This window comes from Lachnoanaerobaculum sp. ICM7 (genome assembly GCF_000287675.1).
Lineage (GTDB): Bacteria > Bacillota > Clostridia > Lachnospirales > Lachnospiraceae > Lachnoanaerobaculum.
Genome location: NZ_ALJL01000027.1, coordinates 1 through 57,671, shown reverse-complemented (window position 1 = coordinate 57,671; position 57,671 = coordinate 1). Strand labels below are relative to the sequence as shown.

The window sequence follows — 57,671 nt, the reverse complement described above, 5'->3', positions numbered from 1 at the left end:
ATTCCTTTTTCAATTCCTCTATTTTCAATAATATCAAGAACTTCACACATATATTTAGCCTCCTTTTCATTAGCTTCATTTATTGAATTTTCAAATCTTTTATCACCATATATTTTTATTGTATCAATTATAAATTTTATTACAATACTGTTATTTAAGTCTGAGATTATTTTGATATATTAAAGGTAATAATTATTTACAGCAGGTATTTTTAAAGGACAGCATATGTAGTAAAATAAAGTCATTGAAGATTGTAGGAGGGGATATGATAGAGGCTTTATGGGCAAAGAAAGAAGAAAAAGACGGATTAATGTATTGGTTACCGCTCATAGTTCATTTAGAAGATACGGGAAGAATTATGGGACTTTTGTGGGAACATTGGCTAAGCGAGGGACAAAAGAGGATTGTTTCAGTTGATACAGATATTGGAAAACAAACAGCAGTATTTATAGGTGCAATTCATGATATCGGCAAGGCAAGTCCGGCTTTTCAGCTAAAGAAAGGCTTCTCAAATTCTAAGGACTTAGATAAGGAGTTGATAGAAAAGCTGGTAAGGGCAGGGTTTATAGGTATTGACTCGCCGGATTTACTGGCATCACCTGAAAAAACACCGCACGGACTGGCAGGAGAGGTTATACTAAGTGTATTAAGCGATAGATTTAAAAAGGAAAATGACATAGGCTCTATTGTAGGTGGACACCATGGAAGACCTATAGATAATAAAAGCATGATTTCTGAAGTACTTAAATCATATAAGAAAAATCTCTTCCAAAGTGAAAATGAAAACAGTGATATATATAAAATATGGTTAAGTATACATACAGATATTTTAAACAATGCATTAAAAAATAGTGGTTTTAAAAGATGTGAGGATATACCGGTACTATCTCAGCCTGCACAGGCAATGCTTCTTGGACTTTTGACAATGGCAGATTGGATCTCCAGTAATACATACTTCTTTCCACTAATTGGAATTTTTGATGATGCCGATATTGATATGAATAAGAGATGTGAGTATGGTTTTAAAAAGTGGAAAAAATCTAATGGCAGTGATATATGGTTACCGGAAATATATGCTGATTGTAATGAATTGTTTAAGGAGAGATTTGGCTTTGAACCAAGAAATGTACAATCAATATTCGCACAGACAATCAGCGATGCAAAAAATCCCGGACTTATAATACTTGAAGCTCCGATGGGACTTGGAAAAACAGAAGCAGCACTTGTAGGAGCCGAAGAACTTGCCATAAAGTCGGGTAGGGGCGGACTGTTTTTCGGGCTTCCTACACAGGCTACATCTAATGGTATATTTCCTAGAATAATCAGCTGGCTAGGCAAACTGAGTGCAGATCTTGGTGAAAGACGAGGACTAAGACTGGTACATGGTAAGGCCTTTTTAAATGAAGAATATAATAATCTAACAAATGCTTCAAATATAGATATTGATGGAGATAATGAAGGCAAAGAAGGTTTCGTAGTGAATCAGTGGTTTTGTGGAAAGAAGACAGCCATAATGGATGATTTTGTAGTAGGTACTGTAGATCAGCTTTTGATGATGGCACTAAGGCAGAAGCATTTGGCACTAAGACATCTTGGACTCAGTAAAAAGGTTGTCGTAATTGATGAGGTACATGCTTATGATGCATATATGGATCAATATCTGAATATGGCACTTGAATGGCTGGGAGCTTACAATGTACCGGTAATACTCTTATCTGCAACATTACCGAAGAAAAGTAGAGTTGACTTTATAAATCATTATCTGATTGGTAATGGAGTGAAGCTAAATAAAGATGATATAGGGCATTTAGAGGTGGATGATTATCCTTTGATTACCTATACTGATAATGATAAAGCATTAAATGTAAAGGACTTTGCACAGATAGAAGATAAGAGAATCGAGATAAAATATACTGACACTGAGAATTTGCCTAAGCTACTGGATTCCTTACTTGAGGGGGGAGGTAATGCCGGTGTTATTGTAAATACAGTGAAGAAAGCACAGGATATTGCTAATTTACTTTCACTAAAGTTTGGAGATAGTAATGTTATGTTACTTCATTCTTCGTTTATAGCTACAGACAGAGTGAAAAATGAAGAAAAGTTGATGAAATATCTTGGTAAAGACGGAGATAGACCACAGAAGCTGATTGTAGTAGGAACACAGGTTATAGAGCAGTCTTTAGACATTGATTTTGATGTAATGATAAGTGATATTGCACCGGTAGACTTATTGATACAAAGAATGGGAAGACTCCATAGACATACAAGAGATAATAGACCAAGGAAACATAAAAAACCTGTACTATATGTTTTGGGAAATAACAAGAATTTGGATTTTGAAAGCGGATCAAAGGCAGTCTATGGCGGATATCTATTGACAAGGACAGGATACTTTCTGGGAGATAACATAAATCTTCCAAGTGACATCTCAAGGCTAGTACAAGTAGTATATGATGAGAGTATAGAGCCGGATTTATCGGATGAATTACGTGAGAAATATAGTGAATATAAGAGTGAATATAAAGCACTGGTAAACAGTAAGGAGAGTAGAGCCGGTACGTATAGATTAAGTAGTCCTATCCTAAAAAAACGTATATCTAAGGAACCGAACCTTATCGGATGGCTTAATAACCAGTCAAGGGCTTCCGGTGAGGAAGATGGAAATTCACAGGTAAGAGATACTCAGGATACCATAGAGGTAATTGCTCTAAAGAAGTTTAAAGATGGATATACTACATTTGATGGCAATGAAGATATATCACAAAATATTGAGAATGCTGAAATAGCGAAAAAGATTGCAAGTTCTACAATAAAACTTCCAAATAAGTTGTCAAAGCCCTATAATATAGATAATACTATAAAGGAATTAGAAGATTTTTATATAGATAAATTACAAAATTGGAATAATTCTGTGTGGTTAAGTGGAACTTTATGCGTGATATTTGATGAGAACAATGAGTGCACTATAAATGGAGTAAGCATGGTATATGACAAAAAATATGGTTTGATATTAAAGGGGGAAGATGATGCCAAGGTATAATTTATTGGATGAAAAATGGATTCAGGTCGTAAGTAAAGATACTGTAGAAAAGGTTTCTATAAAAGAACTATTTGCCGGTGCCGGGTATTATAAAGAATTGGCCGGGGATATGAAAGCTCAGGATTTTGCAGTAATGAGGGTTATGCTGGCAATTCTTCATACAGTATTTTCAAGGTTTGACTCAAACGGAGAGCCATATGGATTTTTCGAGGTGGATAAAGAGAAATTTTTACAGACCGGCGGACTTAAAGAAGGTGATTTGGATGACTACGAGGAGGCATTATATCAGACTTGGATTGATATATGGAATGCGAAAGAATTTCCTAAAGTAGTGGATGAGTATTTGGAAAAATGGAGGAATAGATTTTTCTTATATGATGATAAATATCCATTCTTTCAGGTGACAAAAGAGATTATAGAAAAGGATGCCGGCGGTGGTGGTGAGTTTTATGGAAAAAATATAAATAGGCTTGTTTCAGAGAGCAATAATAAGCTGGCATATTTTTCACCCAAAGATGAATCTTATAAGGAATATATGGCTGATGATGAATTGGCAAGGTGGCTTATAACATTGCAGGGATATATAGGTACATCTGATAAGAAGAAGGTTGGATCTGCAAAGACTTATTCCAAGGGATGGCTGTATGATTTGGGTGGAGTATATCTTCAAGGCAATAATCTATTTGAAACATTAATGCTAAATTTTGCAATTGGTCATAGTGAAAATAACAATTTACTAAAGATTCAAAAACCTTCTTGGGAGGCAGAAACAATAGAGAAAAATATAGAGTTATATTTTCATAATGGAATTGACAATATTGCTTCACTCTACACTGCGTGGTGCAGAGAAATATTTATAGATCCCGGTAGAATGCAAGAAGACAAGTTTGTATGTTGTATAGCGAAATTGCCGGAGATTGAACATTTCGATGCTTTCCTAGAGCCGATGACTGTTTGGAGGTATAATAAAGATGGGGAGTATAAGGATAAATATAGACCAAGAAAACATAATGCAAATCAGTCAATGTGGCGAAACTTTGGACTATTGACAGGTGTGGGAGAGGGTATAAGAAAGCCCGGAGTTATAGAATGGCTGAATAAATTAGATGATATATCTGATTCTGTAGAATTGGGACTGGCGAAGGAAAATATTACATTATGTGCAGTATGTATGTTGGATGATGGCAATGCAACATCCTGGGCACCCATAGATGAGGTTGAAGATACTCTCAACCTTAAAGAAAGGGTGTTGGTAGATACTGGTTGGGTAATACGAATAAATAAAACTATTACAGATACGATAGATATCATTGAGAGAGTGTTAAAAAGGTTCATAACGGATTTATTAGAAATAAGAAATATGGACAAGTCAGGTGATTCAAAATATGTGGAACAGTTTTATTTCAGAATAGATCTATCGTTTAGAAAATGGATTGAAAGCATTGATATTGATGATGATAAGGATGCAAAAGAAATTGAATGGCAGGGGATACTAAAAAAATCTATGAAAGAGTATGTAGATGAAATAGTATCAAGTGCCGGTTTAAGAGACTATAAAGGAATAGAAACAAGCAAAGGTATAAAGAATATTGCAACAATATATAATTCATTCTTATATAGATTAAATCAAAAAGATTAAGGAGGTTAGATGGAGAGTGTAAAAAGTGTTTGTGGGAGAATTCTTAAAGAGCTCTATGCTATTCAGGAATATTCCACGGGAAAGGCAATACTTTCAAGGCTGAGGAATTCTATTGGAAGAGACTATGCCGATATGGCAGATATAATGCCATTTGTCTTTGATAAACTGCCTGAAAGTTTTCTTGGAAACAGCAAGAAGATGACTGATGAGGAAATGTGCATATTGAGCTGTTTACAGCTATATGCAATACATCAACAGGGGGAAGATCTTTGCGTCAATACTACTGAAGGCGAGTACAGTAATGTAGGAACAAGCTTAAAATCGCTTAGAGTAGGTGATGATGCTACAGCAGTGGATAGAAGATTTAATGCAATGATTACATCAATTGATTTTGATGAGTTAATAGTGCATTTAAGGCATTTAATAAGGCTATTAAAGTCAAAGCAAAAAGGTGAAAGAATTGACTACGCTAGACTTGCAGACGATTTGTATTGGATAAGAAAGAACAAAAACAAAGAGAATATTATTTTAAATTGGGCAAGAGAATATTATAAGTTCAATAGTAAAGGAGAATCAAATGAACAGTAGATTATTTTTGGATATGCATATTATACAGACATTACCACCCTCTAATATCAATAGAGATGATACAGGTAGTCCAAAGACAGCTCTATATGGTGGAGTAAGAAGAGCAAGGGTTAGCTCACAGTCATGGAAGGCTGCAATGAGAAATTACTTTAAGGAATGTGGAGAAGTAGCTAATGTAGGTGTAAGAACAAAAGATATAGTAAGCTATGTTGCTGTAAAGATTAGAGAAATAAATAGTACAGTACTTGAAAAAGAAGCTATGGACAGAGCGGCAGAGGCGATAGAAAAAGCCGGAATAAAACTGAAAGATAATAAAGATAAGAGTGCTAAAGAAGCTAAAGCTTTATTCTTCCTTGGAGAAAACCAGGCAAAGGATATTGCAAGAATAGCAGCAGAAGCAGAAGTAGATGCAAAGGGCAAGCTTGTATTAGACAAGGAGTCATTGCAAAAGGTTTTAAATGATAATGTTGCTATAGATATTGCATTATTTGGAAGAATGGTGGCTGATGATCCAAGCTTGAATGAAGATGCATCTTCACAGGTAGCTCATGCTATTTCCACACATGGAGTACAGACTGAGTTTGATTACTTTACAGCGGCAGATGATTTATCACCGGAGGATAATGCAGGAGCGGGTATGATTGGAAATGTTGAGTACAATTCATCAACACTTTATAGGTATGCAAATGTTGCACTTCATGAGTTTTTACATCAACTTAAGGACAAAGGTAGTATGATAAATGCTACAAAACTATTTGTAGAAGCATTTGTAAAGTCATTACCTACAGGCAAGATAAATACATTTGCCAATCAGACATTGCCAAGCATACTGGTGATTAATTTGAGAGAGGATAGACCGGTAAGTCTCGTAAGCGCATTTGAATCTCCTGTAAAATCAGAAGAAGGATATGTTGTAGGTTCTATAAAAAGAATGACGGATGAGATGAAAAAGATACAAAAGTTCGTACAAAAGCCTGTAAAGACACTTTATTTATCGATAGATAATGTGGATATTACAGATGGTGAGGAAGTTGATTCACTGGATGAATTACTTGAAAAGCTTGGAGTAGAAATAGAAAATTATCAATTTAGCTAAGGGGTGAAAATGTGAAAACTATATTATTAAAGTTTGCAGGACCTATGCAGTCCTGGGGAACTGACTCACATTTTGAAACCAGACATACAGATCTTTATCCATCAAAAAGTGCAGTGGTAGGATTAATAGGGGCTGCACTCGGGATAAGGAGAGATGATGAGGCTATCAAAGAGCTGGAAAAGATAAAATTTGCAATAAGGATTGACCAAGAAGGCAGTCTTTTAAAAGATTATCATATTGCAAGAAAATATAAGCCGACTGGAGATTTTGACAGGACTTATGTCACAGAGAGATATTATTTGGAAGATGCGGTATTTGTAGTTGCAATATCACATGAAGATAATAATCTTATAGAGAAAATATATGAAGCTTTGAAGAGACCCTATTTTCAAATGTTTTTAGGGAGAAGATCGACACCGGTTTTGGCAGATTTTATTCTGGGAAATTTTGATGGAGATATAAGTAGCATATTGGAAAAATGTGAGTGGCAGGCAAAAGAATATTATAGGAAAAGATATAATAAAAGTCAGAAATCATTGGATGTATATTGCGATAAGGGTGTTTTTGATAAGACTGACAGAGAGGCATTGAGGCAAGATAAGGTTATATCTTTTTCAAAGAAGAATAGGCAGTTCAGTTTCAGATATGAGGCACATACAAAAATCTATGTAAAAAACAGTATGTTTGAAGCTGAGGATACAGACCACAATATTTTTGATTTGGTAGGTGAATGATATGTATATTTCAAGAGTTGAGTTAGATATATACAATAGACAGAAGATAAGAGATTTGACACATTTGGGAGCTTATCATAACTGGGTGGAACAAAGCTTTAGAGAAGAGAGTGGGGTAAGAAGTAGGAAGCTTTGGAGACTTGATAATATAAATGATAAGAAGTATTTGTTGTTGGTAAGTGTAGAGAAGCCCGATCTAAAATTGCTGGAAAAATATGGTGTGCCAAGTAGTGCAGTAACAAAGGACTATGATGCATATATAAGCAAGATAAAAACCGGTATGAGGTTACGCTTTAGACTTGTAACAAATCCTGTACATGCAGTGATGGAGGATGGCAAGCGAGGCAGTGAAAAGCCACACATTACAGCAGAATTTCAAAAGAAGTTCTTTATGTACAGAACTATAAAAAATGGTTTTGAAGTAAATGAAGATGAGGTGAATATTGTAGAGAGGGGATTTGAGATACTAAGAAAATCCGGTTCAAAGTCGGTAAAAGTGGTAAAAGCTACATTTGAAGGGGTATTAACTGTAGTTGATGAGGATAAGTTCAAATCTGTTTTGGAGAATGGATTCGGTAAGAAAAAAGCTTATGGCTTTGGACTTATGACCGTTATACCGATATGATAGTAGGTGGGAGTATGGAAAAAGCTGAAATAAATGAATTACCTAGAATAAGTGATAGAGTTACATTTATCTACATTGAGCATGCTAAAGTAAATAGGCAAGATGGAGCTATAGTGGTATCGGACAGTAGAGGTACTGTCAGAATACCGGTAGCAATGATTGGAGCATTGATGTTGGGACCCGGAACAGACATTACCCATAGAGCAATGGAGCTGATAGGAGATATGGGTACAGGCATAATATGGGTAGGAGAAAAAGGTGTAAGACATTATGCACATGGTAGGGCATTGACTCATTCTACTAGATTTTTGGAAAGTCAGGCGAAGTTGGTCACAAATGTTAGGAGTAGAATAGATGTTGCAAGAAAAATGTATATGATGAGGTTTCAGGGGGAGGACGTTTCATCATATACTATGCAGCAGTTAAGAGGACATGAGGGTACCAGAGTTAGAAGACTTTATGCGGGATTATCAAAAAAATATAATGTGGAATGGACCGGAAGAGATTATAAAGTAGATGACTTTGCAAGTAGTAATATAGTGAACCAGGCATTATCCGCCGGTAATGTCGCATTATATGGACTGGTATATAGTGTGATTTCAGCACTTGGAATATCCCCGGGACTTGGATTTGTACATACTGGACATGATTTATCATTTGTATACGATATCGCAGATTTATATAAAGCAGATACGACCATACCACTTGCATTTGAAATAGCAAGCGAGTTTGGAGAAGAAGATGATATCGGAAGTATTACCAGAAGAAAGGCAAGGGATGTTTTCGAAGAAAAAAAGCTTGTAAAGCAGGTTGTATCAGACTTACAGTATTTATTGGATGTAGGTGATGAAGAAAAGCTTGAAGGAGAATTTTTGGGACTTTGGGATAATAAGGATCAACTTGTAAGCTATGGTGTGAGTTATACTGAGGTAATGTGATATGCCATTTACAGTTATTACATTGAAAAAAGTACCACAGGCACTTAGGGGCGATTTGACCAAATGGATGCAGGAGATAACTACAGGAGTCTATATTGGAAATTTCAACACAAAGGTGAGAGAAAAGCTTTGGAAGAGGGTGAAGGAGAATGTCAAAGATGGAGAGGCGACTTTGAGCTTTTCTTACAGAAATGAACTTGGTTATCAATTTGATACCCATAATACAAGCTTTTCAAATATTGATATGGATGGCATACCTTTGGTTTTCATTCCAAACGAAAATGCAGATGAAAAAAGAGAAATAAAACATGGTTTTAGCAATGCAGCTAAGTTTAGAAATGCTAAAAGATATATGGTACATAAAACTAAATTGGACAGTAAGGACTTTGTGATAATAGATATAGAAACTGATGGCTTAGATAAAGATAAAGATTCTATTATCGAAATAGGTGCAGTAAAGTCTGTAGGTGGAAGAATAAGTGAGTTTCAAAGCTTGATAAGCTATGAAGGAACATTGCCAAAACATATAGTTGCAATGACAGGTATCAACACTAATATGCTTAAAACAAATGGTAGGAGTGAGGAAGCTGTATTAAAGGATTTTAAAGATTTCATAGGGGATTTGGATATCATAGGATATAATGTGAGTTTTGATATTGAATTTATAGACATTGCGTTGTCAAAATTTGAACTTGAAAAACTAAAAAATAAACGATATGATTTAATGAAGTTTGTAAAAAACGAAAAACTGTTTTTGTCAAATTATAAATTACAAACTGTAATAAAGGAATATGGAGTTGGTGATGAAGTACCACATAGAGCATTGGAAGATGCAAGGCTAATATATAAACTTGCTCTCAAAGTAAATAAATTCAGGGATTTATATAGTCTGACATAGCGTATTTAAGGGATCTTATTACTGTGTTCCCCGCGTAGGCGGGGGTGATCCCAGATGAACGAGAACAAACTAATAGCATTGATTGTGTTCCCCGCGTAGGCGGGGGTGATCCCACACCATTTTCATTTATTTGCTGGACATATTCGTGTTCCCCGCGTAGGCGGGGGTGATCCCGGGCAATTATTAAAAAATTGCTATTTTTCTAAGTGTTCCCCGCGTAGGCGGGGGTGATCCCAAGCTCTTCCTTTGCGGCCTTTGCATCTGTAAGTGTTCCCCGCGTAGGCGGGGGTGATCCTATAAGTAGCTTTATTATTAAGTTAGAACAAAAGTGTTCCCCGCGTAGGCGGGGGTGATCCCCGCTTTGTCCCTGTGGTACGTTGTTAGGTATCGTGTTCCCCGCGTAGGCGGGGGTGATCCTAGTCGTTTGGAAATTTTATCATCTCTTCCATGGTGTTCCCCGCGTAGGCGGGGGTGATCCTGGCATATTGACAGAATAAGGTTTTGTTTAAATGTGTTCCCCGCGTAGGCGGGGGTGATCCTACTGCGTCTGCGTCATCAACATACTTTTTATCGTGTTCCCCGCGTAGGCGGGGGTGATCCCATACGGACAATTACCGTTTAGGATTTGAGTTTGTGTTCCCCGCGTAGGCGGGGGTGATCCCGGCTACAAGCTACTTTCAAACAATTTGTAATGGTGTTCCCCGCGTAGGCGGGGGTGATCCTATTTTATTAGATAGTGTTTTTTGAGCGTCTCCAGTGTTCCCCGCGTAGGCGGGGGTGATCCCAATCATTATAAAATACTATTAAAGAAAAGGTGGTGTTCCCCGCGTAGGCGGGGGTGATCCTGTTGCTGTCTGTATCACTGTAAAAATAATCTTGTGTTCCCCGCGTAGGCGGGGGTGATCCTAATCAGACAAGTACCACGGGCGGAAGTGATAAGTGTTCCCCGCGTAGGCGGGGGTGATCCTTGTAGGCTGTTCTATCCTGTCTTTGTAAGTTTGTGTTCCCCGCGTAGGCGGGGGTGATCCTCCGACTTTAGGGGCAATTGTATTTTTTAAAAAGTGTTCCCCGCGTAGGCGGGGGTGATCCCGGGGGTAGCTCACAGGACGAGGTAATAACTGCGTGTTCCCCGCGTAGGCGGGGGTGATCCCAACCCGAAAGACGATTTTACGAATTATATAGAGTGTTCCCCGCGTAGGCGGGGGTGATCCTACTTCGCTATATTTCATTGCGATTGTATAAGGGTGTTCCCCGCGTAGGCGGGGGTGATCCTGGGTCGGATATTGTGAAAAAGACAGGCTTGCAGTGTTCCCCGCGTAGGCGGGGGTGATCCTCCGACTTTAGGGGCAATTGTATTTTTTAAAAAGTGTTCCCCGCGTAGGCGGGGGTGATCCTATACAAAGTCTTCAATGTCATAATCAAGTAAAGTGTTCCCCGCGTAGGCGGGGGTGATCCTTTCTTGCAGCGGTATCACCACTGGAAGCAGGAGTGTTCCCCGCGTAGGCGGGGGTGATCCCTTTGCTACTGAAGACGGCGGAAATAGTACAGGGTGTTCCCCGCGTAGGCGGGGGTGATCCTCTTATCCAGATTAAAATCAATGTTCGGATTGTGTGTTCCCCGCGTAGGCGGGGGTGATCCTTATCGTCTACACCGTAAACCATACCAGTATGAGTGTTCCCCGCGTAGGCGGGGGTGATCCCTCAACAAGTATGGCACTAGGTGTATCAAATAGGTGTTCCCCGCGTAGGCGGGGGTGATCCTGATACTAAGGGGGTTAAATTATTATGAATGTAGTGTTCCCCGCGTAGGCGGGGGTGATCCCAACAAAAATATTGACGGTTTCGGAAATATTGAGTGTTCCCCGCGTAGGCGGGGGTGATCCTCGTCAATGCCTGCGATTGCGTATCTTGGAACAGTGTTCCCCGCGTAGGCGGGGGTGATCCCTTTTCATTACATTTATTACAAAAGTTAGTACGTGTTCCCCGCGTAGGCGGGGGTGATCCTCCCCTCAATTAATGTATTGATAGCTCTAACAACGTGTTCCCCGCGTAGGCGGGGGTGATCCTAACTCCAATATATCCGACTTTTTAAGCTTAGTGTGTTCCCCGCGTAGGCGGGGGTGATCCCGGGCTAAAGCCAAAGTTCAAAAAATCGCAAAGCGTGTTCCCCGCGTAGGCGGGGGTGATCCCAGGCACTTAGAATAAAGAACCCTATTGACAGAGTGTTCCCCGCGTAGGCGGGGGTGATCCTCAGTGCAAAGCTTACTTTGTTGTAGTTTCACCGTGTTCCCCGCGTAGGCGGGGGTGATCCCATCTGCACCATCTGCACCATCTGCACCATCTGGTGTTCCCCGCGTAGGCGGGGGTGATCCTAACTCTTCAAAATATTCTTTTTGCGGAACGTCGTGTTCCCCGCGTAGGCGGGGGTGATCCTTCTCTGTTGACACGCCTGTCTGCTCCCCTTCTGTGTTCCCCGCGTAGGCGGGGGTGATCCTTTGGAAAGGCTCTGCAAGTGAAGCATCAAGAAGTGTTCCCCGCGTAGGCGGGGGTGATCCCTACTGTATCGGATCTAAACCAAATAGAAGCAAGTGTTCCCCGCGTAGGCGGGGGTGATCCCTGTCGCCCTTTTCTGCAGATGTGGTAGTAAGTGTGTTCCCCGCGTAGGCGGGGGTGATCCCTGCTTCTTCCAATACAGTATTACTTCTATATTGTGTTCCCCGCGTAGGCGGGGGTGATCCCACTAGCAATGATGATAAGTTTAATGCTAACGGGTGTTCCCCGCGTAGGCGGGGGTGATCCTTCCATAAATGCGGAACTTGAAAACATTATAAAGTGTTCCCCGCGTAGGCGGGGGTGATCCTAAGTACAGCTTTTAACTTCTTAGGGTTTACCAGTGTTCCCCGCGTAGGCGGGGGTGATCCCAAATGCAAGATAGCGGTTGAGGTTGATTATCAGTGTTCCCCGCGTAGGCGGGGGTGATCCCAGTTTAGTCAATATGGGGTAGGTTGTGACTTGGTGTTCCCCGCGTAGGCGGGGGTGATCCTATTTCACGTTAGGAGGTTCAAATTATGCCTAGGTGTTCCCCGCGTAGGCGGGGGTGATCCTTCTGCTCCGTCATATCTGCCATCAACACAAAAGTGTTCCCCGCGTAGGCGGGGGTGATCCCACGGCAGAAATGAATACCAATGTTTCCATGGCGTGTTCCCCGCGTAGGCGGGGGTGATCCCTAAGTTTCGTATCGGAAACGCGTTTGTAAAAGGTGTTCCCCGCGTAGGCGGGGGTGATCCTACTTACAATGATAATAATTTTAGTCAATTTCAGTGTTCCCCGCGTAGGCGGGGGTGATCCCAATACCCTTTATAGATATATTTAAGTCAATCTGTGTTCCCCGCGTAGGCGGGGGTGATCCTAAGACACGTAATCTATAGAATGGAAATAAACAGTGTTCCCCGCGTAGGCGGGGGTGATCCCATTAGCCGTTATACTGGAAGATTTTTATAACAGTGTTCCCCGCGTAGGCGGGGGTGATCCTGTACCATCGGAACACTTGCCCCACTGGATCCGGTGTTCCCCGCGTAGGCGGGGGTGATCCTTGCTAACTTGCTAAACACTATGAATAATCTTAGTGTTCCCCGCGTAGGCGGGGGTGATCCCATCTTTCTCTATCTGTAAAATCTGCAGTCTTTGTGTTCCCCGCGTAGGCGGGGGTGATCCTCAAATAGTTTACTCTCATCTCTAACTATGTAAGTGTTCCCCGCGTAGGCGGGGGTGATCCCCTTAACAACAACAACCCATCAAGGGACATTAAGTGTTCCCCGCGTAGGCGGGGGTGATCCTGCAATAGTAAAGGGATCATTGCAGATCTTGCCGTGTTCCCCGCGTAGGCGGGGGTGATCCTAACAGTCTTGGGATAATCACAAATAATCACAGGTGTTCCCCGCGTAGGCGGGGGTGATCCCAGACTACAACCTATTTATGGTAGAGAGGCACAGTGTTCCCCGCGTAGGCGGGGGTGATCCCAAAAGACAGGGCATTTCAAGGACGGTGTATTTGTGTTCCCCGCGTAGGCGGGGGTGATCCTAATAATCTGTTGGCGCAACTTTGAAAATATGAGTGTTCCCCGCGTAGGCGGGGGTGATCCCGGTTCGCCCGCACAAACAAACGTTTGGAAAACGTGTTCCCCGCGTAGGCGGGGGTGATCCCTGGGGATATGAGATACAGGGAGCTGTTTATCAGTGTTCCCCGCGCAGGCGGGGGTGATCCCGAGCTTAAGGACAAGTTGACAGATGCAAATACGTGTTCCCCGCGTAGGCGGGGGTGAACCTTAAGAAAGGAGACAAAATGAAGTACACTGTATGTGTTCCTCGCGTAGGTGGTAGTGATCCTAAAGGCTGAATTAAAATTAGCAATAGGAAAAGACTTCTGGACACTTTCGGGTAATCAACAGATAATATATAGTGATATTTTGGAGTGTGTAATGTAAAAAATGGGGGGACTATGATGATATATACTCCTAGCGATTGGATAAAAGATAGAAAAAATGAAGATGAAATAAGAATGCTTATTTCTGAGAACCTTGGATGCATTAAGTTGAATGAGAGTTCTCAAAAGGTAGAAGATAGGCTAAGAGAGCTTGTAGAGCTAAAGATATTCGAAGAGTTTAGGAAGGGAACATTTGCCATATAGGAAAGCCTTAGATGGAAGTGTTCACCGCGTGGGTGGTGGTGATTCCTCAACTCGCAAGTAGGAATGGGCATTAAGCTTGTGTTTCCCGCGTAGGTAGGGAGTGTTTTAATTTTCATAGATCTTAGAGAAGATTACATGTATCCTAGGAATGATTTCATTATAATTGATGAGCAAGGTATTCGCTATTCAACTACATATGGATTAAAATTTATATAGTGGTTATAGTATAAACGGGTGATAAAATCGTTAAGAAATATGATTTTATCACCCGCTTATCAGTTCCAATATTTTATATAAATTTATTTAGTATATCTGCAGGAAACAGTACATCAAAAAATTACTTCAATATATTATATTCCATTAGCAACTTATATCTGTAATCTTTGTCTGTGTTGGCTCTGCGAAGTTTATCAATATCACCTTCATTTAACAGCAGTTCATTAAGTTTACTGACCATATCGGCACCTTCCTGCCTGCCTTTCTCCAGACCTTTTTCTAATCCTTTTTCAATTCCTCTATTTTCAATAATATCAAGAACTTCACACATATATTTGGCCTCCTTTTCATTAGCTTCATTTATTGAATTTTCAAATCTTTTATCCCCTGTCATAACGGACATAAGGGTAAGCAATTCATTTATATGCTTTATAGTATAATCTTTTGGATTATATGAGTTGTTTGTCCGTAATTGATGTAAATAATCCACCAGTATCCTGAAATCACTTTTAAATAATGCTGTCTTCTCTTCATCCAGGTATGCTATCTCGAAAAGATTGATTCTATAATCATTTACAAAAGGTTTTAATCTGTCATCAACTTTAACTATATCGATTATATTAATCGGATAGTTCCATCTTTTTTTGTATCCTAAATATAATACCAAGGTAATCACAGGGTATTTGGTTTTATATCTGTATCGTTTTTTTGTTTGTCGTCCATACTCGGTACCGTCATAGCTGATTACTCTTAAAGGCATCAACTTATCCGGCACGGTTTGATTTTCAAAACCGAATAAAGCAATATTTATACAACTGTGTTGCCAATACTTGGATACATCTCTATCCTGAGAATGGACCCTACCGTCAATCTTTAGCATGGCGGTTGTAGGTGTATCAAGTAGAGAATTTTCATCCACTACATTCTCACCATTAAATAAAAGTACATTTACTATGTCGGAAAAGACATCATTGAATTGTTCCAACATCTTTTGTGATATATCTTTCTCTTGCATATCTCGCTCCTTTATTATAACAAAGAAATATTTTAGAATCCACGTTAGGGTGAAACTTAAGAATATAAGTATAGAAATTTTAGAAAAAGCCATGTGGGATTATTGTTAAATCCATTTATATTCTTATTATACCAATTAAAAATCTTATTACAATACTGTAATTTAGGTTTGAGATTATTGTGATGTATGTGGATGGCAGGCTAATCCCTGCTTTTTTTAATGAACATCTCTATTGATACAATATATTTTCGATAAACTTTATAGTATTATATGTTATAATATGGACATGATTCTATATAGAAGGAGGATGATATGGCAAAGTATTTTCCGCTGTTTATTGATATAAGTAACAAGACGTTTTTGGTGATAGGGGCCGGAAATATAGCTGCAAGAAGAATTCTGAAACTTAAGGAGTTCGGTTGCAAAATAATAGTTGTAGCAAAGTCTATAGCGGTAACTATAATGGATTTGCAGGATGACAGGCTTATTTTAAAGGAAAGAGCTTATGACAGTTCGGATGTTGTAGGTGTTGACTATGTTATAGCCGCTACCAATGACAAGGAGCTGAATGAAAAGATAGTATGGGACTGTAAAAAAGCCGGTGTTATAGTAAATGATGCCTCGAATTATAAGAATTGTGATTTTTATTTTCCGGGAATTGTTACAGAGGAAGAGATGGTGATAGGGGTAACGTCATCCGGAAGTAACCACAAGTTGGCAAGAAGGGTGGCAAGCGCAATCAGATATAACATAAAAGATATAGTTGAGGAATGCAGGAGAGAGCAGGAAGAAAATCCGAAGCAGGAAGATTTTGACTGAAACAGGGAGGACATATGTTTAGGACCAGAAGACTGAGAGCAAATACGGGTATAAGAAATATGGTCAGAGAAACGAGGATAAGCAAGGATGCCCTTATTTATCCTATGTTTTTTGAAGAGGGAGAAAATATATTTGAAGAAATAGAGTCCATGCCGGGACAGTATAGAATGAGCATAGACAGATGTGACAGTGCAATAGAAGAACTTTTAGATGCAGGAGTCGGTGCTGTAATGCTCTTTGGTATACCGAAACATAAAGATGAAGTAGGCAGTGAGGCATACCATGACCATGGAATTGTTCAGGAGGCAATCAGATATATAAAGAAAAAATATCCGGGGATTTATGTAATAGGTGATGTATGTATGTGTGAGTATACTTCACACGGACATTGCGGAATATTAAACGGAAGCGATGTAGATAACGATACAACTATAAAGTATCTTGCAAAGATTGCGCTTTCACAGGTAGAAGCCGGAGCCGACATGGTGGCTCCTTCAGATATGATGGATGGCAGAGTTGAAGAGATAAGGGCAATTTTAGACGATAACGGATATAAAAATATTCCTATAATGGCATACTCGGCAAAGTATGCTTCTGCGTTTTACGGTCCGTTCAGAGTGGCGGCAGATTCCGCACCTGCATTCGGTGACAGAAAGAGCTATCAGATGGATGTGCACAATGTGAGAGAAGCGCTAAAGGAAGTGGAAGAGGATATTTTAGAAGGTGCCGATATTGTAATGGTAAAACCGGCTATGAGCTTTTTGGATATAGTGACAAAAGTCAAGGAGATTACGAATGTTCCGGTAGCCGCATATTCAGTCAGTGGAGAATATGCAATGGTAAAGTCCGCTGCTAAGAACGGCTTTATAGATGAAGAAAAGATAATGTGTGAGATGGCGGTATCGGCATTCAGAGCGGGAGCCGATATTTATATTACATATTATGCAAAAGAGCTGGCAAAATGTATTGATAAGGGGATAATCGGATGAAAAAGGGAGTTATAGTTGCAAGTTTTGGAACAACACATGAGGACACCAGAAAAAAGACAATAGATGTGATAGAAAATGATATAAGAGAAGCTTTTAATGACAGTATCTTTATCAGAGCTTGGACAAGTGATATTATCAGGTCGAAATTAAAACGCCGTGAGAATTTACATATAAACAATATAAAAGAAGCCTTGGATGAGGCTTTAAAAGAAGGTGTGGAAGAATTACTGGTGATAAGCACTCATATTATAAACGGAGTGGAACATAATAAAGTCAAGGATGCAGTATTAAGTTATAAGGACAGATTTAAGAAAATAAAAATAGGAGCTGCACTATTGGAAAATGAGGACGACTTCAAGTGCATCATAAAGGAACTGGATGAGATCTACAATAAAGAAGTTGGCAGAGCATATCTTTTGATGGGGCATGGTTCAGACCATGAAGCAAATGAGATATATGAACAGCTTAGGAACAGATTTGTAGATAAGGGAAGAGATGATATATATATAGCCTGTGTAGAGGGGTATCCGTATATTGAAGATATTCTGCCACAGCTTTCGGAATACAAGTCCGTTCATCTGTCACCTCTTATGATAGTGGCAGGTGACCATGCAAAAAATGATATGGCAGGTGATGATGAAAGCTTCAAAACAATTCTTGAAGAAAGAGGGAAAAATGTAAGTTTTGAACTTAAAGGACTTGGAGAATATGATTTTGTAAGAAGTCTTATACTTAAGCACGCAAATGAGGCGGTATATGTTTCATAAAGATACAATAAGAATAGGTACAAGAAAAAGTGCTTTGGCACTGGCACAGAGCAAATTGGTGGGGGATGCTATAATAAATAGCTTCCCCCATATAAAAATAGAGTATGTTCCCATGAATACTTTGGGTGATAAAAGGCTTGATATCTCCTTGCAGAAAATAGGGGGGAAAGGTTTATTTACAAAGGAGCTGGAAGAAGCACTGATAAATGGAAATATAGACCTGGCAGTACATTCAGCCAAGGATCTTCCTTTAGAGTTTGATAACAGATTGAAGCTTATGCCGGTTTTAAAAAGGGCGGCAGTCAATGATATTCTTGTATTTAAAAAAGATTTAAATACAGATATAAGAAAATTACCAAAGGGATTTAGAATAGGTACAAGTTCAAAAAGAAGATCCGAACAGCTGAGGATTTTAAATGAAGGTCTTGAAATACTGCCTGTCAGAGGAAATGTGATCACCAGAATAGGGAAGATATTTTCAAATGAGGTAGATGGTGTTATCTTGGCAAGAGCAGGAATTGACAGACTTCTTGCTGATAATAAATATGTCACGGAATACAGCGATATTTTTGATAAGATAAGTATTTCCGTTATAAAGGAAAGTGATATATTGCCGGCACCTGCACAAGGAATATTATGTGCAGAATATGCAAATGATGATATGGCAGAGATACTGGAAAAAATACAGGATAAAGAATGTGAGTCTTTATTTGCTGCAGAAAGAAGGTATCTAAGTGTATTGCAGGCTGATTGCCATACAAGTGCAGGCATTTTTATATCATCCGCTTCAGAAAAATATAGTATAAAAGCTTACTTTGACGGTAAATATATGGAAGCCGATAATATAGAAAAGACATTAGAAAATTTGCTTATGTCAGTAGAGGAATTAGCGGGCAAATTAAAGAGGGAAAATGTTTAATAAGGAAATAAAGAGTGTATCACTGGTAGGTGTTGGACCCGGAGATGAAAAACTGCTTACATTAAGAGCTTGCGAATGCATTGAAACTGCAGATGTAATAGTATATGACAATCTGATAAATCCTACCATATTAAACAGGGTAAAGATAAATGCAAAACTTATTTATGCAGGTAAGATATCAGGAAACCATTATCTTACACAGGATAAAATAAATGAGACTATTGCAGAACATGCCCTTACAGGTGAATATGTAGTAAGACTAAAGGGGGGTGACCCCTATATTTTTGGCAGAGGCGGTGAAGAGGCCGAGTATCTTTTAGAAAGAAATATTGATTTTGAAATAGTGCATGGGGTAAGCTCATTCTATACAGGGCTTGGATATGCCGGAATACCTGTTACATTCAGAGGAGAAGCGGCAGAGTTTCATGTATTTACCGGCCATAAGAAGCAGGGAGAAGAACTTGATTTAAATTTTAAAAATATAGCAAAGCTTGAGGGAAGCTTGGTATTTTTGATGGGAATATCAAATTTAAGTTTGATAGCACAAGGTCTGTTGTCAAACGGAATGGATCCGGATATCGGAGCTGCTGTAATTGAGAACGGAACAAGGTATAATCAAAGAGTATTTAGGGGTAAGCTCTCAAATATAGAAGAGATTGCAAAAAGAGAAAATATTATTTCTCCGGCGCTTATAGTGGTGGGAGATGTATGTGAAAAGAATCTTGCTTTCTTTCAAAAAGATATACTGCCGCTTTCAGGTAAAAATATACTTCTTACTGCCACCAGGGGTTTGGTGGAAAAGATGTCACCTGAATTTAAAAAGCTTGGAGCAAATACTTGTGAGATGAGTCTGATTGCTACAAAAGAGATAGAAATTGATAAGGAAAGATTCGTTTCGGAACTTAAGCTTGCTACACATGTTTTATTTACCAGCTCAAACGGTGTGGATATATTTTTTGAAAAGATAAAAAACTATGATATAGACATCAGGAGCTTATACAATAAAAAAATATGTGTTATAGGTAGCGGAAGCTCTGAGGCTTTGAAAAAATATGGAGTGAATGCAGATTTTATTCCGAGTAAGTTTGACTCAAAAAGCTTTGTGGAAGAGATTTTGCCAAAGCTTGATAAAAAAAGCAGAGTACTTATGTTAAGGGCCAAGCTTGGAAATGACAATCTTCCATACGGACTTAAAAAGGCAGGTATAGAGTTTAGCGATATTCCTATTTATGACACAATTATTGACTACAGAAGAAGTTTCGAGCTCAATAAGGAAATAAAGAAATTTGATTATGTGGTCGTGGCAAGTGCAAGTGCCGCAAAGGCTTTGTGTGAGATGATAGAGGATAAATCCGCTCTTTTAAACAGAGTGGTATCTATAGGGCCTGTAACCACAAAGGCTCTTAGGGAATTTGGTATAGAGGAATTGATTACAGCAAAACAATATGATGTAAAGGGGATAGTGGATGCAATCAAGAAATTATAAAAGGTCTGAGAAGTACTTTGATATATCCAAAGAATATATTCCGGGCGGTGTGAACTCACCGGTTCGTGCGGCAAGGGCGGTACACAGAGATCCGGTATTTATAAAGTCGGGCTTAGGCTCAAAGATATTTGATGTGGACGGAAATGAATATATAGATTATGTATGCTCATGGGGACCGGCAATACTCGGACATGCTCATCCGTATGTACTTGAAAAGGTGAAAAAAGCATTAAAAAAAGGTCTCAGCTTCGGTGCTCCTACAAAGAAAGAGTATATACTGGCTGAAATGATAAATGAAGCAATGCCTGTTATGGAGCAGGTAAGACTTGTAAATTCAGGTACTGAAGCGACAATGAGTGCAATCAGACTTGCGAGAGGATATACAAATAGGGATCTTATTTTAAAATTTACAGGTTGTTATCATGGTCACTCGGACGGACTTTTGGTTAAAGCCGGAAGCGGTGTGCTTACAGAGGCAATTTCTTCAAGTGGTGGAGTACCTAACGACTATGCAAAAAATACCGTTGTAGCAGAGTTTAATGACAAAGAAAGCGTCAAAGCATTATTTGATAAATATAATGACAAGATTGCAGCAGTTATTGTGGAGCCTGTAGCTGCAAATATGGGTGTTATTCCTCCAAAGGACGGATTCCTTGAATTTCTTAGAGAAATCACAAAAAAGAATAATGCTCTTTTGATATTTGATGAAGTTATTACAGGGTTTAGGCTGGCAAAGGGAGGAGCCTGTGAATATTTCGGAATAAAGCCGGATTTGATTACTATAGGCAAGATAGTAGGTGGAGGTATGCCACTTGCGGCTTATGGTGGAAAGAAAGAAATAATGGCTCATATCAGTCCTCTGGGAGATGTATATCAGGCAGGTACTCTGAGTGGAAATCCTATAGCAACAACAGCCGGTATTGCAACTCTTGAGGTATTGTTTCAAAATCCTGAGATTTATGCAAATATAGATGAAAATGCTAAGCTTTTGGCTGAAGGCATAGAAAAGATAATGAACAAGGATGAGAAAAAAATACATATAAACAGAGTGGGTTCTTTGCTATCAGTGTTTTTTACATCAAAGAAGGTGGAATGTTATGAGGATGTGTTAAGCTGTGATCTAGATAAATATGCAAGCTATTACAGTTTTTTAAGAGAGAACGGTATTTATGTGGCACCAAGTCAATTTGAGGCGGCATTTATATCCAATTCACACAGTACGGACGATATTATAAAAACTTTGGATGTAATAGCCGAGTTTGGGGGAAAAGAATGATTTTACTCCTAAGCTTAAGCTTTAGAAATACACCTCAAAAGATAAGAGAATACTTTGCCTTCGGTAATGAGGATAAAAAAAGACTCTTAAAATCCTTATGCAGTGAAGAACTGATAGATGAAGCTGTAGTACTTATCACATGCAACAGAACTGAAATATATGTAAGTTCGGGAAATGACAAGAGTACAAGCAGTATAATAAACATTATTTTGGAAAAATGTGAAGATATAATAGGTATAAATATAGATAATATCAGAGATTATTTGCTTTTCTATACCGGAAAGAGTGCAGTCTCTCATCTGTATAAGGTCAGTGCAGGTCTTGATTCCATGCTGGTAGGGGAAGACCAGATACTTGGGCAGGTAAAGGATGCAATTGAATTTGCAAGAGAATGCGATACTGCACATTTATATCTTAATACATTATTTAGAGATGCCGTTACTGAAGCTAAGAAGATAAAAACAGAAACTATGATTTCAAAATCAGGAGTATCCACAGCTACATTGGCACTGAGAGCGGCAAAGGATGTTCTTAATTCGTTTTCAGGAAAAAATATACTTATAATAGGTGCATCCGGAAAAATAGGAGATATAGTATTAAAAAATGCACTAAGCTATGACTTTGAACAAATATATGTCACAAGGAGAAGACATAATATAGATATGTCTCCAAATGCAATGGATAGGGTAAGCATTATAGAATATAATGACAGATATGATTATATAAAGAATGCGGATGTTATAGTCTCGGCTACAAGCGGACCGCATTTCACTCTGACAAAGGAGCATATTCAGGAGAATATTGTACCCGGAAGTAAAAAAGTATTTATTGATCTGGCTGTTCCATGTGATATTGATGAAAGAGTAAGCAACCTTGACAATATATATTACTACAATATGGATGACATGAAAAAGTTTGCAGATGAAAACAATGAGAAAAAGAAGATAAGTATTGAAAAAGCAAATGCAATGACGGATGAAGGTGTGGAGAAATTTTTAAAATGGGCATTGTTCCAGGAAAATTTAAAGGTATTTTCAGATGCGACAGAAAATCTTGAAAAAGAGATGGCAAGAATCGGAGAAAAAAAGACTTTGGAACATCTGTTTTATAAGATAAGAGATAACGGAAGTTTGGAAGCATTGCAGTCTATAATCGATGTTCTTTCAATATGATACAGCAGATTGTATAATTGTTTAATAGCTGAACTATAATTTTCCATATTGAACAAATATATCTTATATATATGTTTATATAGTAAAATTACTTTTTTTGAAATCATTTTGTGAATAAAAAATCGCATAAAAAATATAAATCAAATAATAAAATATTGAAAAATAGCCTAAAAGTATGTTATTATAGAGTTGCAGAAGAATTTGCAAATTGACATTAGATTGACTTGATATGTAAAGACAGAAAAAAAGGATTGACCGGTCCTTATATCAGAGCATTTTTGATGGGACGTAAATGTTGCTTTGGTATCAAATTCCATTTGGTTGGGTCACAAAAAACGTTAGGAGGTATAGTCATGGAGGACTATATTTTATCATGCAGCTCCACCGCAGATATGACTAACGGGTATTACTCTAGTAGGGATATTCATCATATAGACTGTAAATATACAATAGGTGGCAATACATATGATGAAAGTATGGGAGAGAGCGTGCCTTTGTCGGATTTCTACGAAAGAATGAGAAATGGTGAAATTCCGACAACAAGTCAAATCGACATGGCAGAATACAAGGAATACTTTAAGAAGTTCTTGGAAGATGGTAAGGATGTATTGCATATTTGTTTATCATCAAGTATATCCGACTCGTATCTATCAGCGATGGAAGCAGTTAAGGAACTTAAAGGGAATTATCCTGAAAGACAATTATATGTAGTAGACTCTTTGTCTGCATCAGCCGGTATGGGCCTGTTGGTAGACATTTTAGCAGACAAAAGAGATGAGGGAATGCCTATTGACAAGCTGAAAAGCTATGCGGAGAACTCTAAAAAGTATATCAATCATTGGTTCTTTTCTACAGATTTGACTACCTACTTAAGAGAAGACAGCCTGACTAATTTTACATTTAAGATTGGAAAGACATTGAATTTCTGTCCGCTTATGTGTGTAGACGGAGAAGGCAAGTTAGTGGTTATTGAAAAAGTAAAGACCAAGAAAAAGACCATGGAGGCTATAGTTTCAAGAATGGAAACACAGGCCGTTGATGGAAAGAGATATACCGGAAAATGTTTTATCAGCCATGCAGATTCAGAAAAAGAAGCAAATAAGTTGGCAAGTATGCTTGAGGCTCGTTTTCCGAATTTAAAGGGAAATGTAGAAGTAAAAGATATAGGCCATGTAAACGGTGCACATACAGGTCCCGGAACAGTTGCAGTATTTTTTGTCGGTGACAAAAGATAATTAATGAGATTTTGATGATTTTAAAAGAATGAAAAAGATGCTTATACCGCTATTGAAAGATTTCTTCTTAGTATGTCGGTATAAGCATTTTTTGTTTATATTAACACTATTGTTCCATTTGCATTTAAGATATATAATTAGATAAGAAATATTATTGAAAGGATATACCATGGAGGCATTTGCGCTTATAAGGAGAAACGAAGCAAAAATTATAGATTTGCCAAGTCCAAAACTTTCAGATCCATATAATGCTATATTGACACCGGTAGCGATATCGGTTTGCACATCTGATGTAAATACCGTATACGGATCCGGCTCAAAGAAACCTGATAATCTTATTTTGGGACATGAAGCAGTTGCAAGGATTGTAAAAGTCGGTGAAAAAGTCAAAGACTTTAAAGAGGGTGATGTGGTTGTTGTTCCGTCTATGACACCGAATTTTCATGACAAAGATATACAGGACGGAAATTTTTTACATGCAGGAGCAAACTTCAGTGCAAATACTTTGGGAAGAAGTACGCCGGGAGTTTTTGCAAGAGAATTTGAAGTGGCTGATGCGGATTTAAACTTGGCTATTTTGCCTGAGGGTGTAAGTCTTGGAAACGGACTTATGTGCACGGATATGGCAACTACAGGTTTCACAGGTGCCGAAAGGGTCAATTTCGGAGATACAGTTGTTGTGCTTGGAATCGGTGGTGTAGGGCTTATGGCGGTATGTGGTGCGGCACTTCGCGGTGCCGGAAGGATCATTGCGGTAGGAAGCCGAGGAGCAAGCGTACCTTTGGCGTATGAGTACGGAGCAAGTGAAGTTATATCATATAAGAATGACGATATTACAGAATATGTTCTTAAAGCAACAAATGGCAAGGGAGCAGATGTGGTAATCATAGCCGGAGGAAATGATAAGTCTTTTTCAGATGCCATAGATATGGTAAGATATGGTGTCGGAAAGGTTGTAAATTTGAAGCTTTTTACAGGCGACGGCAGTATGGAGATACCGAAGTTTTCTTCAGGAAGAGGTATGTCCGGCAAAAGCGTATACATGGAGCTTGGAAAAGGCGGTAGAGTCAGAATGGAAAGACTTCTTTCAATGGTAAAGAATAAAAGATTTACACCTGAAAAACTGATTACACATACATTTGAAGGTTTTGAAAATGTAGAACAGGCTCTTGAACTTATGAGGGACAAGGGCAATACTGTTATAAAGACAATGATACTTACGGGATGGTAGAATGAAAAAAATAAGTATAGTTGTACCATGTTTTAATGAAGAGGAAAATGTGGTACCTATGGCAGATGCCATAAGAGAAGAATTTAAGAAAAATCTTTCATCATATGAGTATGAAATTATTTTTATTGATAATGATTCAAAAGATAATACAAGAGAGTTGATAAGGGAACTGTGCAATTCAGATAAGGGCATTAAAGGTATATTTAATGCTAAAAATTTCGGACAGTTTAATTCACCTTATTACGGAATGCTGCAAAGTACCGGAGATGCTACAGTGTTGATGGCTGCAGATTTTCAAGATCCGGTGGAGATGATACCAAAATATGTGGCTGCCTGGGAAGAAGGCTATAAAATAGCTATCGGTATCAAGAAGTCCAGTCAGGAAAATAAGATAATGTATCATCTTAGAAGCCTGTATTACAAAACTATAAAGAAACTCTCAGAGGTAGAGCAGATAGAGCATTTTACAGGTTTCGGACTCTATGATAAGGCATTTATAAATGTTATGAGAAATTTGGACGATCCTGTTCCTTTCCTCAGAGGAATAGTTGCCGAGCTGGGATTTAGAAGGAAAGAAATTCCATATGAACAACCTCAAAGAAGAGCGGGAATTACCAGCAATAATTTATACAGACTTTATGATGCGGCTATGCTGTCAATTACGGCATATACCAAGGTGGGACTGCGACTTGCAACGTTTGCCGGTGTTATACTTTCAGGTATATCAATGATTATTGCGGTAATATATTTGATCTTAAAACTGGTATACTGGGACAGATTTCCGGCAGGTATGGCTCCTATACTTATAGGCATGCTTTTCCTAGGTTCAATACAGATATTCTTTATAGGACTTATAGGAGAGTATATACTTACCATCAACCAGAGAGTAATGAAGAGACCATTGGTTGTGGAAGAGGAAAGAATCAATTTTGATGAATAGAAGCTGTGCCAAACAGTATATAATATTATAAAAAAGGAATGATACTTTATGAAATATAAGGTGGATTATGTTCGCATACGCGAGAATTATATCACATTAAACGGTTGGGTAGTGGGTAAGAAACCCGGTTCACAGCCTGCTTTTTGTGTTTACAACAGTAAAATGGAAAGTGTTGACTTCAAATATGTTAAGACCAGAAGAGATGATGTAAGTCAGGTGTATTTTGGGAAAGTGTATGATGAAGATTATGGTTTTGATATCAAATTTGATTATAAAAGGGGTGAAGACTATTACCTCGAGATAGCGATTGATAATCAAAAGAAAAAAATAAAATACAATGAGGAGCTTATATATAAGCGCTCAAGTGTATCTTATAAAAGAATGGAAAAACTTAAAGATCTTTGCAATATGGAAACTGTAAGGGTGGCTTTTAATTTCATGAAAAAGAACGGCCTTAGAGCTCTTATCAGAAAGTCAAAAAGTAAAATACAGGGCATGGACAATGATTACGAATATACAGAATGGTATGAAAAGACCAAGCCTACAAAGGAAGAGTTGGCTGCACAAAGAGCGGAAAAGTTTGAGTATTTTCCTGTATTTTCGATAGTTATACCTCTTTATGCAACTCCCGACAATTTCCTCAGAGAGTTGCTTGACTCAATTCTTGCACAGACTTATACAAACTTTGAGGTTTGCCTGGCTGACGGAAGTGAGAACGGTAAGGATAAAGAGGAATTTGTAAAAAAATATATAGAAGAAAAAAACACAGGAAGCAAGATAAAATACAATAAGCTTGGTAAAAACTTAGGTATTGCAGGCAATACAAATGAAGCACTTAAGATGGCAAGCGGTGACTATATAGTACTTGCGGACCATGATGATGTTATTACCGAGAATGCATTGTATGAATGTGCAAAGGCAATAAATGAAGAAAACTGTGATTGCTTATACTCTGATGAAGATAAGCTTGATATGGACGGAGGTTCATTATTTGACCCTCACTTTAAGCCTGATTTTAATATTGACTTACTGGAGAGTGTGAATTATATCTGCCATCTTTTTGTAGTAAAGAAGGAACTCGTTGATGTGGCAGGAATGTTTGACGCGGCATTTGACGGTGCACAGGACTATGATTTTATATTCAGAGTGACTGAGAATGCAAAGAGGATAGTGCATATACCAAAGGTTTTATACCATTGGAGATGTCATATGAACTCCACTGCATCAAATCCGCAAAGTAAATTATATGCATTTGAAGCGGGTGCAAGAGCTATAAAGGCACATATTGAAAGAGTAGGAAAGTCATTGCCTATAGAGAAGATAGATAAGGGTGTGGACTACGGTATTTATCATAAGTACTTTATTATGGAAGATAAGCCTTTACTATCTATTATCATTCCAAACAAGGACCACAGAGAGGACCTTGATTTGGCGATTCGCTCTATAATGACAAAGAGCAGCTATAAGAATATTGAGTTTATTGTTGTGGAAAACAACTCTACCGACAAAAAGACTTTTGATTACTATGATAAGATTCAAAAAGAGTTTGACAATGTAAAGGTTGTGCGTTGGGAGAGAGAATTTAACTATTCTCTTATCAATAATTTCGGTGTAAACTTTGCAAACGGTGAATATCTTTTCTTCTTAAATAATGATATTGAGCTGATAAATCCGACTTCAATAGAAGAGATGATGTGGTATGCTGTAAGAGAGGATGTAGGTATAGTAGGTGCCAGACTCCTTTATAATGATGATACCATACAGCATGCAGGTGTGGTTATAGGTTTTGGTGGTGTGGCAGGACATACCTTTATAGGACTTTCAGAGGTGGAAAACAGCTATTTCCACAGGGCACTTACATTGCAGGATTATTCAGCTGTAACAGCTGCGGCACTTATAACAAAGAAATCTGTATTTGAAGAGGTTGGAGGATTTAGTGAGGATCTTGCGGTTGCGTTTAATGATATTGATTTCTGCATGAAGGTAAGGGCTAAAAACTATCTTGTGGTTTATAATCCTTATGCGCTTTTCTATCACTATGAGTCAAAGTCAAGAGGACTTGAAGACAGTCCGGAAAAAATCGAAAGATTTAACAGAGAGACTGCAACATTTATGAAGAGATGGCCCAAAATACTGGCAAAGGGAGATCCGTATTACAATCCTAATCTTACACTGCGTAAGTCAAACTTTGCACTTAGAGATTTGTTGAATGAAAAAATTGGCGAACCGTTTATTGACGAGAAGATAAAAAAATACCTTTAGGTATCCGGGAGAAAGATGAGTAAAGTAACAATAATAATACCGAACTATAACGGCATAAAGTTTATGAAGGATTGCATTGAATCGCTTAGAGTTCAAACTTATAAAAACTTTGAAATTTTGGTGGTAGACAACGGTTCGAAAGACGAGTCTGTAGATTATCTGAGAGATCTTGAAAGTTATGAAAGCAATCTGAATATAAAAGCAATTTATCTGGATGAAAACCTTGGCTTTGCGGGTGGAGTAAATGTAGGCCTTGCAGCCTGTGACAGTAAATATGTTATTTTGTTGAACAATGATACCGAAGTATTTCCGGACTATGTGGAAATGCTTGTTGATGCAATAGAGAAGTCGGATAGAATATTTGCGGTTAATCCTTTGATGATAAATGCTCATGACAAGGAGCTTGTGGATGATGCCGGAGACGGATATTCGCTTCTTGGCTGGGGATATCAGATAGGTGTTGGAGAAAAGGTGGCGGATTTTACAAAAAGAAGAGCCGTATTTTCAGCATGTGCGGGTGCAAGTATATACAGGAAGAGCATCCTGGATGAAATAGGTTATTTTGATGAAATGCATTTTGCATATTTGGAAGATATGGACTTAAGTTTCAGAGCGAGACTTAGAGGATATATTATCGGTTTTGAGCCAAGGGCCAAGGTATATCATCTCGGAAGTGCAACTTCAGGATCAAAATACAATTCCTTTAAAGTAAGACTTGCGGCAAGAAATAATATTTATTTGATTTATAAAAACATGACAAACCTGCAGATAGCATTTAACTTTTTCCCTCTTTTATTGGGAACTTTGATTAAAACGGCATTTTTCTTCAAAAAGGGATTTCTGGCAGACTATATAAGCGGACTTAAAGAAGGATTTAAGAATCTGGGAGAGTGTGAAAGGGTTGATTTTTCGGAAATCAAAAAAACGGATATATTGGCTCTTGAAGGCGAAATAATCGCCGGAACATTTGAATATGTGTATAGATTTATAAAAAGGCATAGCAGTTGAGAACTGTTACTAAAGATTAAGTAAAATGTAATAAATGATTTTGCGTTTGGTTGTAAAATTGATATATGATTTTACGAATAATGAAAAGAAGTCTATCGCATAAGATTGCGATATGGAGCAATATATGATTAAAGAAAACCAGAAGAGATTAAACAGGCTACATATACTTCTAGATGCTCTGGTTATATTTTTAAGTTATTTAATAGCTTATCTTATAATGTATTATAATGATGATGCCTTGCTTGCATTGTCGGCACAGGAGTATTTCAGTGCTCTGATAATAATTATACCGGGTTTTTTGATACTCTATGAATTTTTTGAACTGTATACTCCTAAGAGAGTTTCGGGAAGAAGAAGTGAGATAGCAAATATATTCAAAGCTAATTCCATAGGATGGTTGATATTTACATTGACACTCTATCTGGGTGGTAAAAATATGAATATGCATCACTTCTCAAGAAGATTGGTAATTATCTTCTATATTCTGTCAAATGTACTTATGATAGTTGAGAGAACTTCAATACGGATTTTCTTAATGAATATAAGACAAAAGGGATATAATCAGAAGCATATTTTATTAATCGGGTATTCAAGGGCTGCTGAAGGATATATAGACAGAGTAAAACAAAATCCTGAGTGGGGATATAATATCAGGGGTATTTTGGATGACAATAAAGAACGAGGATTCAGTTATAACGGTGTAAAGGTGATAGGAACCGTAGCGAATCTTCATATGATATTAGAGATGAATGTGCTTGATGAAATAGCAATAACTCTAAGTATAAAAGAATATGAACATTTGGAAGCGATAGTAAATGACTGTGAGAAATCAGGTGTTCATACAAAGTTTATACCTGATTACAATAATTTTATCCCAACTATTCCATACATAGAGGACTTACAGGGACTGCCGGTTATAAATATCAGGCATGTGCCGCTTACAGAATTACACAATGCATATATAAAAAGAATAGTTGACATATTCGGGGCATTATTTGGTATAATACTGTTCTCACCATGGATGTTAATTGCCGCAATATTGGTAAAGCTGACAGACGGTGGCCCCATAATATATGCTCAAGAAAGAGTAGGTTTACACAATAAACCTTTTAAAATGTATAAATTCCGTTCAATGGCTGTGCAAAAGCCGTCAGAGGAAAAGTCAAAATGGACTACTCCAAATGACCCCAGAGTCACGAAAATAGGCAGGTTTATAAGAAAGACAAGTATTGACGAGATGCCTCAGTTTTTTAATATTTTAAAAGGTGATATGTCACTTGTCGGTCCAAGACCTGAGAGACCGTTTTATGTGGAAAAGTTCAGAGAAGAAATACCGCATTATATGATAAAACATCAAGTTAGACCGGGACTTACCGGTTGGGCACAGGTTAACGGGTTTAGAGGGGATACTTCAATACAAAAGAGGATAGACCATGACTTATATTATATTGAAAACTGGACTTTAGGTTTTGATTTCAAGATAATGTTTTTGACGATATTTAAGGGATTTATCAATAAGAATGCTTATTAGCAGGAGGATCATAATGAGCGAAGAAAAAAAGAAGTCCAGAAAAAAGAAAAAATCAAAAGTTGCTTTTTTCATAACAATGCTTATAGCAGAGATGCTTGTTCTGGGCGTTATATTTGCATATGCCTATGCGTTGAAACAATATTCCAAAATCCAACGCCCGGAGTATGATGTGGAAGAGGTGGCAAACACCGGCTTGTCGGAAAAAAAGCTTCAGGAGATGAGAGGATATAGAAATATTGCATTATTCGGTGTAGACTCCAGAGACAACAGTGTCGGAAAAGGAAACAGATCCGATGTTATAATTATATGTTCAATAGATCAGGCTACAGGAGACATTAAGCTTGTATCTGTATATAGAGATACATACCTTGATGTAGGTAAGAATTCATTCCAGAAGGCTACACATGCATATAGCTATGGTGGACCTGCAAGAGCTGTTAAGATGCTAAATGACAGTTTGGATCTTAATATTACAGACTATGTTACATTTAACTGGAAGGCAGTTGCAACAGCAATAAATATTTTGGGCGGTGTAGATATAGAAGTCACAAAGCCGGAGTTTAAATATATAAACTCTTATATTACAGAAACAGTAAAGGGAACAGGAATAGGATCTGTACAGTTAAAGGCACCGGGAATGCAGCATTTGGACGGTGTTCAGGCTGTAGCATATGCAAGACTTAGATATATGGACACAGATTACCAGAGAACGGAAAGACAGAGAAAGGTTATTGAACTTGCATTTGAAAAGGCAAAGAAGGCCGACCTTAAGACGTTGAATGATTTGCTTGGAAATATGCTTTCTATGGTAGCGACAAATCTTACATGGCAGGACGGTCTTGATGTAATAAATGATTTCGGAAAATATAACTTAAAAGATACTGCAGGTTTTCCGTTTGAGTTGGATGATATGACTCTCGGTACAAAGGGATTTATAGTAGTTCCTGTAAACCTTGAAAGTAATGTATTGGAGCTTCACAAGTATCTCTTCGGTGATGAAAATTATGAAGTTTCCGCAAAAGTAAAGGCCTACAGTGACAGAATTTCATCAGATACCGGAGTTTATAAAGACGGTGACAGTATAAAGCGAGTAAAAACCAGCGGCGGATATAAGTCGAATAAAAATAACGATGATGAAGATAATAAAGAAACCAAGAGTAAGAAGAAATCTACCACTGAAGCCGAGACCAAAAAGAGTGTAGATATCTACATAGACAATAACGGAAGGTATTATCAGCTTGATAAAGACGGTGAAACCGTTTGGATAGATAAAGATGAAGAAAATGATTATTACACAGACGGTGACGGAAATAAGTACTATATAAAGCCTACCGAGAAGGGAAGTGCGGCTGAAAGGGATAAGACCACAAGCAGCTCAAAAACCGGAGTAAATGTAGGTCCGGGAGAGACCACACAGGCCTCAAAGGGTTCAAATGTGGAGATTATAACTTCGTCAACCGAGGCTCAGAACAAGAAAAACACTACATCTGAAACTCAGACAAAGAAGGTAAACGGACCGGGCGAGACTACTGCAGCAAGCGGTGAGGCTCAGCCCAGAAAATCAAACGGTCCGGGTGAAACAACTCAGGCCCAGACAAAGTCCGGAAAGAGTCCTAAAGAATCTACAGTGGAACCTTTGACTACCGGTGCAAAAGAAGAAACTGTAGCACCTGCACCTAATGTAGTGGGACCCGGAAGTACAGTTTCACAGACTGTGGAAGCGAAACCTGAATAAAAAACACAATTTAAACTAACTTTGAACACAAATTAGACACAAAGCATTGGTAGACTATAAACCATAAAAGGAAAGCTACCAATGCTTTTTTTAATACATGAAAGGAGCGCACTTAATCGTGCGAATAAGAATATGGGATTTGATAGAGATGAATTTGATAATGAGATAAACAATGCACAGGAGCATACAACAAATACAGAGAACACGACGGAGATTTCAAATACAAATACTGCAGATGAAATCGGCATTGATACTCAGTCCGAGCAAAAGGATATAGACAGTATTATAAAAAGACACACAGACAGTCTTGCAAAAGCTGCAGAAAATATAGCCAAAAATGAAACAGAGTCCGACAGCAGCGCTAATACGGTAAGTTTAGATAAAACAAATACAAATGATGAGGTGAATAATAATGCAAACATTGAGGGAAATAGTAGAGAAACTTATAGAACAACTCAGTCAGAAGATGTACGAGCAAGGGCTCTTGCCGCACAGCCTCAAAAAGTCCAAGGTAAGGGTAAGGAGCGAAAGAAATCAAAAGTAGGTAAGGCTGTAGGTCTTGTAGCAAGTGCGGCGGTATTCGGACTTGTTGCCGGTGGAGTAATGGTAGGTGTAAATACCGTTGCAAACAGCTATATTGCAAGTAATGTAGAAACTAAAGACAATATTGTTATAGGAAATCAAACCGATATCAAGAGTGACAGTGAAAGCACTGCGGCACCTGCAACAAATCTTTCAAATATGGATGTGTCTACAATTGTAGACAAGGCTATGCCTTCAGTCGTAGCTATTTATGGTAAAGCCGAGATTACACAGAACAGCTTCTTCGGAACACAAAGTTATGAAGCACAGTCAAGCGGTTCAGGTATTATAGTCGGAAAAACAGATACTGAACTTTTGGTAGTCACAAACAATCATGTTATTGCAGATACCGACAGTCTGGAAGTTGAATTTAATGACGGAACAAAGGCTACAGCTTCCGTAAAGGGAGGAGACAGCGACAATGATGTTGCCGTTGTGGCGATTAAGCTTTCAGATCTTTCAGAAGATACATTGTCAAAGATAAGTATTGCAAATATAGGCGATTCAAATGATATTAAGGTTGGACAGGGAGTGGTTGCCATAGGTAATGCACTTGGATATGGCCAGTCTGTAACTGTAGGTTATATTTCGGCATTAAACAGAGAAGTAAAGACTGAGGGAGGTACATCAAGAAATCTTCTTCAGACAGATGCAGCCATAAACCCGGGAAACTCAGGCGGCGCACTTCTTAATATGAAGGGTGAAGTCATCGGTATAAATTCGGCTAAATATTCCGATACCGATGTTGAAGGAATGGGCTATGCCATACCTATTTCTGCAGTAAAGGATCTTATTGCTGAACTTTCAAGCAAAGAAACCAGGACGGTTGTTGCGGCAGAGAATCAGGGATATCTTGGAATACAGGGAAAAGATATAGATGAGGAAATGGCTAAGGCATATGACATGCCACAGGGTATATATGTTTACAAGGTTGTAGAAGGTGGAGCGGCAGCTTCTTCAGACTTAAAGGCCAAGGATATCATAACAAAATTTGATGGGCAGAGTGTAAGATCCATGGAAAGCCTCAAAAATATGCTTACATATTATGAGAGTGGAAAAACAGTGGATTTGACAGTTCAAAGGTTGGATGAAAGCGGTAATTATGTGGAAAAGACTGTAACAATAACTCTTGGAAAGAGAGAGGCTACAGAACAATAAGTTATTTTATAAGCAACAGGTTAAATGCCTGTTGCTTTTTTTATCAGATATAATGTATACTAAATTGCTATATAGGAAATGGGGTAGTAATAATGAGACTTAGACATATAAAGGGCTGTGAGGACTTTATAACAGATGCAAAGGAATGTATCAGAGAAGATAAAGCAATAGAATTAAAGGGAAGTATACAGGATATCTTTGAGGAGAAAAGACCTTTGCAGATAGAGATAGGAATGGGTAAGGGACTGTTTATCAGAAATATGGCGATAACACATCAGGATATAAACTTTATCGGTATAGAAAAATATGAAAGTGTATTGATGAAAGCAATACAAAGAAAAAGAAACCTTGAAAAAGAGAAGAGCATAGATAATCTAAGGTTTCTATGTGCAGATGCAAAGAAACTTTCAGAGATATTTGAGGCAGGAGAGGTGGACAAGATCTTTCTTAATTTTTCAGATCCATGGCCGAAGGACAGACATGCAAACAGAAGACTGACATCACCGGATTTTTTAAATGTGTACGATATTATATTGAAAAAGGATGGTGTAATAGAATTTAAGACCGATAATATAGGGTTATTTGAATATTCTTTGGATGTGGTAAAGGATTCAAAGTGGAAACTTAATTTTTGCAGCTTTGACTTTCATTCGGAAAAAGAATCTGAAGGAAATATAATGACGGAATATGAGGAGAAATTCTCAAGTCAAGGAAATAAGATTTGTAAAATGATTATAAGCAGATAAAAAATCACCTGCCAAAATCGGCAGGTGAAATAAAAAACTCCAATGATGACGGTCATTGGAGTTTGTTTTATGCATTGATACTATCAACAGCCTTTGAAAGTCTTGCAACCTTACGAGATGCATTGTTCTTGTGATATACACCCTTTGATGCTGCCTTTGTAATCTCAACGATAGCATTCTTAAGGTTCTCCTGTGCAAGCTTCTTGTCATTTGCTGCAACAGCACTGTCAACTTTCTTAATAGCAGTCTTTACTTTTGATCTGATAGACTTATTTCTCTCTGTTCTAACTAAAGCAACCTGAATTCTCTTCTTTGCTGATTTGATATTAGCCACATTTACCTCCAATAAATAAATAACTTTTTTGTTGAATTAAATTTTAATTTTAAAAGTTTATATTGAAGCCTGGACACGGACAGTTCAATCTAAACGCGAATATAATTTTAGGATATTCTAAGTGGAATGTCAAGGTTTAAGAGAAAGTTTTGTTGAATAGATTTGATATTTGTTTTATATGTATTTATAATAAAACAAAGTAAGAAATATAAACAGCACGGGGGACATAAAAACATTGGATAGAGAAACAATAAAAAAGATGTTGCATGCACAAATCAATGTAAACGGTCATATTATCGGAGCGGCTTTGGGATCGGGTATGACAGCTAAATATGTCGCCATGGGGGGCGTAGACTTTATAATGGCTCTCAGTGCAGGAAAATATCGTATTACCGGAAGAAGTTCTTATGCAAGCTATCTATGCTATGGTAACAGTAATGACATTGTTATGGAATTGGGTACAAGAGAACTGTTGCCTATTATAAAAAACATCCCCATATTATTTGGAGTATTGGCATCAGATCCGGAAATAAACCTATACGAATATATCAAGAAAATAAAAATGAGCGGATTTGCGGGTATTGTCAATTTCCCCACATTGGCTTTGATAGACGGGAAGTTTCGTGAGGCATTGGAGGAGGAGGGCACTTCTTTTGAAAAAGAGATTGAGGCAATAAAGCTTGCTAATTACTTTGATTTGTTTACGGTGGCCTTTGTAACTACAGAATATGAGGCAAAGAGAATGATAGATGCCGGAGCTGATGCTATATGTGTTCACCTTGGGCTTACAAAGGGAGGTTTTTTGGGAGCAAAGAGATCTTTGTCATTATATGATGCTCATAGACTGGCAGAAGATATATTTAAAGTTTGTGAGTCAAAAAGTAAAGATATTATAAGAATGATCTATTCAGGGCCGGCAAGTACACCTATAGATATGAGGTATATGTATCAAAATACGAGCTGTCAGGGATATATAGGTGGATCTACATTTGAGAGAATACCTATAGAAAGGGCGATTCATAATACAACAAAGGCCTTTAAAAGTTATGGAGAGTTTAACAGTGAGGACTTGTTTGTAAAAGCTATAGACGGAAATTTAAATACGGCAGATTATACCGAGATGGCAAAAAGATATATTGAAGAGCACTACATGGAAGTTATTCAACTTAGAGATCTGGCTTTGGTGGCGCATATATCACCAACTTATTACAGTATAAGATTCAAAAAAGATACGGGTATGTCATTTACAGAATATTTGATTTGGTTTAGGCTCAATAAAGCTAAAAAACTCTTGAAAAAAGGGAAAATTTCCTGTAAAGAAATAGGTATGTCGGTGGGCTATACGGATTATGTTCAATTTACCAAAATTTTTAAGAAGTATATAGGAGTTTCTCCGGAAATATATCGTAAACAAAATAAATAATATTATGAGGAACAATCTCTTTCAATATTGATAAGGGGTTGTTTTTTTGTTCTTATATTATGAAAGATAATATAAGGACAAGGTTTAATATATAAAATACAATTAGAATATAAAATAAACACAATAAAACATAAAATAATGACATTTAATTTTTTTGTATTTAGGGTATTATTAAAGCATGATTATTTATAGGGAATCGTAACAAGTCTAAAAAGAAAGGAGTATAAAGGTTAGATGAAAACTATCGCCGTAGCAGGAACATTTGATACTAAAGGAAAAGAATTTTTGTATGTCAAAGAGTTGATAGAAGAGCTCGGATTAAAGACATATATGATAAATACAGGCGTATTTAATTCTGAGATTGAGGTTGATGTATCAAATAAAGAAATTGCAAAAGAAGCAGGTTATGATATTGAAGATATTGTCTCAAGAAGAGATAGGGCAATGGCCACAGAAGCTTTATCAAAGGGAATGGAGCTGTTGATTCCAAGACTTTATGCCGAAGGGAAGTTTGACGGTATTATCTCATTTGGAGGTTCCGGAGGAACATCACTTGTAACACCTGCAATGAGAGCCTTACCTATCGGGGTACCTAAAATGATGGTTTCCACCATGGCTTCCGGAAATGTATCTCAGTATGTGGGAACAAGCGACATAATAATGATGCCATCAATAGTAGATGTTGCAGGTCTGAATAAAATCTCAAAAACAATATTTAAAAATGCAGTACTTGCCATTGCAGGAATGGTGGGAATGGCGGATAAGATAAAAGAAGTTGAGGAAGATGAAAAGCCTTTGATTGCCGCTACAATGTTTGGAGTAACCACTCCATGTGTAGATTTTGCCAAAGAGTATTTGGAAGAGCGTGGTTATGAAGTACTTGTGTTCCATGCAACAGGAACAGGTGGAAAGACTATGGAATCCCTGATAGATGCAGGATTTTTCAAAGGAGTACTGGATATTACAACAACAGAGTGGTGTGATGAAATAGTCGGAGGAGTACTTGGTGCCGGACCTAACAGACTGGAAGCGGCAGGAAGAAATCATGTTCCGCAGGTTGTTTCTGTTGGTGCACTTGATATGGTAAACTTCGGACCGATTGATACTATCCCGGAGAAATTTAAAAGTCGTAATTTATATAAACATAATCCGACAGTTACTCTGATGAGAACTACAGTGGAAGAAAATATAAAATTCGGTCAAAAGATTGCAGAAAAATTAAATGCATCTTTTGGCAAGACCGTATTGATACTACCGTTAAAAGGAGTATCAATGATTGATGCACCGGATCAGCCTTTTTATGGAAGTAAAGAGGATGAAGCTTTGTTTGATACATTAAAAAATAATATCGACAAAGATAAAGTTAATATAGTAGAGATGGATAATAATATAAATGAGAAAGCTTTTGCACAAAGGGCTGCAGAAGAACTTATTAAGATGTTGGAAGTATAAAATATATAAGTAAAGGAGAAATATTATGAACAGACAGTCAAGAAAAGAAATCATGGACAAGTTTAAATCCGAGGTAGCAGCCGGAAAGATCCTTGTAGGTGTTGGTGCCGGAACAGGTATTACAGCAAAGTGCAGTGAAAAGGGTGGAGCTGACATGCTTATCATCTATAACTCAGGACGTTTTAGAATGGCAGGTAGAGGATCTTTATCAGGATTACTGGCTTATGGTGATGCAAATAAAATTGTACAGGAAATGGGTGCTGAAGTACTTCCGATAGTAAAGAACACTCCTGTTCTTGCAGGTGTTTGCGGAACCGATCCTTTCCGTGTAATGGACCTTTTCTTAAAGCAATTAAAGGATCAAGGATTTAACGGTGTGCAAAACTTCCCAACAGTAGGATTGATAGACGGAAAGTTCCGTGCAAATCTTGAGGAAACAGGAATGGGATATGGGCTCGAAGTAGAAATGATTAGAGAAGCACATAAGCTTGATATGTTAACATGTCCATATGTTTTTGATCCTGAGCAGGCAAAGGCTATGGCAGAGGCAGGTGCAGATATTTTAGTTGCACATATGGGACTCACAACAAAGGGATCAATCGGAGCTGAAACTGCTTTAACACTTGACGACTGCTGTGAAAAGATTCGTGAGATCATTAAGGCAGGTCGTGAGGTTAATCCTGAGATAATGGTAATTTGCCATGGCGGTCCTATTGCCGATCCTGAGGATGCGGCATATGTAATAAAGAATGTTCCTGAGATTGACGGTTTCTTTGGAGCTTCTTCTATAGAGAGATTGGCATCAGAGAGAGGTATGACATCACAAACAGAGGCATTTAAGGCAATACAGAAATAATATATTGAGACAAATTTGACCGGCTCATAATACGAGCCGGTTTTTGCAACATAAATTTTTGAAAAAATTAGCACTCGACTATTGACAGTGCTAATAATTAGTGTTATAGTATGCATATAACAAATAAGACATAGATAACAACATGGTTATACAGTTTTATTTGTAAATAATAATGAATATATAGAAGGAGATATAGATATGTTATTACCGGGAAGAAGTTATAATTTATTTGATGATTTTTTTAATAATGATTTTTTTGGAAGAGATTTTAGAAAGTTTGATGCTCCAAGCATGAAGACAGATGTAAAGGAAGTCGAAGGAAACTATGAGCTGAGTGTTGAGATTCCGGGATTTAATAAGGAAGATATAAGTGCAAGCTTAAAGGACGGATACCTTACAATCAGTGCAAAGCATGAGGAAAATAAAGATGAAAAGGATGAACAGGATAAATACATCCGCAGAGAGAGAAGATTCGGTTCATGTCAGAGAAGTTTCTTTGTAGGAGATGCGATAACTGAGGAAGATATAAAGGCTTCATATAACAACGGTATTTTAAAACTTACTTTGCCAAAAGAAAAAGAGAGACTTCCACAGGAGCCGAAGACAATTGCAATTGAATAATTTTTAAGACTGCTTTAAAAGGCAGTCTTTTTCTTTTGTCTTTTTTATTAAGTTATGGCATTATCTCTTGTATATTGCGGTACTTAGTGCTATCATAAATTCTTTAAAGAGTATGAATTTATATAAATATCGGAGGTTTTTATGGCATTGATTTTACCAAAAGGTTATGATCCAGTATTAAGCGTAAGACAGACGCAAGAAGCGATAAAATATATCAGAGATACATTCCAAAAAGAATTCGGAAAAGAAATGAATCTGGAGAGGGTTTCAGCTCCTTTATTTGTAGCAAAGTCAAGCGGGTTGAATGATACCTTAAACGGAGTGGAGCGTCCTGTAGCATTTGATATACTTGGAGTCCCTAATGAGGAGTATGAAGTTGTTCAATCACTTGCAAAGTGGAAGAGAATGGCTCTTGGTGAGTATAATTTTGCGCCGGGCGAGGGACTTTACACAAATATGAATGCCATAAGAAGAGATGAGGAGCTTGATAATCTTCACTCATGCTATGTGGATCAATGGGACTGGGAAAAGGTAATAAGAAAAGAAGACAGAAGTATCGAAGTTTTGGAAGATACTGTAAGAACCATATTTAAAGTGATCAAACATATGGAGCATGAGGTGTGGTATAAATATCCTGAGGCTGTAAATCATTTGCCGGATGATATATTCTTTATCACATCAGAGGAACTTAGACAAAGATATCCTGATAAGACTCCGAAGGAGAGAGAAAATATTATCGTTAAAGAACATGGCTGTGTTTTTGTGGAGAAGATAGGTGGTGCTTTAGGTGACGGAAAGCCTCATGACGGCAGAGCACCTGACTATGATGACTGGGAGTTAAACGGTGATATTCTCTTCTGGTTTGAGAATTTAAACTGTGCATTGGAGATATCAAGTATGGGTATCAGAGTGGATGAAGTGGCAATGGAAGCTCAGTTAAAGGCTGCAAATGCACTTGACAGAAAGAATTTACCTTTTCACAAGGCTCTTTTGGCAGGAGAATTACCATATACAATAGGCGGAGGTATAGGACAGAGCAGACTTTGTATGCTTCTGCTTAACAAAGCACATGTTGGAGAAGTTCAGTCAAGTGTATGGCCGGCCGATATGATTGAGGCTTGCAAAAAGAATAGAATGATACTATTATAAAGTCAGTAGCCGCTTAAAAATATGTCAGTTTTTAAATAAAGCCGACACCGGAATTTAAGAGGAGTGTTTTTATGGCGAGAAAAAGAAAGAAAGCCGGCGCAATATCGGAAAATAAATTTGCGATAATTTTTGTCACCGGAGTAGTTTTATCTGTAGCGATTATTCTCGGAGTAAGGGTAAACAGCATAAAACAGGAATTGGCAAAAAGAGAGTCTTACAATCAAAAAGTAATTGAAGAACTTGAGAGTGAAGACGAAAGATCAAAGAAACTTGAAGAACAAAGAAAATATGTTCAAACCGACAGTTATATAATAGAAATGGCAAGAGAAAAACTGGGACTTGTTTTTCCTGATGAGATTGCTATAAAGGCAGAAAAATAATATGTTAGATATAGATACGTTTAGTCATTTCATAGAGGATAATAATCTGATCGAAAAAAAAGATAGAATAGTACTTGGTGTAAGCGGAGGTGCGGATTCCATATGCCTGTTGCATACATTGAGTCGTATACAAAAAGCCTTAGAAATAAGGCTTTTTGTCGTACATATAAATCATGGTATAAGAGGTGAAGAGGCAAGTCGTGATGAAAATTATGTAAAGAAATTTTGTGAAAAACTTGATATTTGTTTTTTCAGCTTTCACTATGACATACCGAGGATTGCAAAAGATCTTAAACTAAGTGAAGAAGAAGCCGGAAGAAAGATGAGATATAAGTCTTTTGAAAGTGTATCAAAAGATATAGCCATAAAGGAGGGCTTGGATTTTAACAAGATCAAAATTGCAGTGGCTCATAATAAAAACGATAATGCGGAGACCATACTTCACAATCTGTCAAGGGGTAGCGGCATATCGGGGTTAAAGGGTATTTTGGTAAGAAATAAAAATATTATAAGACCTTTACTGGCATTTTCAAGGGATGAAATAGAGGACTATCTAAAAAGAAACAGTATAGAGTATATGACGGACAGTACAAATCTGGAAAATGATTATACAAGAAATATTTTAAGGAATGAGGTCTTTCCGATACTAAAAAAAAATGTTAACAGTAATGTGATCAATAATTTTTATAAGTCCTCTAAAATTGCGGCTGAGGCCGATGAGTTTTTTGAAAGTTCGGCTATAAAATTTTGTGAAAAGAATTTAAAAATAAAAGGTGAAGATGAATTTTTATTAGACAAAGAGGCCTTGCTTAATGAGTATCATATTATAAGCACATATATTATCAGGTATACTTTAAGAAAGGTATTAAAGAGTAAATCGCTTGGAATAAAAGATATCGGTATGGTACACATAGAGGATATATGGAACCTGGCAAAATCGGAAAACGGAAAAAAGCTTGATTTAAAATACGGAATAAAAGTCTACAATGAATATGAAAATATAAGATTTGCAAATGAAGATAAAAAAGGTAAGGATAATGATAAATATGTATTACCTGAAATAAACTACAATATTTTGGATAATTTCAATATTAAGGACATTCCGAAAGCCGGTAATATCAGGTGGCTTGATTTTGACAAAGTCCTTGAAAATATAGTAAAATATAATAGAAAATCTATATGTATAAACAGTATTATTAATAAAGATGATATGATAAAAATCATAGAGGAAAATATTGTAATCAGAGGATGTGAAAGCGGAGATTTTATACATATAAAATCCGGTAGAAAGGCTGTTAAAAAACTTTTCACGGATGATAAGATACCTTTAAATATCAGAGGTGAATATGTAGTTGTTGCGATGGACTTTGAGATACTTTGGATATTTAGAGAGAGCAATATTTTTGGAGAGGGAGCCGGGCTTGACAGAACGGGAGAACTCTACAGAATAGATGAAAACACAAAAAATATTTTAGAAATAGAAGTAAGTAGGAGATAATATGAAAGAAAAGGTTGAAGTACTGATATCGGAAGAGGAGATAAGTAAGAGGATTTTGGAGATTGCAGGAAGAATCAACGCGGATTACAAGGGCAAAGACTTGATACTTATATGTGTGTTAAAGGGTGGAGTCATGTTTATGTGTGACCTTGCCAAGAGACTTGATTTGAATGTAAGGCTTGATTTCATGAGTGTTTCAAGCTACGGTGCTGAAACTACAAGCTCAGGTGTTGTAAAGATAATAATGGATCTGGACGACAGTATAGCAGGTAAGGATGTACTTGTAGTAGAAGATATCATTGATTCAGGTAATACTTTATCATATCTTCTTGATATATTGGAAAAGAGAGGACCGAAGTCAATAAGGCTTTGCACTCTCTTAGACAAGCCTTCCAGAAGAGAAAAGGATGTTACTGTAGACTATGTTTGCTTTGAAATAGAGGACAAGTTTGTGGTGGGATACGGACTTGATTACGACCAGAGATATAGAAATCTTCCATATATCGGGGTTATGGAGCTTTCAGACCAGATTGGAGAAAAATGAAAAAATCAGATAATCCGGTAAGAATGTTTTTCTTACTGTTTGTTGTGGCACTTATAATATGGCTGATATTTAACATGGGAAATCAGCTGAGTATTACAAAACTTAACTCAGCTGAGTTTAACAGCGTAATTGAAGAAAATAATATCGGACTGATTGAGATAAGACAGAATTCACAAACTCCTACAGGGGAGGCTATAATTTACTTCAAGAATCAGGAGAAGTACGGAAAATCGGAAGTACATTATTTTATATCTGATGTAAATGAGTTCATCAAAAAAATGGAAGCTAAGGATATAACATATATCTTAGATGATGTTCCGAGAGAGAGCGTATTTACAAATACCGTTTTGCCGGTATTACTTGCGGCTGTTATGGTAATGTTTTTCGTTATGTATATGAACGGAAAGATTGCGGCAGGAGGCGCCGGCGGCAATAATAAGATGATGAATTTCGGGAAGAGCAGAGCCAGAATCGTAAAGACGGCAAATATAAACTTTTCAAAGGTTGCAGGACTTGAAGAAGAGAAGGAAGAACTGGCTGAAGTTGTAGACTTTTTAAAGGACCCAGGCAAGTACACAAGGCTTGGTGCCAGAATTCCTAAAGGAATTATATTGGTTGGGCCTCCCGGAACCGGAAAAACTCTTTTAGCCAAGGCGGTGGCAGGTGAAGCCGGAGTACCTTTCTTTACAATATCAGGTTCCGATTTTGTGGAGATGTTTGTGGGTGTCGGTGCAAGCAGAGTCAGAGATCTTTTTGAGGATGCCAAGAAAAACGCTCCATGTATTATCTTTATTGATGAGATTGATGCGGTCGGCAGAAGAAGAGGCTCAGGACTTGGCGGAAGTCACGATGAGAGAGAGCAGACTCTAAATCAGCTCCTTGTGGAGATGGACGGCTTTGGAGGAAATCAAGGTATAATAGTAATGGCGGCCACAAACCGTGTTGACATTTTGGATCCTGCGCTCCTTCGACCGGGAAGATTTGACAGAAAAGTTGCAGTAGGCAGACCTGATGTGGCGGCCAGAGAAGCGATATTGAAGATACATGCTTCGTCAAAGCCTTTAGGTGATGATGTAGACTTACATTCAGTGGCGAGACAGACTTCAGGATTTACAGGTGCGGACCTTGAAAATCTTATGAACGAAGCGGCAATACTTTCCGCAAGGGAAGGGAAAGCTTATATTTGTGCAGATGATATAAACAGAGCGTTTATAAAAGTCGGAATAGGTACGGAGAAGAAATCAAGAGTAGTAAGTGAAAAGGAAAAGGCAATTACAGCATATCATGAAGCAGGACATGCCATACTTTTCAGAGAACTTGAAGGAGTAGGACCGGTACATACTATTTCCATTATACCTACAGGTGTAAGTGCTGCAGGATATACAATGCCTTTGCCGGGTGAGGATCAGATGTTTAACACAAAATCCAAGATGTTAAATGATATAATGGTAAGTCTTGGAGGAAGAATAGCGGAAGAGATCATCTTCGGTGACATTACGACAGGTGCAAGCTCAGATATAAAACAGGCGACAAAGGTTGCAAAGGCAATGGTTATGGAGTTTGGTATGAACGAGAGAGCCGGGCTTGTAAACTACGGCAATGAAGGTGATGAAATTTTTATAGGAAGAGACTTCGGACAGACAAAGGGATACAGCGAAGAGACTGCAAGTATGATTGATGAGGAAGTCAGAAATATTATCAATGACTGCTACAAAAAGGCGAAAGAGATAATATTGAAGAGAAAGTATGTGCTTGAGTCATGTGCAAAGCTTCTTATAGAGAAAGAAAAGATAGGTTTTGAAGAATTTGAGGCGTTATTTTAAATGAATATTGAAGGTATTTTTAGTGATGAAACGATAGATTATATATCATTACAAAGCCTTAAAAATAGACAGGATATACGAATACAGATAAGGGTTTTTAAGGAGGATAAGCCGGAGATTTTTCTGGTAAATTATTTTGACGGTAGTGAATCAAAGATGGAAAAGCTTCGATCAAGTGAATACTTTGATTATTACTACGCTGATCTGAATGATGTAAATTATTTTAAATATTTTTTTAAAATATTTGAGGGTGGAAGAACTCTCTTTTATACCAGATTCGGAGTTACGGATTATTTAAAAGAAGACACATTGTTTGAATATAATAAAGATTTCTTTTTGCCTGATTGGGCAAAGGGGGCTTTGATGTATCAGATCTTCATCGACAGATTCAATCGTGGAGACGAAACAAATGATGTTGTGGATGATGAATACATATATATAGGTTTACCTGTAAAACATAAGGAAAATTGGAATGAATATCCTTCAAACTTTGATGTGGGATATTTTTATGGCGGAGACTTGGAGGGCGTTTTACAAAAACTGGACTACTTAAAGGACTTTGGGGTTGAGGTGATATACTTTAACCCTCTCTTTGTATCACCTTCAAATCACAAATATGATACGCAGGACTATGACTATATAGATCCGCATATAGGAAAAATTGTGGAGGATACGGACGGAGTTCTGGGAGAGTTTGACATTGACAATAAAAATGCCGCAAAATATGTAAAAAGAGTTACAAGTAAGAAAAATCTTGAAGCAAGTAATGAAGTATTTGTAAAACTTGTAAATGAAGCTCATAAGAGAAATATCAAAGTGATTATAGACGGAGTATTTAATCACTGCGGATCTTTTAACAAGTGGATGGATAAAGAAGGTATCTATAAAAGAGCAGATGAAGAATATCCGATAGGTGCATATTGGTCAAAAGAAAGTGAGTTCAGATCATATTTTAACTTTATCGGAACAGAGTATGACGGTTGGTGGGGACATGATACTTTGCCGAAGCTCTATTATGAAAACAGTCAAAAGCTGGTTGATGAGATACTGAGAATTGCAAAGAAGTGGATATCACCACCTTTTAATGTGGACGGTTGGAGACTTGATGTAGCGGCGGATCTTGGGTATACAAAAGAGTTTAACCATAAGTTTTGGACAATGTTTAGAGATGCGGTAAAATCCGTAAACAAGGATGCAATTATTCTCGCCGAGCATTACGGAGATCCGAGCTTTTGGCTGGACGGCAAGTGCTGGGACGGAGTAATGAACTATGACGGCTTTATGGAGCCGGTGAGCTGGTTTTTGACAGGCTTAGAGAAACATTCGGACAGAGAGGATATGTGCCTTAAGGGAAATGCAGATGTGTTCTTTATGATGTTAAAGAATGCACTTGGAAAGATGCATTATGATGTAGCACTTGTATCTATGATTCAGCTTTCAAATCATGATCATTCCAGATTTCTGACAAGGACAAACGGCATTGTAGGAAGAATAAATACTCATAGATCAGAGGATGCAAGTTTAGGTGTAAAGCTTGAGGTTATGAGGCAGGCCATAATGATGCAGTTGACTCTGCCGGGTGCACCTACCGTATACTATGGTGACGAGGTCGGAGTATGCGGATTTACAGATCCTGACAGCAGAAGAACATATCCGTGGGGAAATGAAAATCTTGAACTTTTAGAGTATCACAGATATATGAACAGATGGCATAGAATAAGAAAAGAGTTAAAACACGGCTCTTTGATAAAACTTGTTTCAAAAGACGGTATAGTAGGTTATGCCAGAGTTTCCAAAGATAATGTATCTGTAATTATAATTTATACAGGAAGAGAAAAAAAGAAAATAGATATTCCGCTCTATCTCACAGGCATGAGAGATAATGCAGCTATAAGCAGAGTAATATATACAAATACTACAGGTTACAATGTAGGAATAGTAACATATTTTAATGACAACGGTCATGTGAGCATGGAGATAGAACCACATTCGGGGTATTTACTGGTAAGTGAGAACTTGTAAAGCGACGGTTGTATGGAGAATATATGGAACAGGATAATAAAAAATATACCAGAAAATTATTCAGTAATACTGATTTGAAACTACTTATAGTTCCTCTTATTATCGAGCAGTTTCTGGCCATAGCTGTAGGAATGTCGGATACTGTTATGGTAAGCTTTGCAGGTGAAGCGGCAGTATCGGGAGTGTCGCTTGTTGATATGGTAAACAATGTGCTTATATCTTTACTGGCTGCACTTGCAACCGGTGGTGCTGTAGTAATCAGTCAGTTTATAGGTGCAAGGAAAAACGACGATGCATGCACGGCGGCGGCTCAGCTTGAGCTTATGACATTTTCTGTTTCCGTAATTATTTCCATTCTTGTTATAATATTTGCTCATCCTCTTATATCAATGCTTTTCGGTAATATAGATAATGAAGTATTTGAGGCAAGCAAGCAGTATTTGACAATAACCGCAATAAGTTTTCCTATGCTGGCAATATATAATTCAGGTGCGGCTATATACAGAAGCATAGGAGATTCAAAGACTTCCATGAAAGTCAGTATATTTATGAATATAATAAATGTAGTCGGAAACAGTATCGGAATCTTTGTATTACATATGGGAGTGGCCGGTGTGGCTATACCAAGTGTTATCTCAAGAAGCGTAGCTGCTATTGCTATAACAATACTTGCATCAAGGAATAAAAATGCTATAGTTTATTTGAAGATAGAAGAGGTATTCAGACTGAGAATGGACTATATGAGAAGGATACTTTATATCGGAATACCTTCAGGAATTGAAAACTCACTGTTTCAGGTCGGAAGAGTTGCTGTAGTTTCCATAATTTCAAACTTTGGAAGAGCGGAGATAGCGGCCAATGCCATAGCCAATAATCTTGACGGACTTGGTGTGAACATGGGCAATGCGATAAGTATTGCTATGATTACGGTCATAGGAAGATGTGTGGGTGCGGGAAATTATAAAGAGGCTAAATACTATGTAAAAAAACTGATGTTTATAGGATATTCGGTCATTATAATTCCTACTATATTTATATTGGGATTTCAAAGCTTTTTTATCTCAATATATAAGGTGTCGGATGCTACAAGAGAGCTTACAGCCGTACTGGTATGGATACATATGGGAATGGCGGTATTCTTATGGCCTTTAAGCTTTATACTTCCAAATGCACTAAGAGCAGGAAATGATGTGAAGTTTACAATGACGGTAAGCCTGTTTTCAATGACGGTATTCAGATTTGCAACATCACTTTTTATAGCCAATGTTTTTCATATAGGAGCGATAGGTGTATGGTGTGCAATGATTATAGACTGGGTATTTCGATCGTCAAATTTTGCATATAGATTTATATCAGGAAAATGGTGGCATAAGGATTTGAAAAAAGGGGAAACATGATAGTTGATTTACATTGTGATACAATCAGTGAAATATATAAAAATAAGGGTATAAGTCTAAAAGAGAATGATTTAATGATTGATATAAACAAGCTGAAAAAATCAGATGTACTTTTACAATGCTTTGCTATGTTTACATATTTAAAAGAGGTGGACTCACCGTATAAATATGTAAATGAACTGATTGATTTGTATGAAGACGAAATAGAGAAAAATTCATCTGATATTGCTTTTGCAAAAAGCTATAGCGATATCCAAAAAAACAAGGAAAACAATAAGATCTCAGCATTCCTCACAATAGAAGAGGGTGAGGCGATAGAGGGCAGTATAGAAAATCTTATACACTTATACAACAGAGGTGTAAGGATGATAACTCTTACCTGGAATTTTGAAAACTGCATAGGCTTTGGCAATAAACGAATTATAGAAAACGGTGAATGTGTCGGCTATAACCCTGATAAAGACAACGGTCTTAAACCCTTCGGATTTGAAGTTGTGGAAAAAATGGAAGAGTTGGGAATAATAGTTGATGTTTCACATCTTTCGGATGCGGGAATTTATGATATAATTGATATTGCAAAAAAGCCTTTTGTTGCCAGTCATTCAAATGCCAGAACCGTATGCAATCACCCGAGAAATTTGACTGATGATATGATAAAGAAGATGGCAAATAAAGGATGCATTTCGGGGCTTAACTTTTATCCTGAGTTCCTATCGAAGGATTTTTCAAACAGAGAAAGAAAAGCCTATATAGACGATACTATAGATATGCTGAAATATATGGTAAATGTTGGAGGAAGCGAATTTGTAGCTTTAGGTTCGGACTATGACGGATTTAGTGATACTTTAGAGTGGAAGGATGCCGGGGGAATGGGACGCCTGACAGATGCGATGGAGAGAGAAGGTTTTAGCGCAAGTCTTATTGAAAATATAACATATAAAAATGCACTCAGAATTATAAAGGAAGTGATTAAATGATCAGAATAGCAGTGCTGATTTTGATACTTGTCTTTGTATGTGCAGTCTATGTACTTCATGCAAAGATGGAAGAGGATGAAGAAAAAAACGGAAATGATATCATAGATGATATGATTAAAAATAATGTAATTGATGAAATAGCAAAGGGTAAGGATAGAGGCTAATGAGTACAGCGGTTGTATTGGATAGTAACAGTGGTTTGACAAAGGAAGAGGCAAGAGAGCTTGGCATGTATATTTTGCCTATGCCGTTTATGATAGACGGAAAAGAATATCTGGACGGTAAGGATATTACATATGATGAGTTCTTAAGATTACAAAAGAACGGTGCCGATATAGTGACATCACAGCCCTCACCTGAAGAGGTGATGAATCTGTGGACTGAACTTTTAAAAGAGTATGATTCAATAATACATATACCTATGACATCAGGGCTTTCAGGTTCATGTGATACAGCAATAATGCTTTCAAATGAGGATGAATTCTTCGGTAAGGTATTTGTAGTGGATAATAAGAGAATATCAATCACACAGATAAGTGCCGGTTTGGATGCAATAGAGATGCTTAAAGAGGGCATGTCACCTGAAAAGATAAAGGAAAAGCTTGAAGCCGATGCGGGTAAATCAGGAATCTATTTGATGGTAAGTGACTTGAAGTATCTTAAAAAGGGCGGAAGGATCACACCTATGGCAGCCGCTCTTGCTTCATTGCTAAAGATAAAGCCTGTACTTCAAATTCATGAATCAAAGATTGATGCTTATGGAAAAGCCAGAACATTTAAACAGGCAAAGCAGATAATGCTTGAAGCGTTAAAAAAGGATCTTGCAGAAAGACTTGATGATCCGGATGCCAAAAAGTCCAGAGTAATGATAGCACAGTACGATGCGCTTGATTTTGCGAATGAATTTGCAACAGAGCTTGAGCCTGTTTTTGGAAAGGTGGATATAGTTAATCTTTCACTTTCCGTAGCAACACATATCGGACCGGGAACAGTAGCTATTGCGGCAGCAAGAAAGTCAAGTATTAAGTAAGATTATGGATGTTGAAAAGAAAAAAACGAAATTTAAACTGCCTCCTATAAATTTGAGAGTGCTTTTGTCTGTAGTATTTTTACTTTTCGGTGTCTTACCTATATTTATATATGGAGGAATTGTAAGCCGTACGAATTTCACCTCAAGAGTCGATGCCAGAAAAATAGAGTTGCAGACAAAATGTCTTATGCTCAGCAATAAACTCACAAGAGGAAATTTTTTGAAAAATTCCGATAACAGAGAGGTTATAAGATCTGAGATAGATACAGTGGCGGATATATATAACGGTAGGATAGTTATAATAGATAAATCCTATACGACTATTGAAGATACTTTTAATCTGGCAACAGGTAAGATAAATATCTCTCCGGAAATAATAGGAACATTCAACGGCAACAATACAAATATATACAATAAGACCAAATCATATATTTTGCAAACAATGCCTATATATGAGAATATTGATAATCAGAATATAGACGGAGTCTTAATGTTTATTGCGTCTACAGAGAATCTGGTCTCGGTAGCCGAAGGTGTTGGAAATACCGAGAGGTTTTTATATATAACACTTACAGCAATAGTATTTGTGCTTTCTGTTATCATAGGCGGAAGACTGTTAAGGCCACTTATAAATTTAAGAGATGATATATCAAGTATAGGTTATGGAAAGCTTGATCAAAAGATAGAGCATAATGAATATCAGCTGACCAAATCTATTTCCGAGAATATCAATACTACTCTTGCAAAGCTACAGGATGCAGATAAATCCAGAGATGAGTTTGTGGCCAATGTGTCTCATGAGTTAAAGACACCTATTACATCTATAAGAGTATTGGCGGATTCTTTAATGAGTATGGAAAACGTACCGAATGAGATGTATGCGGAGTTTATGCAAGATATTTCAGATGAGATAGACAGAGAGGCAAAGATAATAGACGATCTTCTCTCTTTGGTGAAGCTTGATAAGTCAGCCAACACTTTGGTAACCGAGCAGGTTGATATAAATCAGCTTATAAAACAAATCTTGAAAAGACTGAGACCTATAGCACAAAAGCGTGATATAGAAATGACTTTTGAGACCATCAGAGATGTAAGTGCCGATGTGGATGAAACCAAGTTGTCATTGGCCATAAATAATCTTATAGAAAATGCAATCAAATATAATAAGGATGGCGGTTTTGTAAAGGTAAGTATTGACGCGGATCACAAGTTTTTCTATATAAAGGTAAAAGACTCGGGAGACGGAATAGCCCCTGAGTATAGAGATCTTATCTTTGAAAGATTTTATCGCATAGATAAGGCAAGGTCCAGGCAGACAGGAGGTACCGGTTTGGGACTTGCTATTACAAGGAATGTAGTTCATTTACATGACGGTATTATAAAAGTTTCCGGTAAAGAGGGTGAGGGAACCACGTTTACAGTCAGAATTCCTCTAAATCATGTAAAAAGGAGGGATAAGAAGTGAGAAACAAATTTGTGATTATAGTAATGGTTCTGCTTTCTATAACTCTTGTATCCTGTAAGAAAAAGGAGATACCGCCTTTAGCGGAAAATGAATACAATATTTATTATTTAAATACAAATATTAATACCCTGGTGGAGAGCCGATACACCGCAGCTTCAGGCAAGAGCAATACAAACGGACTGATAAAAGAACTTATGACACATTTTTTAAAGGTGCCGGATGATTTGGAAGCGGTGGGCGCTTTACCTGACAAGGTTACATATCAGGGATTTGATATAGACGGAAATATTTTATATTTAAACTTCGATACAAACTATCAGGGAATGGACGTTACCAGAGAAATACTTGCAAGGGCAGCTTTGGCAAAGACATTTACACAGATAGAGGGAATAGAGTACATAAGTATTCGTTCGGGAGACCAGCCTCTTGTAAACGCCTTGGGAGAAAATGTAGGACTTATAAGTGCCAACAACTTTATAAATAATGTTTCAAACATAAACAGCTTTGAAAAAGCCACACTTATGCTTTACTTTGCAGATGAATCAGGGACAAAGCTGGTGCCGGAGGCAAGAGATGTGTTTTATGATATCAATACATCAAAAGAGCGAATTATAGTTGATGAACTTTTAAAAGGACCTGAAACAGTCGGTTTGAAGGCTACTATACCAAGTGATACAAAGGTAGTAAGCGTTACAATGAATGAGGGTATCTGTTATGTAAATTTTGATGAGGCCTTCCTCAATGCAATACCGGATGTTCTTGACAGTATTACAATATACTCAATAGTGGATTCACTTTCCGAATTGCCGAATATAAGCAGAGTGCAGATACTTGTAAACGGAAAATCCGATAAAAAATATAATACAATCTCTTTGGGAACTTCTGTAGAGAGAAATCTTGATTATCTAAAAGAGGATTAAAAATGAAAAGACCATGTGTACTTATAGTAACGGCCTGTTTGCTTGGAGAGCTTTTAGGGTATTATTTCGGTATATATAGGCTCGCGGTGGGAATTCCCATCGCGGCTGCGGTCTTAATTATTCTGAAATTCAAAAAAATTATAAAATTCAAATTAATTTACTTTCTGATATTTTTTCTAATATGCAGTATCTTTATTCTAAGAATCAAATATGAAATCCGATATATGAATAACTTTATAGCTGATGTGGATAACGATGGGAAAAACACTTCATTATGTGGAAGAGTAAAAAGTATTATTTTTAAAGATGATAATGTAATGATTATCTGTGAAGGAGTAATCTACTATCTAAAAGATGAAATCTTTTTAAATGACATTCACATTGGAAATAAGGTAAAGTTTGAAGGGAGGCTTGAAGAGATAAGCAAAGGGACCAACCCCGGTGAATTTGATGCAAAAAGTTATTATAGAACCAAGGGCATATATGTAAAAATGTCGGTGAGTGACTATAGGGTGGTTGATAAAAGCTGTGATAATATAGGTGAGTTTTTCTTTTCATTAAGACAATACCTTAATACAAAAATAGATGAGACTTTTGAGTCTGACAAAGCCGGATTTATAAAAGCTATTATACTTGGGATGAGGGGAGAACTTGATAAAGGTACTTATAAACTGTATCAAAGAAGCGGAATATCCCATATACTTGCTATTTCAGGTCTTCATGTTTCATTGTTCGGTATAGGCCTTTACAAACTTCTAAGAAAAATACTGCAAAGAAGTTTTTTACTTTCAGCAAGTCTTGCAAGTGTATTTTTAGTGTTTTACGGATTATTGGTAGGTGATAGTGTAAGTATTGTAAGAGCAAGTACTATGCTTATACTTTACTTTATTGCCGAGGTAATAGGAAGAAGTTATTGTATTATATCTGCACTTAGTATCAGTGCGGTAACCATAAGCCTTATTTCACCGTTTGAGCCTTTCGGATTAAGTTTTCAACTCTCTTTTGCGGCGGTTTTGAGCCTTGGAGGACCTATTGCATTTATTATAAAAAGATTTAAGCCTGTGGAAAAAAAGGACAAATCCTCCTGTAGTTATAGAGTATTTAAAATTCTTGTCGTAAGTATCGGAGTTCAGCTTTTGACCTTACCGGTTACATTGTATTATTTTTATACATTCCCCTTATATGCTTTCTTAATTAATATTTTAGTTATACCACTTATGAGTTTTGTACTTTATTCTTCTATGCTTTCTTTGGTTTTAAATATATTAAGACTGATTTTATATAAATATATAAGTGTATTTACCGTCGCTATTTTAAGATTCTATGATTTTCTGTGTATTATTACAAAGTATTTACCTTATCATTATATTGTATTTGGAAGGCCGAAGCCTTGGCAGATATTTATTTATTATATTTTACTGCTTTTAATAATTGCAATATCTGTATTAAGGTGTAGAAAAATATATCTTTTACTTTCTTTGTTTACTGTTCTTATTTTATATCCTTTTTTAAAAACTGAGAGTGTTGTGTATCTTGATGTGGGACAGGGAGACGGCATTTATATGCATATTGACGATTTGGATATATTGATAGATGGAGGCAGCACATCAAAGCCTTCTTTGGGTGAATACAGTATGGAGCCTTTTCTTTTATATAAGGGAGTGGATGATATTGAGATGAGCTTTATCACACATTCAGATATTGACCATATAAGCGGAATACTGTATTTACTTGATACAGATATAAAAATTGAGAACATGTTTCTTCCGTATCAAGCAATGAAAGATAATTCATATGATAAATTAAAGGAAAAGGCGTTGAAGGCCGGATGCAATATAAGATATTTGAGTATGGGGGATTGTTTTGAAAGAAAAAATTTAAAGATAGACTGTCTATGGCCTGATACATCGGATAAGGAAAATGTGAATGAGCAAAGCCAGACATTTGTTATAGAGACATATGGAAAGAGGCTGTTATTTACAGGGGATATAGGCAAAAGCAGTGAGGAGAGCATATTAAATTATTTTGATATAGGAAAGGTGGATATCTTAAAGGTAGCCCATCACGGTTCAAAGAATTCTTCACTGAAAGCTTTTATAGAAAATGTAAGTCCTGAGTATGCCGTTATATCCTGTGGAAAAAATAATCACTACGGACATCCAAGCCCTGAAACAATAGAGACATTAAAAGAAAACGGTTGTATTATATTTGAAACTTCAAAAATGGGTGCTATAGAAGTGAAACTTAGATAAAAGTATTTGTAATCAGTCTTTAAGCAAGTTGATATTGGTTTTTTATCTTAGCTATAGTATGATATTAAGTGATCTTATTATACTTAAAAAATAGAGAGCGAGATGAAGATGAAGAGAAAGTGGTTTAGTGGATTGATCGGCAAAATTATAGCTATGTTGTTGGTAATAAATACTTTGGCTTCTTTGCAAGTTCATGCTGCGGTTAAACCTGTAAAGAGAAACGTTACAGTTAACAGCACAGTTGCAGAGCAAAAAGAACTTAGAGGAGTATGGTTTTCATATATTGACTGGAGTGAGATGCCGTCAGATGTTGAAGCATTTAAGAAACGTGCAGATCAAGTTATGTCGGATATAAAAAATCGTGGAATGAATGCTATATTTTGTCATGTGCACAGTCATTCGGACAGTTATGGTCAGAAATTAAAATCTTTCCCATTGTCAAAGTTTATGGTCACAAAAGATTCGGCTCCGAGTTTTGACCCTTTAGAGTATATGATTGAAAGTGCTCACAAACAGGGACTTTCATTCCATGCTTGGGTAAACCCTTATAGAGTTACCAATTCTATGATGAAAAATATACCGGATAATTCGATAGTGAAGCAGTGGATGGGAGATCCTTCAAAACAGAGAAATGTATTATTACATGATGGCAGTTATTATCTGAATCCTTCAAGTGCGGAGGTTAGAAGCTATCTTGTGAATTCAATCAGTGAAATTTGCAAAAACTATGCAATTGACGGTATACAGTTTGATGATTATTTTTATCCTTCATTAAATGACGGTGATCCGGCAAAGAGTTTTGACAAGGCGGAATATGATGCTTCAGGCAGCGGTTTGGGCATTACACAGTGGAGAAGAGAGAATGTGTCAATGCTTGTAAAAGATGTATACAAGGCGGTACATGAGGCTCGTCCTCAGGCGGTTTTTGGAATCAGCCCTGTAGCCCTTTTATCAAATCTTAGAAGTGATAAATCATATTTTGTAGATATTGATAAATGGATGGCGTCAAATGAATATATTGACTATATAATGCCACAGCTATACCATGGTTTTGAAGCAAAAACAAGAACAGGTATATTGGCACCGCATTCATATATAAATTGTTTAAACAGCTGGGTGGATTTAAAGAGAAAGAGTAATAGTAATGTAAAGCTGTATATAGGCCTTGGACTTTACAGAACCGGAAAGGATATAAAGGACGGCAATGCAGTTTCAGAATGGTTAAGATATAATGATATTTTACTAAGACAGGTAAAGGCTGCAAGAGAAACCGGAGAGGTTTCCGGATTTGGAATCTTTGCATATCAAAACTTTAGAGAAGCACCTGCCGTTTTAGAACTTAATAATTTACAAACAGCATTTACAAATCAGTAAAATTAACTTGTGAAAAAGTTTAAAGGGGGTCTAATGAAATATAAGGGGGTATATTTTAGTTTAATAAGTTTTTTATTAAAAAAACCTATGATAAGAAAATTCGGTAAGGATAAGACTGAAGAAAGTTTGAAAAAGGCTCGTGGTTTATACAAACAAATGATTGAGAATACTGAGGATATAGGCTCTAACAACCCTATGGCCGGCAATATTTATTCGGCATATGTTTTTATGGCTGTGTGCAGGGCAGGAGATTTCAGTGCAGATGATTTTAATGAGATCATTGTTGAATTTTTAAATAACAAATTGATTGGTAAACTAAAAGGCAGTTTTGATTTAAATAATCCTAAAGATATGAAAAAGTTTGCCGGCAGGATGCATAAGATGGCGGATTGGGCAGATAAACATACGGAGTATAAGGATAAAACTTGGGACTTTAATTTTGATGAGGAACTTCACAGAGATGGCTTTTACTATCACTTCACAAGATGTCCCATTGAAAAATTTGCCAGAGATAACGGCTACCTGGACCTGTTACCTATGTGCTGTGATATCGATCATCTTATGTTTAAGAAAGGAAGAGGAATATTACATAGAGAAAGCACATTGGCATCAGGCGGTAAAATATGTGACTACTGGGTTGTAGGGGATAAGAATAAAGATCCTAAGTGACAAGGGATATAAAAAAGGGGCTGTGAAATAAGTCCCTGAAAGAAATAGGACCATTCGTTCATGCGAAAGGTCCTATTTCTGTGGTAAAATTAACTTACGATGAAAACTTTACACAATAATTATTGTAATTCAAAACAAGGATATTTACCACT

46 protein-coding genes, 1 pseudogene and 1 CRISPR repeat array (1 of these 48 running past the window's edge) are annotated in these 57,671 nt (G+C 37.2%); of the genes and pseudogenes, 44 read left to right on the top strand and 3 right to left on the bottom strand.

Annotation, left to right across the window (positions count from 1 at the left end; translation table 11 throughout):
- Positions 1-107: pseudogene (locus tag HMPREF1140_RS09525) on the bottom strand (Rpn family recombination-promoting nuclease/putative transposase); its annotated part reaches 184 nt to the left of the window's first position; the annotation flags it as partial.
- A gap of 158 nt (positions 108-265) precedes the next feature.
- Between HMPREF1140_RS09525 and HMPREF1140_RS09520 the strand changes: the two are divergent.
- The 9 genes from HMPREF1140_RS09520 to HMPREF1140_RS09480 all read left to right on the top strand — a co-directional run bounded on the left by HMPREF1140_RS09520 (position 266) and on the right by HMPREF1140_RS09480 (position 14,246).
- Positions 266-3,043 (top strand): CRISPR-associated helicase/endonuclease Cas3, encoded by a 2,778-nt coding sequence (locus HMPREF1140_RS09520; RefSeq protein WP_009663617.1) that lies wholly within the window; start codon positions 266-268, stop codon positions 3,041-3,043.
- Positions 3,030-4,682, top strand: a complete 1,653-nt coding sequence (locus HMPREF1140_RS09515; protein WP_009663616.1) for a type I-E CRISPR-associated protein Cse1/CasA — start codon at positions 3,030-3,032, stop codon at positions 4,680-4,682. Before HMPREF1140_RS09520 ends, HMPREF1140_RS09515 begins: the two co-directional genes overlap by 14 nt.
- Positions 4,683-4,691: 9 nt before the next feature.
- Positions 4,692-5,270, top strand: a complete 579-nt coding sequence (gene casB, locus HMPREF1140_RS09510; protein WP_009663632.1) for a type I-E CRISPR-associated protein Cse2/CasB — start codon at positions 4,692-4,694, stop codon at positions 5,268-5,270.
- Positions 5,260-6,366 (top strand): type I-E CRISPR-associated protein Cas7/Cse4/CasC, encoded by a 1,107-nt coding sequence (gene cas7e, locus HMPREF1140_RS09505; protein WP_009663589.1) that lies wholly within the window; start codon positions 5,260-5,262, stop codon positions 6,364-6,366. The genes casB and cas7e overlap by 11 nt, the downstream gene beginning before the upstream one ends.
- An 11-nt stretch (positions 6,367-6,377) precedes the next feature.
- Positions 6,378-7,100, top strand: coding sequence for a type I-E CRISPR-associated protein Cas5/CasD (cas5e, locus tag HMPREF1140_RS09500; protein ID WP_009663607.1), 723 nt, complete (start codon positions 6,378-6,380; stop codon positions 7,098-7,100).
- Position 7,101: 1 nt separating this feature from the next.
- The gene (gene cas6e, locus HMPREF1140_RS09495) at positions 7,102-7,725 is read left to right on the top strand and encodes a type I-E CRISPR-associated protein Cas6/Cse3/CasE (RefSeq protein ID WP_009663637.1); all 624 of its coding nucleotides are present in this window, start codon (positions 7,102-7,104) and stop codon (positions 7,723-7,725) included.
- 14 nt (positions 7,726-7,739) lie between these two features.
- The gene (cas1e, locus tag HMPREF1140_RS09490) at positions 7,740-8,663 is read left to right on the top strand and encodes a type I-E CRISPR-associated endonuclease Cas1e (RefSeq protein ID WP_009663599.1); all 924 of its coding nucleotides are present in this window, start codon (positions 7,740-7,742) and stop codon (positions 8,661-8,663) included.
- A 1-nt stretch (position 8,664) separates the two neighbouring features.
- Complete coding sequence (gene cas2e / locus HMPREF1140_RS09485) at positions 8,665-9,561, top strand: type I-E CRISPR-associated endoribonuclease Cas2e (RefSeq protein ID WP_009663621.1); 897 nt, start codon at positions 8,665-8,667, stop codon at positions 9,559-9,561.
- A gap of 23 nt (positions 9,562-9,584) precedes the next feature.
- Positions 9,585-13,945: a CRISPR direct-repeat array (repeat unit 28 nt; unit sequence GTGTTCCCCGCGTAGGCGGGGGTGATCC).
- Between the two features lie 115 nt (positions 13,946-14,060).
- Complete coding sequence (locus tag HMPREF1140_RS09480; protein ID WP_009663643.1) at positions 14,061-14,246, top strand: hypothetical protein; 186 nt, start codon at positions 14,061-14,063, stop codon at positions 14,244-14,246.
- 337 nt (positions 14,247-14,583) lie between these two features.
- Here HMPREF1140_RS09480 and HMPREF1140_RS09475 read toward each other — a convergent pair whose 3' ends face one another.
- A complete protein-coding gene (locus HMPREF1140_RS09475; RefSeq protein ID WP_009663605.1) occupies positions 14,584-15,477 on the bottom strand; it encodes an Rpn family recombination-promoting nuclease/putative transposase in 894 nt (297 codons plus the stop codon).
- A gap of 312 nt (positions 15,478-15,789) precedes the next feature.
- On the opposite strand from HMPREF1140_RS09475, the gene HMPREF1140_RS09470 reads away from it, so the two are divergent.
- The 16 genes from HMPREF1140_RS09470 to trmB all read left to right on the top strand — a co-directional run bounded on the left by HMPREF1140_RS09470 (position 15,790) and on the right by trmB (position 35,333).
- Positions 15,790-16,296, top strand: coding sequence for a precorrin-2 dehydrogenase/sirohydrochlorin ferrochelatase family protein (locus tag HMPREF1140_RS09470; protein WP_009663630.1), 507 nt, complete (start codon positions 15,790-15,792; stop codon positions 16,294-16,296).
- A gap of 14 nt (positions 16,297-16,310) precedes the next feature.
- Positions 16,311-17,285, top strand: coding sequence for a porphobilinogen synthase (gene hemB, locus HMPREF1140_RS09465; protein ID WP_009663602.1), 975 nt, complete (start codon positions 16,311-16,313; stop codon positions 17,283-17,285).
- The gene (locus HMPREF1140_RS09460; protein ID WP_009663629.1) at positions 17,282-18,052 is read left to right on the top strand and encodes a sirohydrochlorin cobaltochelatase; all 771 of its coding nucleotides are present in this window, start codon (positions 17,282-17,284) and stop codon (positions 18,050-18,052) included. The genes hemB and HMPREF1140_RS09460 overlap by 4 nt, the downstream gene beginning before the upstream one ends.
- Positions 18,042-18,971, top strand: coding sequence for a hydroxymethylbilane synthase (gene hemC / locus HMPREF1140_RS09455; protein ID WP_035620286.1), 930 nt, complete (start codon positions 18,042-18,044; stop codon positions 18,969-18,971). The genes HMPREF1140_RS09460 and hemC overlap by 11 nt, the downstream gene beginning before the upstream one ends.
- Positions 18,964-20,457: a uroporphyrinogen-III C-methyltransferase gene (gene cobA, locus HMPREF1140_RS09450; RefSeq protein WP_009663625.1), complete on the top strand. Its 1,494-nt coding sequence runs from the start codon at positions 18,964-18,966 to the stop codon at positions 20,455-20,457. Before hemC ends, cobA begins: the two co-directional genes overlap by 8 nt.
- Positions 20,438-21,733 (top strand): glutamate-1-semialdehyde 2,1-aminomutase, encoded by a 1,296-nt coding sequence (gene hemL / locus HMPREF1140_RS09445; RefSeq protein WP_009663610.1) that lies wholly within the window; start codon positions 20,438-20,440, stop codon positions 21,731-21,733. Before cobA ends, hemL begins: the two co-directional genes overlap by 20 nt.
- Entirely contained in the window at positions 21,730-22,905 is a 1,176-nt protein-coding gene (gene hemA, locus HMPREF1140_RS09440; RefSeq protein ID WP_009663611.1) for a glutamyl-tRNA reductase, read from the top strand. Before hemL ends, hemA begins: the two co-directional genes overlap by 4 nt.
- Before the next feature lie 353 nt (positions 22,906-23,258).
- Entirely contained in the window at positions 23,259-24,140 is an 882-nt protein-coding gene (locus tag HMPREF1140_RS09435) for a DegV family protein (protein ID WP_009663627.1), read from the top strand.
- A 169-nt stretch (positions 24,141-24,309) separates the two neighbouring features.
- Positions 24,310-25,371, top strand: a complete 1,062-nt coding sequence (locus HMPREF1140_RS09430; RefSeq protein WP_009663614.1) for a zinc-binding dehydrogenase — start codon at positions 24,310-24,312, stop codon at positions 25,369-25,371.
- Position 25,372: 1 nt separating this feature from the next.
- Positions 25,373-26,311, top strand: a complete 939-nt coding sequence (locus HMPREF1140_RS09425; protein WP_009663598.1) for a glycosyltransferase family 2 protein — start codon at positions 25,373-25,375, stop codon at positions 26,309-26,311.
- A 48-nt stretch (positions 26,312-26,359) separates the two neighbouring features.
- On the top strand, positions 26,360-28,573 hold the full coding sequence (locus HMPREF1140_RS09420) for a glycosyltransferase family 2 protein (RefSeq protein WP_009663644.1): 2,214 nt from the start codon (positions 26,360-26,362) through the stop codon (positions 28,571-28,573).
- A gap of 15 nt (positions 28,574-28,588) precedes the next feature.
- Positions 28,589-29,581, top strand: a complete 993-nt coding sequence (locus HMPREF1140_RS09415; protein ID WP_009663590.1) for a glycosyltransferase family 2 protein — start codon at positions 28,589-28,591, stop codon at positions 29,579-29,581.
- 124 nt (positions 29,582-29,705) lie between these two features.
- The gene (locus HMPREF1140_RS09410; protein ID WP_009663623.1) at positions 29,706-31,112 is read left to right on the top strand and encodes an undecaprenyl-phosphate glucose phosphotransferase; all 1,407 of its coding nucleotides are present in this window, start codon (positions 29,706-29,708) and stop codon (positions 31,110-31,112) included.
- A 13-nt stretch (positions 31,113-31,125) separates the two neighbouring features.
- Positions 31,126-32,847, top strand: coding sequence for an LCP family glycopolymer transferase (locus tag HMPREF1140_RS09405; RefSeq protein ID WP_009663639.1), 1,722 nt, complete (start codon positions 31,126-31,128; stop codon positions 32,845-32,847).
- Positions 32,848-32,979: 132 nt separating this feature from the next.
- Positions 32,980-34,587, top strand: coding sequence for a S1C family serine protease (locus tag HMPREF1140_RS09400; protein WP_035620294.1), 1,608 nt, complete (start codon positions 32,980-32,982; stop codon positions 34,585-34,587).
- Positions 34,588-34,679: 92 nt separating this feature from the next.
- On the top strand, positions 34,680-35,333 hold the full coding sequence (trmB, locus tag HMPREF1140_RS09395) for a tRNA (guanosine(46)-N7)-methyltransferase TrmB (RefSeq protein WP_009663631.1): 654 nt from the start codon (positions 34,680-34,682) through the stop codon (positions 35,331-35,333).
- A 67-nt stretch (positions 35,334-35,400) separates the two neighbouring features.
- Here trmB and rpsT read toward each other — a convergent pair whose 3' ends face one another.
- Entirely contained in the window at positions 35,401-35,667 is a 267-nt protein-coding gene (gene rpsT / locus HMPREF1140_RS09390) for a 30S ribosomal protein S20 (RefSeq protein WP_007594531.1), read from the bottom strand.
- Positions 35,668-35,902: 235 nt separating this feature from the next.
- Between rpsT and HMPREF1140_RS09385 the strand changes: the two genes are divergently transcribed.
- The 19 genes from HMPREF1140_RS09385 (at position 35,903) to HMPREF1140_RS09295 (ending at position 57,519) form a co-directional block, all read left to right on the top strand.
- Positions 35,903-37,090: a phosphoenolpyruvate hydrolase family protein gene (locus HMPREF1140_RS09385; RefSeq protein ID WP_009663622.1), complete on the top strand. Its 1,188-nt coding sequence runs from the start codon at positions 35,903-35,905 to the stop codon at positions 37,088-37,090.
- A 234-nt stretch (positions 37,091-37,324) separates the two neighbouring features.
- Positions 37,325-38,542 (top strand): Tm-1-like ATP-binding domain-containing protein, encoded by a 1,218-nt coding sequence (locus tag HMPREF1140_RS09380; protein WP_009663593.1) that lies wholly within the window; start codon positions 37,325-37,327, stop codon positions 38,540-38,542.
- A gap of 25 nt (positions 38,543-38,567) precedes the next feature.
- Positions 38,568-39,398, top strand: coding sequence for a phosphoenolpyruvate hydrolase family protein (locus tag HMPREF1140_RS09375; RefSeq protein ID WP_009663606.1), 831 nt, complete (start codon positions 38,568-38,570; stop codon positions 39,396-39,398).
- Positions 39,399-39,596: 198 nt separating this feature from the next.
- On the top strand, positions 39,597-40,019 hold the full coding sequence (locus tag HMPREF1140_RS09370) for an Hsp20/alpha crystallin family protein (protein WP_009663594.1): 423 nt from the start codon (positions 39,597-39,599) through the stop codon (positions 40,017-40,019).
- Between the two features lie 141 nt (positions 40,020-40,160).
- Positions 40,161-41,168 carry an aspartate--ammonia ligase gene (asnA, locus tag HMPREF1140_RS09365; RefSeq protein WP_009663615.1) on the top strand — a complete coding sequence of 336 codons (1,008 nt, stop codon included), beginning with the start codon at positions 40,161-40,163 and terminating at the stop codon, positions 41,166-41,168.
- A 71-nt stretch (positions 41,169-41,239) separates the two neighbouring features.
- Entirely contained in the window at positions 41,240-41,548 is a 309-nt protein-coding gene (locus tag HMPREF1140_RS09360; RefSeq protein ID WP_009663619.1) for a septum formation initiator family protein, read from the top strand.
- Position 41,549: 1 nt separating this feature from the next.
- Positions 41,550-43,046 carry a tRNA lysidine(34) synthetase TilS gene (tilS, locus tag HMPREF1140_RS09355; protein WP_009663601.1) on the top strand — a complete coding sequence of 499 codons (1,497 nt, stop codon included), beginning with the start codon at positions 41,550-41,552 and terminating at the stop codon, positions 43,044-43,046.
- A gap of 1 nt (position 43,047) precedes the next feature.
- Positions 43,048-43,590 carry a hypoxanthine phosphoribosyltransferase gene (gene hpt / locus HMPREF1140_RS09350; RefSeq protein ID WP_009663595.1) on the top strand — a complete coding sequence of 181 codons (543 nt, stop codon included), beginning with the start codon at positions 43,048-43,050 and terminating at the stop codon, positions 43,588-43,590.
- Complete coding sequence (gene ftsH, locus HMPREF1140_RS09345; RefSeq protein WP_009663597.1) at positions 43,587-45,413, top strand: ATP-dependent zinc metalloprotease FtsH; 1,827 nt, start codon at positions 43,587-43,589, stop codon at positions 45,411-45,413. Before hpt ends, ftsH begins: the two co-directional genes overlap by 4 nt.
- The gene (locus HMPREF1140_RS09340; RefSeq protein ID WP_009663636.1) at positions 45,414-47,435 is read left to right on the top strand and encodes a glycoside hydrolase family 13 protein; all 2,022 of its coding nucleotides are present in this window, start codon (positions 45,414-45,416) and stop codon (positions 47,433-47,435) included. It abuts the gene before it with no gap.
- A gap of 23 nt (positions 47,436-47,458) precedes the next feature.
- Complete coding sequence (locus HMPREF1140_RS09335; RefSeq protein ID WP_009663640.1) at positions 47,459-48,832, top strand: MATE family efflux transporter; 1,374 nt, start codon at positions 47,459-47,461, stop codon at positions 48,830-48,832.
- A complete protein-coding gene (locus HMPREF1140_RS09330; protein ID WP_009663604.1) occupies positions 48,829-49,809 on the top strand; it encodes a dipeptidase in 981 nt (326 codons plus the stop codon). The genes HMPREF1140_RS09335 and HMPREF1140_RS09330 overlap by 4 nt, the downstream gene beginning before the upstream one ends.
- Positions 49,806-49,973 carry a hypothetical protein gene (locus HMPREF1140_RS09325; protein ID WP_009663634.1) on the top strand — a complete coding sequence of 56 codons (168 nt, stop codon included), beginning with the start codon at positions 49,806-49,808 and terminating at the stop codon, positions 49,971-49,973. The genes HMPREF1140_RS09330 and HMPREF1140_RS09325 overlap by 4 nt, the downstream gene beginning before the upstream one ends.
- Positions 49,973-50,839, top strand: a complete 867-nt coding sequence (locus tag HMPREF1140_RS09320; protein WP_009663603.1) for a DegV family protein — start codon at positions 49,973-49,975, stop codon at positions 50,837-50,839. The genes HMPREF1140_RS09325 and HMPREF1140_RS09320 overlap by 1 nt, the downstream gene beginning before the upstream one ends.
- Before the next feature lie 4 nt (positions 50,840-50,843).
- Complete coding sequence (locus tag HMPREF1140_RS09315) at positions 50,844-52,304, top strand: sensor histidine kinase (protein WP_009663608.1); 1,461 nt, start codon at positions 50,844-50,846, stop codon at positions 52,302-52,304.
- Complete coding sequence (locus HMPREF1140_RS09310) at positions 52,301-53,224, top strand: GerMN domain-containing protein (protein WP_009663635.1); 924 nt, start codon at positions 52,301-52,303, stop codon at positions 53,222-53,224. The genes HMPREF1140_RS09315 and HMPREF1140_RS09310 overlap by 4 nt, the downstream gene beginning before the upstream one ends.
- A 2-nt stretch (positions 53,225-53,226) precedes the next feature.
- Positions 53,227-55,476, top strand: a complete 2,250-nt coding sequence (locus HMPREF1140_RS09305) for a DNA internalization-related competence protein ComEC/Rec2 (RefSeq protein ID WP_009663600.1) — start codon at positions 53,227-53,229, stop codon at positions 55,474-55,476.
- A gap of 102 nt (positions 55,477-55,578) precedes the next feature.
- On the top strand, positions 55,579-56,850 hold the full coding sequence (locus HMPREF1140_RS09300) for a glycoside hydrolase family 10 protein (protein ID WP_009663645.1): 1,272 nt from the start codon (positions 55,579-55,581) through the stop codon (positions 56,848-56,850).
- A 33-nt stretch (positions 56,851-56,883) separates the two neighbouring features.
- Entirely contained in the window at positions 56,884-57,519 is a 636-nt protein-coding gene (locus tag HMPREF1140_RS09295) for an L-2-amino-thiazoline-4-carboxylic acid hydrolase (RefSeq protein ID WP_009663638.1), read from the top strand.
- Positions 57,520-57,671 lie beyond the last annotated feature (152 nt).

Excerpts from the sequence above, each read along its gene's own strand:
- trmB (WP_009663631.1), top strand. The coding sequence starts at position 34,680 with ATGAGACTTAGACATATAAAGGGCTGTGAGGACTTTATAACAGATGCA.
- cas1e (WP_009663599.1), top strand. The coding sequence starts at position 7,740 with ATGGAAAAAGCTGAAATAAATGAATTACCTAGAATAAGTGATAGAGTT.
- HMPREF1140_RS09435 (WP_009663627.1), top strand. The coding sequence starts at position 23,259 with ATGGAGGACTATATTTTATCATGCAGCTCCACCGCAGATATGACTAAC.
- HMPREF1140_RS09425 (WP_009663598.1), top strand. The coding sequence starts at position 25,373 with ATGAAAAAAATAAGTATAGTTGTACCATGTTTTAATGAAGAGGAAAAT.
- HMPREF1140_RS09480 (WP_009663643.1), top strand. The coding sequence starts at position 14,061 with ATGATATATACTCCTAGCGATTGGATAAAAGATAGAAAAAATGAAGAT.
- HMPREF1140_RS09430 (WP_009663614.1), top strand. The coding sequence starts at position 24,310 with ATGGAGGCATTTGCGCTTATAAGGAGAAACGAAGCAAAAATTATAGAT.
- casB (WP_009663632.1), top strand. The coding sequence starts at position 4,692 with ATGGAGAGTGTAAAAAGTGTTTGTGGGAGAATTCTTAAAGAGCTCTAT.
- HMPREF1140_RS09515 (WP_009663616.1), top strand. The coding sequence starts at position 3,030 with ATGCCAAGGTATAATTTATTGGATGAAAAATGGATTCAGGTCGTAAGT.
- HMPREF1140_RS09400 (WP_035620294.1), top strand. The coding sequence starts at position 32,980 with ATGGGATTTGATAGAGATGAATTTGATAATGAGATAAACAATGCACAG.
- HMPREF1140_RS09315 (WP_009663608.1), top strand. The coding sequence starts at position 50,844 with ATGGATGTTGAAAAGAAAAAAACGAAATTTAAACTGCCTCCTATAAAT.
- hemA (WP_009663611.1), top strand. The coding sequence starts at position 21,730 with ATGATTTTACTCCTAAGCTTAAGCTTTAGAAATACACCTCAAAAGATA.
- HMPREF1140_RS09475 (WP_009663605.1), bottom strand. The coding sequence starts at position 15,477 with ATGCAAGAGAAAGATATATCACAAAAGATGTTGGAACAATTCAATGAT.
- HMPREF1140_RS09320 (WP_009663603.1), top strand. The coding sequence starts at position 49,973 with ATGAGTACAGCGGTTGTATTGGATAGTAACAGTGGTTTGACAAAGGAA.
- HMPREF1140_RS09415 (WP_009663590.1), top strand. The coding sequence starts at position 28,589 with ATGAGTAAAGTAACAATAATAATACCGAACTATAACGGCATAAAGTTT.
- cas6e (WP_009663637.1), top strand. The coding sequence starts at position 7,102 with ATGTATATTTCAAGAGTTGAGTTAGATATATACAATAGACAGAAGATA.
- cas2e (WP_009663621.1), top strand. The coding sequence starts at position 8,665 with ATGCCATTTACAGTTATTACATTGAAAAAAGTACCACAGGCACTTAGG.
- HMPREF1140_RS09300 (WP_009663645.1), top strand. The coding sequence starts at position 55,579 with ATGAAGATGAAGAGAAAGTGGTTTAGTGGATTGATCGGCAAAATTATA.
- hemB (WP_009663602.1), top strand. The coding sequence starts at position 16,311 with ATGTTTAGGACCAGAAGACTGAGAGCAAATACGGGTATAAGAAATATG.
- HMPREF1140_RS09325 (WP_009663634.1), top strand. The coding sequence starts at position 49,806 with ATGATCAGAATAGCAGTGCTGATTTTGATACTTGTCTTTGTATGTGCA.
- HMPREF1140_RS09295 (WP_009663638.1), top strand. The coding sequence starts at position 56,884 with ATGAAATATAAGGGGGTATATTTTAGTTTAATAAGTTTTTTATTAAAA.
- ftsH (WP_009663597.1), top strand. The coding sequence starts at position 43,587 with ATGAAAAAATCAGATAATCCGGTAAGAATGTTTTTCTTACTGTTTGTT.
- HMPREF1140_RS09410 (WP_009663623.1), top strand. The coding sequence starts at position 29,706 with ATGATTAAAGAAAACCAGAAGAGATTAAACAGGCTACATATACTTCTA.
- tilS (WP_009663601.1), top strand. The coding sequence starts at position 41,550 with ATGTTAGATATAGATACGTTTAGTCATTTCATAGAGGATAATAATCTG.
- asnA (WP_009663615.1), top strand. The coding sequence starts at position 40,161 with ATGGCATTGATTTTACCAAAAGGTTATGATCCAGTATTAAGCGTAAGA.
- HMPREF1140_RS09335 (WP_009663640.1), top strand. The coding sequence starts at position 47,459 with ATGGAACAGGATAATAAAAAATATACCAGAAAATTATTCAGTAATACT.
- HMPREF1140_RS09360 (WP_009663619.1), top strand. The coding sequence starts at position 41,240 with ATGGCGAGAAAAAGAAAGAAAGCCGGCGCAATATCGGAAAATAAATTT.
- HMPREF1140_RS09460 (WP_009663629.1), top strand. The coding sequence starts at position 17,282 with ATGAAAAAGGGAGTTATAGTTGCAAGTTTTGGAACAACACATGAGGAC.
- HMPREF1140_RS09340 (WP_009663636.1), top strand. The coding sequence starts at position 45,414 with ATGAATATTGAAGGTATTTTTAGTGATGAAACGATAGATTATATATCA.
- hpt (WP_009663595.1), top strand. The coding sequence starts at position 43,048 with ATGAAAGAAAAGGTTGAAGTACTGATATCGGAAGAGGAGATAAGTAAG.
- HMPREF1140_RS09380 (WP_009663593.1), top strand. The coding sequence starts at position 37,325 with ATGAAAACTATCGCCGTAGCAGGAACATTTGATACTAAAGGAAAAGAA.
- hemC (WP_035620286.1), top strand. The coding sequence starts at position 18,042 with ATGTTTCATAAAGATACAATAAGAATAGGTACAAGAAAAAGTGCTTTG.
- HMPREF1140_RS09470 (WP_009663630.1), top strand. The coding sequence starts at position 15,790 with ATGGCAAAGTATTTTCCGCTGTTTATTGATATAAGTAACAAGACGTTT.
- HMPREF1140_RS09375 (WP_009663606.1), top strand. The coding sequence starts at position 38,568 with ATGAACAGACAGTCAAGAAAAGAAATCATGGACAAGTTTAAATCCGAG.
- HMPREF1140_RS09420 (WP_009663644.1), top strand. The coding sequence starts at position 26,360 with ATGAAATATAAGGTGGATTATGTTCGCATACGCGAGAATTATATCACA.
- hemL (WP_009663610.1), top strand. The coding sequence starts at position 20,438 with ATGCAATCAAGAAATTATAAAAGGTCTGAGAAGTACTTTGATATATCC.
- HMPREF1140_RS09330 (WP_009663604.1), top strand. The coding sequence starts at position 48,829 with ATGATAGTTGATTTACATTGTGATACAATCAGTGAAATATATAAAAAT.
- cobA (WP_009663625.1), top strand. The coding sequence starts at position 18,964 with ATGTTTAATAAGGAAATAAAGAGTGTATCACTGGTAGGTGTTGGACCC.
- HMPREF1140_RS09405 (WP_009663639.1), top strand. The coding sequence starts at position 31,126 with ATGAGCGAAGAAAAAAAGAAGTCCAGAAAAAAGAAAAAATCAAAAGTT.
- HMPREF1140_RS09305 (WP_009663600.1), top strand. The coding sequence starts at position 53,227 with ATGAAAAGACCATGTGTACTTATAGTAACGGCCTGTTTGCTTGGAGAG.
- cas7e (WP_009663589.1), top strand. The coding sequence starts at position 5,260 with ATGAACAGTAGATTATTTTTGGATATGCATATTATACAGACATTACCA.
- HMPREF1140_RS09370 (WP_009663594.1), top strand. The coding sequence starts at position 39,597 with ATGTTATTACCGGGAAGAAGTTATAATTTATTTGATGATTTTTTTAAT.
- HMPREF1140_RS09520 (WP_009663617.1), top strand. The coding sequence starts at position 266 with ATGATAGAGGCTTTATGGGCAAAGAAAGAAGAAAAAGACGGATTAATG.